At 45.0% G+C, this 57,671-nt stretch carries 34 protein-coding genes (2 of these 34 running past the window's edge); 14 read left to right on the top strand and 20 right to left on the bottom strand.

The window, feature by feature from the left end:
• Together DWX84_RS10680 and DWX84_RS10675 are read left to right on the top strand one after the other, a co-directional pair.
• Positions 1–1,151: the 3' portion of a bifunctional 3,4-dihydroxy-2-butanone-4-phosphate synthase/GTP cyclohydrolase II gene (locus DWX84_RS10680; protein ID WP_005859476.1), read on the top strand. The gene continues 67 nt to the left of window position 1, outside the view; the window shows 1,151 of its 1,218 coding nt (coding positions 68–1,218); its start codon lies beyond the left edge, outside the window; the stop codon is at positions 1,149–1,151.
• An 81-nt stretch (positions 1,152–1,232) separates the two neighbouring features.
• Entirely contained in the window at positions 1,233–2,426 is a 1,194-nt protein-coding gene (locus tag DWX84_RS10675) for a pyridoxal phosphate-dependent aminotransferase (protein WP_121960662.1), read from the top strand.
• Between the two features lie 155 nt (positions 2,427–2,581).
• Here DWX84_RS10675 and tsf read toward each other — a convergent pair whose 3' ends face one another.
• From tsf to DWX84_RS10645, 6 genes are all read right to left on the bottom strand, one after another.
• A complete protein-coding gene (tsf, locus tag DWX84_RS10670; RefSeq protein ID WP_005859480.1) occupies positions 2,582–3,571 on the bottom strand; it encodes a translation elongation factor Ts in 990 nt (329 codons plus the stop codon).
• Positions 3,572–3,715: 144 nt separating this feature from the next.
• Complete coding sequence (rpsB, locus tag DWX84_RS10665; protein ID WP_005859482.1) at positions 3,716–4,552, bottom strand: 30S ribosomal protein S2; 837 nt, start codon at positions 4,550–4,552, stop codon at positions 3,716–3,718.
• Positions 4,553–4,692: 140 nt separating this feature from the next.
• Positions 4,693–5,079, bottom strand: coding sequence for a 30S ribosomal protein S9 (gene rpsI / locus DWX84_RS10660; RefSeq protein WP_005859484.1), 387 nt, complete (start codon positions 5,077–5,079; stop codon positions 4,693–4,695).
• A gap of 5 nt (positions 5,080–5,084) precedes the next feature.
• Entirely contained in the window at positions 5,085–5,540 is a 456-nt protein-coding gene (gene rplM / locus DWX84_RS10655) for a 50S ribosomal protein L13 (protein ID WP_005859486.1), read from the bottom strand.
• A 195-nt stretch (positions 5,541–5,735) separates the two neighbouring features.
• Positions 5,736–6,368, bottom strand: a complete 633-nt coding sequence (locus tag DWX84_RS10650; protein WP_005859488.1) for a porin family protein — start codon at positions 6,366–6,368, stop codon at positions 5,736–5,738.
• A gap of 331 nt (positions 6,369–6,699) precedes the next feature.
• The gene (locus DWX84_RS10645) at positions 6,700–9,894 is read right to left on the bottom strand and encodes a DUF6383 domain-containing protein (protein WP_121960663.1); all 3,195 of its coding nucleotides are present in this window, start codon (positions 9,892–9,894) and stop codon (positions 6,700–6,702) included.
• Between the two features lie 805 nt (positions 9,895–10,699).
• On the opposite strand from DWX84_RS10645, the gene dnaE reads away from it, so the two are divergent.
• Positions 10,700–14,503 (top strand): DNA polymerase III subunit alpha, encoded by a 3,804-nt coding sequence (gene dnaE, locus DWX84_RS10640; protein ID WP_009016888.1) that lies wholly within the window; start codon positions 10,700–10,702, stop codon positions 14,501–14,503.
• A gap of 87 nt (positions 14,504–14,590) precedes the next feature.
• A complete protein-coding gene (gene trxA / locus DWX84_RS10635; protein ID WP_005867529.1) occupies positions 14,591–14,908 on the top strand; it encodes a thioredoxin in 318 nt (105 codons plus the stop codon).
• A 60-nt stretch (positions 14,909–14,968) separates the two neighbouring features.
• On the opposite strand, the gene mnmD is transcribed toward trxA, so the two are convergent.
• Entirely contained in the window at positions 14,969–15,628 is a 660-nt protein-coding gene (mnmD, locus tag DWX84_RS10630) for a tRNA (5-methylaminomethyl-2-thiouridine)(34)-methyltransferase MnmD (protein ID WP_122297516.1), read from the bottom strand.
• A gap of 70 nt (positions 15,629–15,698) precedes the next feature.
• Between mnmD and DWX84_RS10625 the strand changes: the two genes are divergently transcribed.
• Complete coding sequence (locus DWX84_RS10625; RefSeq protein ID WP_057326204.1) at positions 15,699–18,092, top strand: TonB-dependent receptor; 2,394 nt, start codon at positions 15,699–15,701, stop codon at positions 18,090–18,092.
• A 132-nt stretch (positions 18,093–18,224) separates the two neighbouring features.
• Positions 18,225–20,873, top strand: coding sequence for an ATP-binding protein (locus DWX84_RS10620; RefSeq protein ID WP_121960664.1), 2,649 nt, complete (start codon positions 18,225–18,227; stop codon positions 20,871–20,873).
• Here DWX84_RS10620 and DWX84_RS10615 read toward each other — a convergent pair.
• Complete coding sequence (locus DWX84_RS10615) at positions 20,868–21,875, bottom strand: PAS domain-containing sensor histidine kinase (protein WP_121960665.1); 1,008 nt, start codon at positions 21,873–21,875, stop codon at positions 20,868–20,870. The genes DWX84_RS10620 and DWX84_RS10615 overlap by 6 nt on opposite strands.
• A complete protein-coding gene (locus tag DWX84_RS10610) occupies positions 21,872–23,236 on the bottom strand; it encodes a sigma-54 dependent transcriptional regulator (RefSeq protein WP_009275379.1) in 1,365 nt (454 codons plus the stop codon). Before DWX84_RS10610 ends, DWX84_RS10615 begins: the two co-directional genes overlap by 4 nt.
• 216 nt (positions 23,237–23,452) lie before the next feature.
• Here DWX84_RS10610 and DWX84_RS10605 point away from each other — a divergent pair, with 216 nt between their 5' ends.
• On the top strand, positions 23,453–24,058 hold the full coding sequence (locus tag DWX84_RS10605; RefSeq protein WP_008772812.1) for a DUF4858 domain-containing protein: 606 nt from the start codon (positions 23,453–23,455) through the stop codon (positions 24,056–24,058).
• On the opposite strand, the gene nudC is transcribed toward DWX84_RS10605, so the two are convergent.
• The gene (nudC, locus tag DWX84_RS10600) at positions 24,029–24,802 is read right to left on the bottom strand and encodes an NAD(+) diphosphatase (protein ID WP_009016882.1); all 774 of its coding nucleotides are present in this window, start codon (positions 24,800–24,802) and stop codon (positions 24,029–24,031) included. The two genes, DWX84_RS10605 and nudC, sit on opposite strands and share 30 nt — an antisense overlap.
• Before the next feature lie 213 nt (positions 24,803–25,015).
• Between nudC and DWX84_RS10595 the strand changes: the two genes are divergently transcribed.
• Complete coding sequence (locus DWX84_RS10595; RefSeq protein WP_044545156.1) at positions 25,016–27,403, top strand: ABC transporter permease; 2,388 nt, start codon at positions 25,016–25,018, stop codon at positions 27,401–27,403.
• On the opposite strand, the gene DWX84_RS10590 is transcribed toward DWX84_RS10595, so the two are convergent.
• Positions 27,342–31,451: a hybrid sensor histidine kinase/response regulator transcription factor gene (locus DWX84_RS10590; RefSeq protein ID WP_122377508.1), complete on the bottom strand. Its 4,110-nt coding sequence runs from the start codon at positions 31,449–31,451 to the stop codon at positions 27,342–27,344. The two genes, DWX84_RS10595 and DWX84_RS10590, sit on opposite strands and share 62 nt — an antisense overlap.
• A gap of 162 nt (positions 31,452–31,613) precedes the next feature.
• On the opposite strand from DWX84_RS10590, the gene DWX84_RS10585 reads away from it, so the two are divergent.
• The 3 genes from DWX84_RS10585 (at position 31,614) to DWX84_RS10575 (ending at position 35,826) form a co-directional block, all read left to right on the top strand.
• Complete coding sequence (locus DWX84_RS10585; RefSeq protein WP_122297487.1) at positions 31,614–34,010, top strand: TonB-dependent receptor; 2,397 nt, start codon at positions 31,614–31,616, stop codon at positions 34,008–34,010.
• Between the two features lie 234 nt (positions 34,011–34,244).
• The gene (locus DWX84_RS10580; protein WP_122114859.1) at positions 34,245–35,282 is read left to right on the top strand and encodes an ATP/GTP-binding protein; all 1,038 of its coding nucleotides are present in this window, start codon (positions 34,245–34,247) and stop codon (positions 35,280–35,282) included.
• Complete coding sequence (locus tag DWX84_RS10575; RefSeq protein ID WP_005867515.1) at positions 35,275–35,826, top strand: hypothetical protein; 552 nt, start codon at positions 35,275–35,277, stop codon at positions 35,824–35,826. Before DWX84_RS10580 ends, DWX84_RS10575 begins: the two co-directional genes overlap by 8 nt.
• A gap of 262 nt (positions 35,827–36,088) precedes the next feature.
• Here DWX84_RS10575 and DWX84_RS10570 read toward each other — a convergent pair whose 3' ends face one another.
• On the bottom strand, positions 36,089–39,253 hold the full coding sequence (locus DWX84_RS10570) for a DUF6383 domain-containing protein (RefSeq protein WP_009016878.1): 3,165 nt from the start codon (positions 39,251–39,253) through the stop codon (positions 36,089–36,091).
• 774 nt (positions 39,254–40,027) lie between these two features.
• Here DWX84_RS10570 and DWX84_RS10565 point away from each other — a divergent pair.
• Both DWX84_RS10565 and DWX84_RS10555 read left to right on the top strand, forming a co-directional pair.
• Positions 40,028–42,727 carry a prolyl oligopeptidase family serine peptidase gene (locus DWX84_RS10565; RefSeq protein ID WP_048927127.1) on the top strand — a complete coding sequence of 900 codons (2,700 nt, stop codon included), beginning with the start codon at positions 40,028–40,030 and terminating at the stop codon, positions 42,725–42,727.
• Positions 42,728–43,042: 315 nt separating this feature from the next.
• Complete coding sequence (locus DWX84_RS10555) at positions 43,043–43,375, top strand: type II toxin-antitoxin system PemK/MazF family toxin (RefSeq protein ID WP_048927126.1); 333 nt, start codon at positions 43,043–43,045, stop codon at positions 43,373–43,375.
• Here DWX84_RS10555 and DWX84_RS10550 read toward each other — a convergent pair.
• Both DWX84_RS10550 and DWX84_RS10545 read right to left on the bottom strand, forming a co-directional pair.
• Positions 43,372–44,349 (bottom strand): ATP-binding protein, encoded by a 978-nt coding sequence (locus DWX84_RS10550; RefSeq protein WP_048927125.1) that lies wholly within the window; start codon positions 44,347–44,349, stop codon positions 43,372–43,374. The two genes, DWX84_RS10555 and DWX84_RS10550, sit on opposite strands and share 4 nt — an antisense overlap.
• Before the next feature lie 18 nt (positions 44,350–44,367).
• On the bottom strand, positions 44,368–44,943 hold the full coding sequence (locus DWX84_RS10545) for a response regulator (RefSeq protein WP_048927227.1): 576 nt from the start codon (positions 44,941–44,943) through the stop codon (positions 44,368–44,370).
• Between the two features lie 158 nt (positions 44,944–45,101).
• On the opposite strand from DWX84_RS10545, the gene DWX84_RS10540 reads away from it, so the two are divergent.
• Positions 45,102–47,465 carry an ABC transporter permease gene (locus DWX84_RS10540; protein ID WP_048927124.1) on the top strand — a complete coding sequence of 788 codons (2,364 nt, stop codon included), beginning with the start codon at positions 45,102–45,104 and terminating at the stop codon, positions 47,463–47,465.
• Between the two features lie 22 nt (positions 47,466–47,487).
• Here DWX84_RS10540 and DWX84_RS10535 read toward each other — a convergent pair whose 3' ends face one another.
• The 6 genes from DWX84_RS10535 to DWX84_RS10510 form a co-directional block, all read right to left on the bottom strand.
• Complete coding sequence (locus tag DWX84_RS10535) at positions 47,488–48,186, bottom strand: hypothetical protein (protein ID WP_226766587.1); 699 nt, start codon at positions 48,184–48,186, stop codon at positions 47,488–47,490.
• A 37-nt stretch (positions 48,187–48,223) separates the two neighbouring features.
• Positions 48,224–50,806: a M14 family metallopeptidase gene (locus DWX84_RS10530; protein ID WP_048927123.1), complete on the bottom strand. Its 2,583-nt coding sequence runs from the start codon at positions 50,804–50,806 to the stop codon at positions 48,224–48,226.
• 15 nt (positions 50,807–50,821) lie between these two features.
• Positions 50,822–52,429 (bottom strand): RagB/SusD family nutrient uptake outer membrane protein, encoded by a 1,608-nt coding sequence (locus DWX84_RS10525; protein WP_048927122.1) that lies wholly within the window; start codon positions 52,427–52,429, stop codon positions 50,822–50,824.
• Between the two features lie 12 nt (positions 52,430–52,441).
• Complete coding sequence (locus tag DWX84_RS10520; RefSeq protein WP_048927121.1) at positions 52,442–55,711, bottom strand: TonB-dependent receptor; 3,270 nt, start codon at positions 55,709–55,711, stop codon at positions 52,442–52,444.
• Positions 55,712–55,995: 284 nt separating this feature from the next.
• Positions 55,996–57,258, bottom strand: a complete 1,263-nt coding sequence (locus tag DWX84_RS10515; RefSeq protein WP_048927226.1) for an LVIVD repeat-containing protein — start codon at positions 57,256–57,258, stop codon at positions 55,996–55,998.
• A gap of 20 nt (positions 57,259–57,278) precedes the next feature.
• Positions 57,279–57,671, bottom strand: the final stretch of a protein-coding gene (locus tag DWX84_RS10510; RefSeq protein WP_048927120.1) for a porin family protein. The gene runs 990 nt beyond the window's last position; only the last 393 of its 1,383 coding nucleotides appear in the window; the start codon falls outside the window, past its right edge — the gene reads right to left on this strand; its stop codon occupies positions 57,279–57,281.

Below are 57,671 nucleotides of genomic sequence, written 5' to 3'. Positions count from 1 at the left end.
TCGTTGTAGACGACGAGGACCGGGAGAATGAAGGAGACTTTATCATCGCGGCCGAGAAAGTAACCCCGGAAAAAATCAACTTCATGTTGAAAAACGGACGAGGTGTATTATGCGCCCCGATCACGGAAGAACGTTGCCAAGAGTTGGAGCTGGATATGCAAGTTGCCAATAACACCTCTTTATTAGGTACTCCTTTCACGATAACAGTAGATAAATTAGGAGGGAAATGTACGACCGGCGTTTCCATGTACGACCGTGCGGAAACGATCTTGGCGCTGGCAGATCCAAAGACCAAGCCATCCGATCTGGGACGTCCCGGACATATCAATCCGCTCCGTGCCCGCTCTCGTGGCGTACTTCGCCGTGCGGGTCATACAGAGGCTGCCGTGGATTTGGCCCGGTTAGCCGGTTTATATCCCGCCGGAGCCTTGATCGAGATCATCAACGAGGATGGAACCATGGCACGTCTGCCGCAATTAATTGAGGTAGCCAAGAAATTCGATATCAAGATTATTTGCATCAAGGACCTGATCGCTTATCGCCTCCGGACCGAATCGATCGTAGAGAACGGCGTAGAGGTAGATCTCCCTACCGAGTACGGACATTTCCGTCTCATTCCTTTCCGCCAGAAAAGCAATGGATTAGAGCATATAGCTTTGATAAAGGGTAAATTCGAGAAAGACGAGCCTATCTTAGTACGCGTGCACTCATCTTGCGCTACAGGTGATATCTTCGGTTCCATGCGTTGCGAGTGCGGAGAGCAACTGCACGAGGCTATGCGCCGCATCGACCAAGAAGGCAAAGGCGTTATCGTTTACCTGAACCAAGAAGGACGAGGCATCGGATTGATGGAGAAGATGAAAGCATACAAGCTCCAAGAGGATGGTTTGGATACGGTGGACGCGAACTTGCATTTAGGCCATCAAGCGGATGAGCGAGATTATGGTGTCGGAGCACAGATCTTACGTCATATCGGCGTAACGAAAATGCGCCTGATGAGCAATAATCCGGTAAAACGCGTAGGTCTGGAAGCTTACGGACTTGAGGTAGTAGAGAACGTTCCTATCGAGGTGAAACCAAATCCATACAACGAATTCTACATGAAAACGAAGAAAGAACGTATGGGGCATGTGCTGCATAACATTAAATAGTTATCAGAACGTTGCAAGAATTCCGATTATTGATTACTTTTGTCGCATAATAATAAAACAACCTATACAAAAAGCAATGTCATGACACAAGTCTCAGATCGTTTAGCGAGTTTATCGCCTTCAGCAACATTGGCGATGTCACAAAAGAGCGGTGAGTTGAAAGCTCAAGGTATCGATGTTATCAACTTAAGTGTGGGAGAACCCGATTTCAATACTCCCGACTTCATTAAAGAAGCCGCGAAGAAGGCGATTGACGATAATTTCTCACGTTATTCTCCCGTAGCGGGTTATCCGGCATTACGTAATGCTATCGTTGCCAAATTGAAGAACGAGAATGGACTGGAATATACAGCAGGCCAGATCTCTTGCGCAAACGGTGCCAAACAATCCGTTTGTAACACGGTCATGGTATTGGTAAATCCGGGGGACGAGGTTATCATCCCTGCCCCTTTCTGGGTAAGCTATCCGGAGATGGTGAAGTTAGCGGAAGGAACTCCCGTTATCGTTCCGGCTGGTATCGAGCAAGATTTCAAGATCACTCCAGCTCAGCTGGAAGCCGCTATTACACCTAAGACAAAAGCGTTAATCCTTTGCTCTCCCTCCAACCCGACGGGTTCTGTTTACAGCGCCGAGGAATTGGCAGGTTTAGCGGAAGTATTGAAAAAGCATCCGGATATCATCGTTATAGCGGATGAGATCTACGAACATATTAACTATATTGGTAAACACAACAGCATCGCTTCTATCAAAGGAATGAAAGACCGTACGGTTATCGTAAACGGCGTTTCCAAAGCGTATGCGATGACTGGCTGGCGTATCGGTTTCATCGCCGGACCGGAATGGATCGTGAAAGCGGTTAATAAATTACAAGGACAATATACCTCTGGCCCTTGCTCCGTATCTCAAAAAGCGGCGGAAGCGGCTTATACAGGCTCACAAGAACCCGTTGAGGAAATGCGCAAGGCCTTCGAACGTCGTCGTGACTTAATCGTTAATTTAGCGAAAGAAGTTCCGGGCTTCGAGGTGAATAAGCCGGAAGGCGCCTTCTACTTATTCCCCAAATGTAGTTATTATTACGGCAAGACAGATGGAACCCGTGTAATCAACAACGCTGATGACTTAGCTATGTATCTCTTAGAAGTAGCGCACGTAGCTTGCGTAGGTGGTACCTCTTTCGGGGCACCTGAGTGTATCCGCATGAGTTACGCTACCAGCGATGAGAATATCGTGGAGGCGATCAAACGTATTAAGGATGCGTTGGCCGCATTGAAATAAGAAAAAATTAAACAGATATACTTACTTGGCAAAGTAAGATATACTGCATTGGACAAGTAAGTATATCTTCTATGGGCAAGTAAGCTATACTTCATAAAAAAGGCGATACATTGGGTTGTACCGCCTTTTTCTTTATATCAAATACGTTACCGCAATTATTCAGCACGCAAAGTGAAACGTTTGAACGCCAAGATTTGTAACTCAGGATCGATCTCCTTCATTGTCTCTCTTACAGTCTTCTTGCCATCCATAATGTCTTCTTGGTTCAACAAGCAAACCTCTTTCAAGAACTTGCCCAGACGACCCTTAGCGATATTCTCGATCATCTGTTGAGGTAAGTTAGCCGCCTTCTCAGCGGAAACAGTAGCAATGATTTCTTTAGCCTTAGCTACATCCTCTGCCGTGATCCAACCCTTATCCATGTTACTTTCCATGTGAGCCTCGCTATCTACATGCGAAGGATTAATACCAGCCTTCTTCAATGCAGCCTCTACAGCCTTCTGTACCTGCTCAGCCTTCGTCTTCTCGATAGCAACCTGGATCTCTTTCTCTTTTACAGACTCAGGAACACCAGCCTCATCAATAGCAATCGGATTCATAGCGGCGATCTGCATAACAATATTGTGAGCGGCTTCCTCAGACTCCTTGTTGAAAGCGGCGATCGTACAAAGTTGGTTCTTGCCCATATGGTTGTATACAGTAGTGTAAGCACCTTCAACTACGCAGTAGCCATCCAACTCCATTTTCTCGCCAGTGATACCGCTACGATCCGTAACAGCTTCTTGGATAGTACCCTTGCCCATAGGCAAAGCTTTCACCTCGTCCAAAGTACGGCATTTGTTAGCCACGGCAGCGTCCAAGATAGCTTGAGTCAAAGCTACGAAGTCCTCATTCTTAGCCACGAAGTCCGTTTCGCACTTCAAAGCGATGATAGCGGCGAACTCGCCATCCTTCTTAGCCAACACACAACCCTCGGCAGCCTCACGATCAGAACGTTTAGCGGCGATAGCCTGTCCTTTTTTACGGATAATTTCCATTGCTTTCTCGATGTCACCGTCAGACTCTGTCAAAGCCTTCTTACAGTCCATCATACCAGCTCCACTCATTTTGCGCAGCTTGGTAATATCAGCCATTGTTACAGCCATAATCTTATTTCCTTTATCTTTAAAATGTTTATACTTTCAAAAATTGACAATGGACAGTTGCCAATTGACAAATCCTGTCAAAAGCCAACTGCCCATTGTATTTGTATTCTAATTGTCAATTGTCAACGTCAATTGTCAATCGAATTATTCTTCGTCTTTCGCGAACTTACCGGCAACGTTAGCGTTCAACGCATCGTCGTCTTCTTTCTTCGTACGTTCTTTCTTAACAGCAGCTTTTGCCTTACGCTCTCTTTTCGGAGCTTCCTCAGCAGCCTCTGCGTCAATTTTCTCAGCCTTACGCTCTTGCAAGCCTTCGTTCATAGCCTCGCAGATAGCGCCCAAGATAACCTCTACAGACTTTGTAGCGTCATCGTTAGCCGGGATAACGTAGTCGATATTGTTCGGATTAGAGTTCGTATCAACCATACCGAATACAGGGATACCCAAACGGTTAGCCTCGCGAACAGCGATATGCTCTTTCATCACGTCTACAACGAACAACGCTGACGGAAGACGAGTAAGGTCTACGATAGAACCTAAAGTCTTCTCCAACTTAGCGCGTTGGCGAGTGATTTGAAGTTTTTCTCTCTTAGAAAGATTATCAAATGTACCATCTTTTGTCATCTTATCGATAGTAGCCATCTTCTTGATAGCTTTACGGATCGTCGGGAAGTTGGTCAACATACCACCCGGCCAGCGCTCGATAACGTAAGGCATACCTACGGAAGCAGCCTTATCAGCGACAACTTGTTTAGCTTGTTTTTTGGTAGCCACGAAAAGAACTTTCTTGCCTTGTTTAGCCAAGTTCTTCATAACTTCAGCGGCTTCGTCTACTTTAGCAACTGTTTTATAAAGGTCAATGATATGAATACCATTGCGCTCCATGAAGATATAAGGAGCCATAGCGGGATTCCACTTTCTTTTTAAGTGTCCGAAGTGTACACCAGCCTCTAATAATTGATCAAAATTTACTCTTGACATTGTTTTTTTCTTAAATCGTTTACTTTCTTTGTTTAATTTCAACCATCAGGTAGTCTTTCCGCATGTCCACATGTAAAAAGAATCCCGATAATTTAGATACTAAACGCTTCGCTTTACTTGTAAGGGACTCACAAATAACATTAACGTTTACTGAACTGGAATCTCTTACGAGCTTTCGGACGACCCGGTTTCTTACGCTCAACAGCACGAGGATCGCGAGTTACGAATCCTTCCGCTCTCAAGACAGCCTTATCTTCCGGATTAATCTTTATCAACGCACGAGAGATAGCCAAACGGGCAGCCTCAGACTGACCTTTGAAACCACCACCGTCAAGGTTGATCTTAATATCATATTGCTCAGCGACGTTCAACTTTGCTAACGGCTGCTTTACGATAAACTGAAGGATTGAAGAAGGAAAGTATTTTTCCAGCTCACGTTTGTTGATCGTGATCTTTCCCGTACCTTCGCTAACGAATACGCGAGCGACTGCCGCTTTACGTCTTCCTATTGCATTTACTACTTCCATCGTGATTATTTATATGAGTTTATATCGATTAACTTAGGTTGTTGAGCCTCGTGCTTGTGCTCAGTTCCCTCATAAACGTACATGTTGTTCAACAACTTTGCACCCAGACGGTTCTTAGGCAACATACCTTTTACTACTTTACGGAACAGACGGTCGCCACCTTTCTTCAAAAGATCAGCCGGAGTATACTCGATCTGTCCACCGGGATATCCGGTATATCTCAAATAAATACGATCGTTCCACTTGTTACCAGTCAGAACGACTTTGTCTGCATTGATGATGATTACATTATCACCACAGTCAACGTGCGGAGTGAAATTGGGTTTGTACTTACCGCGCAAAAGCTTCGCTACTTTAGCGCAAAGGCGACCTAACGTCTGGCCTTCAGCATCAACAATGACCCACTCTTTGTTTACAGTTGCCTTGTTTGCAGAAATGGTCTTAAAACTTAAAGTATCCACTGCTTAAAAATTAAATTAATTAATAACTCAAAAAACTAGCCTTACCAACATTGTCACAACGGACACATGATGCAACAACGTGCTAAGAACTAAACTCTTAGTACAATTTGATAATAATCGGCTTGCAAAGGTACGGGTTTTATCCGAAATACCAAACAAATCTAATTATTTTTCAAGTTATTATGAAGATACTCATCACTTACGGAAGTAATACCCCAAAGAGAATGTCACGTTATTTTGGTAAACGGAAGTCTCGCCGTCACGCTTCAAGGCACGGCGGTCTATCATGCCGCATAGGGAACTTACGGAAAAGAAAAAGTTACTATATTCTACCGATAGGCCGACGTTCATGCCAAAATCGCAAGGTTTCAAATCCTTCTCCTCGGATACGCCGAAATGGAGATCCGGATTGGTCTCTCGGCTCTTCATCTTGCCAAACAAGGACCAATCAAAGGTAGGACCGGCGAATACGGACAGATGAACGTCCGTGAAGGTAAACGTATAAGCCACATTCACGGGAATCTGCAAAGAGTAATACCAACATTTATTATGAAGCGCCATCCCATGTATATCCTGATTCGAATAATAAGCGCCACCTTGGTTCACGAACGCCACCTCAGGACGAAGCGACCATTTTTTATTCTTACTCAAAGGAATATCCGCCAAACCCGCTATGCTGAAACCGAAGCGGGCTCCCGCCTCATACGTATCCTCCACCTTCTGGATCAACGAAGAATAAGCGCCTCCGGCACGTACGCCGAAAGAAACCTGAGCCATCGCCGGTAAAATCATCATCACGGCAATCAACAACAATCCGATCTTTCTCATAAACTTCCTCATTTGCTTTTCCTTCTAATAGTAAGCAAAGATATACATTTTTCAATAACATCTACATTTATCCTACTGAAACATACAGGAAAGCTATATAAAAAGTATAACTCATGAAAGGGGCACTCAAAAGTTAGCCCCGATCGCGGAAACGACCGAGGCTATTTTTTCACACCTTCCCTCCTCACGGAGGTAACGGCAGATGAACTTTAATTTATTACTTTAGTATTAATATTAATCCATTCCCGCCTGTTCGCCCTCACGGGGTACTTGAATCACTACAACTCCCGCAGGAATGATTTTCGATTTATGTTATTTATCGTCATTATTCTTATTTAACGACTGCCTTAACAGCTTCCTCGCCTTCTACAGACACCACAACGATACCTGCCGGAGCAGCGATCGTAGCGTCATCGGAAGTAAGAACCGTGCTAGCTACAACCTTACCAAGAACGTTTGTGATTACCACGTTCTTACCAGCTGCGCCTTGGATCTCAACGGTACCGTTGCCAGCGATTACCTTAACGCCTTCTGCTGCGTCTGCGATAGACTCGTTAGCTGTAGGATCGCCTGTAGTGATAGTGAAGCGCATTGCTTTCTCCTTGCTACCGCTCCAAGACAACTGGTCGTTGAAGCTATACAGATAAGAACCCTTCTTGGCTACAGAACGGATACGATATTCGTTCTCATTGTCCTCGCACTGGATGATCTGAACCTTGAAGTAATCCAAGCCACCTAATACGCCCTCATCATCAGCCTCTTCAGCCACGGAAACCTTGTTACCCTTAACGACCGTAGTCAAAGTATCCTTAGTCTCCCAAAGAGTGGCCGGCTTGAAGATCGCCTTTGTCTCACCCTTGATCCACTCATACTTTCTGTCGTATGTACCATCTGCGACATAATAGTTTACAGAGTCTGCCGGGTTGAACAAGAACAATCTGTCACCATTCTCAACCGTACCCTTGTTAGAGATATAGAAAGAAGGAACAACAGCGTCCTCATCGGTTACTTGCAAGTAGAATGAGTATTGATTCTCGTTTACCACGATACCATCGCGATTCTCGTTCATGGAGATATAGTTACCCTTATCGCTTACCAAGGAGATATGACCTTCCTCTGCCGGGTAGCTGATCTCCGGTGCTTCTACGATCAAGTAGGTGTTCAATAACCAATCTTGTTGTGTAGAAGTTGACGGCCATGCGTAAACTGAAGACGGAGTAGTATATTGACATTCGTCGATAGAAGCCTTATAAGTAGCGTCTACAACAGACTTCGTATTCTCATTCAAAATTGAAGCGATAAAACTGTTTGTGTCACCCACCGGAATCAAGTAAACAGAACCATCGGCGGCTAGCTTGATCACGAACTTAGCTTGACCTTCATTAACTAACGCTTCCTGTTCTGTTACATTAGTTACAGGAGTAGTTCCTTGCGGGAAATATTTATCAGTCTCGATACCATCATTGATATACTGCAACTGATAAACATAAGCGTAGCCCTTATCTGCTCTAGCCTGTACCGTCACGCGGCCATCCTTATTGTAAACGAAACTGCGCTCGATGATCGTACATTTTTTATCATCTTTCACCAATTGCCATTGAGCGGCATCGGATACCTCGTTAGCGAACTTACCGTTCTTGTTCAATTCATATCCAGTCAATGGGCTTGCTTGTTTCTTAGCTGCCACATACCACTTATTGGAAGTCTCGTTGTTATCGCGAGCGAAAGCCATCGTCACCAAAGTCTCATCGTCTAGGTTCAAGAAACCTGCGTACGGATCAACCTCAGCCGGAGTCAACTCGACGATCAGTTGTTGCATTTCAGCGACTTCACCCTCTGTCTCATTGTATGTGTTCGCGTCTACATAGATAGCGGTAACCTTTTTGCTCTTTGTGGACAATTCGTAAACGTTCTCGCCCAGATCAGCCTTCGGGAACAAGCTTGCTGTGAAATACTCGCCGGTCTCACGGTTCGTGAATGTCACCTCATACTCATTGTCTACGCTGGAGATAGCCCATTGATAAGCCGGAGTCTCCAATTGAGAAAGAACCTTAGCCTTAGCTACCAACTCGAATTGAGAAGCTTTAACGGCGTTCGTCAAGTACTTGCCGTATACGCTCTTGATGTCTTTCTTGTCGATGTTATCGGTAGATGACCCAAATTCCTTACCGTCTAAGATACGGATCGTGTAAGCGGCGACCTTAGCCTCCGTGTTCAACAACTCGATACCTTTCTTCATACCGGCGGCAGCCAACTTGAAGATGAACTGGTCGTCTGTAGCATGTGTAGTGGTCAGATAGTACTTGTCACTATGTTTCAACACATGTAACTTAACAGACTTAGTAACGTGCTTAGCCTTGCTAGCTTGCTCACGATAACGGAAATCATCAACGTTCAACTCATACGGATAAGCGTCCACATAGCTCTTTTGCACACGGAAGTTAGCGTTATTGATAGAGATATCGTTACCTGCTGTCATCCAAGCATTATCCGAACCTTGATAGAAGTTCAAGTCGCTGACTTTCACCTCTGCCAAAGCGAAACCATCACCAGAGGCACGTCCCGCATTTGTAGCCTCAACGGTCTCCGTTGAGCTTACGACCAAGATCGTAGCGTTCATCCATTCTTTATAATCAGCACCATCTTTCGGAGCGTTCTCTGTGAAGAAATACATACCCGGCTCGATCCTCAAATCACTAGTATTACCCGAATAAGAAGGATACTGAGTAGCGTCAACTTCAATAGCGGTAGATACATAGCGAGCTACCACCTTCTTCGTATTGAACAAGTTGCCGATCGGCTCCTCGGTTTGATCCGTATCATAAGGCTTGGAGGCGAATGAGAATCCAGAAGTGTTATATAATGCGTTCAACTCGGTAACATCCTCAAGTTCCTCGGATTTAACCTCATAGAACGTAGGAGCAGAGATCGTAGTAGTAGAGACCAATGGGCTGCCAGACCATGACAGACCGTTCCAAACAGTCGCACCCGCTTTATAGGCAACCATGTACTTATTAGAGGCAGAATACTTCGCACCAGTGGGAGTAGAAGTGACAGTACCTGTATTCTCAAACACGAAATCCTTAAAGGTATCCTCGGCTTTCGCTGCCGGGTCTGTCTCTATCGCATTATATGCGCTGTTGTATCTCAACGCCTTTCCAGTCTCCGCATTGGTGAGGGTATAAGAGAAGAAACCTCTCGGAGCCTCTGTCACGCTGACCGTCCAAATGTACTTCTTAACGCCGTCTTTGCTATCGCTGTCATCGTAAAAAATCGGAGTGTTTATAGCCTCCCCTACCTCAACAATCTTACCGGTAGTAGTGCTTATTTCATGACCATAGGCTAGCGATGAAGAGGCATCTACCATCACATATCGAGCCCCGTTTTTCAGTTCATTCGCTACTGTAGATCCGATTCCGGTCAAATCTTTAATGGAAACCGTCGGCGTCTGAGCGAAGGCACTACCGCACAGCGACCCCGCCACAAGCAGACCCGCCGTTAACAATGTAGAAATCTTTCTGTTCATAATTTAGAATTTAATATTAATAATAGTGTTAATTAAGCACTTAGCTATTTTCTGATAGCAGACTACCGTTAGAAAACGACTAGTCTAAACCATCGTTTAGATCTTGCGTTTTTAAAGAAGGAAAACGGGAGGTTCGTTTACGGAATCGGTTGTTTCGTAAAGGATAGGCTATCCTATTGATAAGAAAGCGAATAAGGGATGAAAAAAATAGCCCGGAAGGGTTGCAGAAGTCAAAGAAACGCGTACCTTTGCAAATGACTAATTAAAACGATCGTTTAAATCAATCATTTTTCTCTTTTATTATTTAATGTACATGCGTACATTAGTAAATACACCATCCAATAATCAACAAAAGTAAGATCACCTTTTGCGATAGATCGGAATATTAGTTTCCTTTGTTCTAGCAAAATGACACTTTGTAAACAGAACTCCCTGAGATTCGCTTTTTCCAAGCATAAGTACAGTATAAAACGGCTTTTCACACAGAAAAACGCCATTCATAACTATCTTCCATCCGCTAGTTCGAGCACCTTACGAAAACCTCCTGTCACGATATACGGCTTATATCAAGCAAAATATCAATACAACATCTGTTTATATAACATATAGATTCTATAGAATCACACATATTATAACCTCATTATATCCTTCAGAAAACACGTACGTCTTTTTCCAAAAACATGTACGTGTTTCCGGGAAAAGACGTACGTGTTTTTTTAAAAGCAAAACAACCTCTCTCGTACTAAAAATATTTCCTACCTTTATGCACTCATTTCAATATGCACCAGACTATACATTAATATATATGGAACCGTTTATTCATTTACACGTACATACCCAGTATTCCTTGCTGGACGGACAGGCATCCATCGACGCATTGATCGACAAAGCGTACAAAGACGGAATGCGTGCGATCGCCGTGACAGACCATGGCGTTATGTTCGGTATCAAGGAGTTTTTCAATAAGGTTAGCAAAAAGAACAGTAAACCTCTCGGGATCATCAAGGACTCCGAGAAAGAACTAAAACCGCTGCTGGCCAAGGATGCTCCAACCGATGAGGAACAACAAAGGATAACGGAACTACAAAAACAAATCGCCGAAGCGAAAGCTTCCATCTTCAAGCCGATCATCGGGTGCGAATGTTATTGCGCTCGCAACGGAAGGCATAGCAAGCTGGCCTCGCAAGACGACCGTAGCGGCTGGCACTTGATCGTTCTGGCCAAAAATAAGAACGGATACAAGAACCTGATCAAGATGGTATCCCTCTCATGGACGGAAGGATTCTACGGACGTCCGCGTATCGACAAAGAGTTGTTGGAGAAATACCACGAGGATCTGATCATCTGCTCCGCCTGTTTAGGTGGAGAGATCCCGCAGCATATCATGCACGGACGAATCGATAAGGCCGAGGAGTCTATCAAATGGTTCAAAAACTTATTCGGAGAAGACTATTACCTTGAGATGCAACGGCACGAGACACACGACCCCAACGCCGATTGCACGATTTTCCCGCATCAACAAGAGGTGAACAAGGTACTGATCGAACTTGCTCACAAACATAATATCAAGCTAATCGCCACCAACGACGTCCATTTCGTCAATGCCGACGATGCTGAGGCTCACGACCGCCTGATCTGCCTTAGTACCGGCAAAGACTTGGACGACCCCAAGCGTATGCGCTACTCCAAGCAAGAATGGATGAAGACAACCGCCGAGATGAACACCATCTTCGCCGATATCCCCGAAGCTTTGAGTAATACGCTCGAGATAGCCGACAAAATAGAATTCTACTCCATCGACAGCGGTCCTATCATGCCGACTTTCGCCATTCCCGAGGAGTTCGGTACAGAGGAGTCCTACCGTCAGAAATTGACAGAGCATGATTTATTTGAGGAATTCACCCGAGACGAGAACGGTAATGTCGTATTAAGCGAGGAAGAGGCGCACTCCAAAATCAAGAAATTAGGTGGATACGACAAACTATACCGCATCAAGCTGGAAGCCGACTATTTGGCGAAATTGACATACGACGGAGCCAAGGAGCTTTACGGAGACCCCTTAGACGATGAAGTAAAGGAGCGTCTGAACTTCGAGTTACATATCATGAAGACCATGGGTTTCCCCGGCTACTTCTTGATCGTGCAAGATTTCATCCGTGCCGCTCGTGAGGAACTCGGTGTATCCGTAGGACCGGGACGTGGTTCGGCCGCCGGATCTGCCGTAGCTTATTGCTTAGGGATCACCAAGATCGACCCGATCAAATATGACCTCCTGTTCGAGCGTTTCTTGAATCCGGACCGTATCTCCCTCCCCGATATCGATACCGACTTCGATGATGATGGCCGTGGCGAGGTCTTACGCTGGGTAACGGAGAAATACGGTGCCGAGCGTGTGGCTCATATCATTACTTATGGTACAATGGCTACCAAGTCCGCTATCAAGGATGTCGCCCGGGTACAGAAATTACCGTTATCCGAATCGAACCGGTTAGCCAAATTGGTTCCGGATAAGATCCCTGACATGAAGAAGTTCAAATTGGGCGACGCCATCAAGTATGTGCCGGAACTAAAAGAGGCGGCTAACGGAAATGATCCGCTGGCACGGGATACCTTGAAATACGCCCAGATGCTGGAAGGCAACGTCCGTAACACGGGTGTACACGCCTGCGGTGTCATTATCGGACGTTATGATATATCGGATGTCGTACCTGTCAGTACGGCGAAAGACAAGGATACCGGCGAGGAGATGCTGGTTACCCAATACGAGGGTTCCGTGATCGAGGAAACCGGATTGATCAAGATGGACTTCTTGGGCTTGAAGACCTTGTCCATCATCAAGGAAGCGATCGAGAACGTGAAACTGACTACCGGACATGATCTGGATATCGACCATATCAGTCTGGAGGACCCCAAGACTTATAAATTGTATTGCGACGGAAAGACAACCGGTACATTCCAGTTCGAGTCCGCCGGTATGCAAAAGTATTTGAAGGAGTTGCAACCTTCTAAATTCGAGGACTTGATCGCCATGAACGCCCTGTATCGCCCGGGTCCAATGGATTACATCCCTTCTTTTATCGCCCGTAAACAGGGTAAGGAAGAGATCAAGTACGACATTCCCGTCATGGAACGCTACCTAAAAGATACGTACGGTATTACGGTCTATCAGGAGCAGGTCATGCTTCTATCCCGTTTGCTCGCTAACTTCACGCGTGGTGAGAGTGATGCCTTACGTAAGGCGATGGGTAAGAAGTTGATCGAGAAGATGAACCACTTGAAGTCTAAGTTTATGGCCGGTGGTCAAGCCAACGGCTATAAAGAGGAAACTTTAAACAAGATCTGGTCCGACTGGGAGAAGTTCGCCTCATACGCATTCAATAAGAGTCACGCTACTTGTTATTCATGGGTGGCTTATCAGACCGCTTACTTGAAAGCGAACTTCCCGTCCGAGTATATGGCCGCCGTCTTGAGCCGAAGCTTATCCAATATCACGGATATCACGAAGTTCATGGATGAATGTAAAGCGATGGGTATTCAAGTATTGGGACCGGACGTGAACGAGTCTATCTTGAAGTTCAGCGTAGATAAGAACAAGAACATCCGCTTCGGGCTAGGTGCCGTGAAAGGCGTAGGTGAGTCAGCCGTACAAAATATCATAGAGGAACGCAAGAAGAACGGCCCGTACAAGAGTATCTTCGATTTCGTAGAACGGGTGAACTTGACCGCTTGCAATAAGAAAAACATAGAGTCCATGGCTTTGGCCGGAGCGTTCGATAACTTCGGTATCCAGCGTGAGCAGTTCTTCACCGACAGTGGAAAAGGAGAATTGTTCTTGGATACCTTGGTTCGCTATGGTAACAAATACCAGATGGATAAGAGCACGGCAGTCAACTCTTTATTCGGTGGAGACGCCTTGATCGCCATCGCTAAACCGGAGATCCCGCAATGCGAGCGTTGGAGCGATCTCGAACGCCTGAATAAAGAGAAGGAGTTGGTCGGTATTTACCTATCCGCCCACCCGTTGGATGAATACCGTATCATATTAAAGTATGTATGTAATACCGGCATGGTAGAACTTAACGAGCGGGAAACCTTACAAGGCCGGGAAGTTTTATTAGGTGGTATCGTCACCGGTTTCCGGGAAGGAATGACCAAGAACGGAAAGCCTTACGGTATCTTGAAGATCGAGGATTTCACGGGTAGTGGCGAGATCCCGCTTTTCGGACAGGATTATATCGAATACAGCAAGTATGGTAAAATAGGGATGTATCTCTTGATCACAGCCCGTGTAGAGCCTAGCCGCTGGGACCCCAATAAACTGGACTTCAAGATTGGTACCGTCAACCTTTTGCAAGACGAGAAAGACAAGCTGATCGAGAAAATCAGTATCACGGTCCCGATCCATGATTTGGACGAGCCGACAATCAATGAGCTTTCGGTATTGATCAAGAACAATCCGGGCCATAGCCTGTTATATTTTAAGGTTGTCGATGGGGAACATAATATTTCCCTAAATCTCTTCTCCCAAAATATCCGCTTAAACGTGACCCGTGAGCTGGTAGACTTTTTACAGGAGAACGAGAATATCGATTTTAAAATTAATGGTTAAAGTTGTACGACGCTGAAAGAATTTGTACTTTTGGCGTCATAACAATCATTAGATTATAATTCATAATTAAATAATACGTAATTCAAAATGGCACTACAAATTACAGACGCTAATTTCGAGGAGTTGGTTAACTCCGGAAAGCCCATGGTTCTTGACTTTTGGGCAGAGTGGTGTGGCCCTTGCCGCATGGTATCTCCTATCATTGATGAGTTGGCAACCGAATACGAAGGTCGTGTGACGATCGGTAAAATGAACGTTGACGAGAATGACGATGTAGTCGGACAATTCGGTATCCGCAACATCCCTACCGTTCTTTTCTTCAAAGACGGTAAGATGGTTGATAAAGTAGTAGGCGCTACGGCTAAGGATAAGTTCGTAGAAAAGATCGAGGCAATGCTTAAATAATTGAAAGTTGAGAATTGAGAATTGAAAATACCGAGGAATACGCTCTGTAACTTTCAATTCTCAATTTTTACCCCTAAGTATATGTCGCTTGCCCGGAGGACCGGGAAGACGGCTCATCTCAAAACCAGCCGCTTGCATACCTCTGCGTACCTCTCCTTTTGCGCAATAGGTTATGATCACTCCGCCCGGTGCGGTATGAGCATACAAACGATTATAGATTTCCTGATTCCACATCTCCGGTTGTTTCTCGGGCGCAAATGCGTCGAAATAGATCAAATCGATATCATCCGGTAGTTCACAGGCGTTACTATTTCCTTCTATTTTATGAAGTGTAAAGCGCTCTGAGATTGAAACGGGAGTATTCCACTCCGCCTCATGCAAGGCTAAGAATAACTCTTTTCTCTCCGGCCAGATCAGCTCCCCATAATTCAAGGCACGAATCGTATCTAAAGGAAGCGGGTATAACTCCACTGTATGATAATCAATATGATGTGCTTGAGATAGCTCGACATCCTTCAATGTCAAGAAGGCGTTCAGCCCTGTACCGAAGCCAATCTCCACGATTCGGATAAAGTCTTTTTCAAGCGCATGCAATCCCGCCTCTATAAATATATGTCTTGATTCCTGCAGGGCCCCGTTCACGGAATGATAATGTTCATCCATCGCCGGAATATATAGCGTATGGCTTCCATCCGCCGTTATCTGTAATTCTTTCTCCATATGTATGCAAAGATAATACATACGAATCAGAATAATACTTATCTTTACCGCTATAAATATGATATAAGATATGGATAGACGCCATCTTTACTTCTTACTATTCTTATTATGTACCATACAAGCCGCTATCGGTCAACAGCGCTCCTTCTCTATCAAGGGAGTTGTAAAAGACGCATCGAGCGGACAGCCGATACCTTTCGCTAACGTAGTGGTATGGAACACGACGCAAGGGGCGGTCACCGATTCCACCGGATTATTCGAGATATCCGGCATATCACCCGGAAGCTATCGTCTCCAATCCTCCTTTCTGGGATATAAGCCATTCGTTACCGCCGAATTCAGACTAGCGAATAAAGATATATTCTTCCCGATCGAGCTAGAGGAAGCCAGCCAGAATCTGCAAGAGGTTAGCGTAGTAGCCTCTCCGTTCCGTAAAACCGCCGAAAGTCCGCTAGGACTTCGTGTAATCGGTTTCAAGGAGATAGAGAAAAGCGCGGGAGGAAACCGGGATATCTCCCGGGTAGTACAAACCTTTCCGGGAGTAGCGTCTACGGCAGCGTTTCGTAACGACTTGATGGTAAGAGGAGGAGGTCCCTCGGAAAACCGTTTCTTTTTGGATGGCGTAGAGATACCGAATATCAACCATTTCTCTACCCAAGGAGCCTCCGGAGGTCCGGTCGGTATTATCAATCCCGATTTTATCCGGGAGGTCAACTTTTATTCGGCCGCATTCCCCGCATCCAAAGGGAACACTTTAAGTTCGGTATTGGATTTTAAACTACAAGATGGGAATAAGGAGAAATTCTCATTGCGAGGAGTCCTAGGAGCCTCAGATATCGGTGTGTCCGCTAATGGACCGCTAGGAAAAAAGACCACTTACCAAGTGTCTGTTCGTCGCTCTTACCTTCAATTCCTTTTCGATATGATCGGCTTGCCGTTCTTACCTACTTTCACGGATGCCCAATTCAAGATTAAGCACTCCTTCAACCCCAAGAATGAGCTTACAGTTCTCGGATTAGGGGCGATCGATGATATGAAGCTGAATACAGGAATGAAAGACATGAGCGAGAAAAACCAATATATCCTCTCTTACTTGCCGGTCGTAAAACAAAAAACGTATACCCTTGGAGCGGTTTATAAACACTACGCCGGTAAAAATCTCTACTCGGTCATTATCAGCCGTAGCCAGACCAACAATAAGAATATTAAATACAAAGACAATGACGAAAGCAAGGAAGAGAATCTCTCCTTAAATTACCGTTCGGATGAGATCGAGAATAAGTTCCGAACGGAAAACACGTTCCGCTTACCATTCATTCAATTGAATGTCGGAGGAAACATCGAATACGCCCAATACACGAATGACACCTATCAAAAGCAATTTACCTCTATCCCCCGTACCATCGTATATCAAACAGACCTTGGCATATGGAAGTGGGGTATCTATGCCACGGCTATTTATGAGAGTTATAACGAGCGGTTTACCGCCTCTTTAGGTGTTCGTGCGGACGCAAACAATTATTCCTCGGATATGAATAATTTGTTAGATCAGTTATCTCCTCGCCTATCCTTATCCTACCGCTTGTCCGATCCGCTTTATATAAACGCGAATATCGGACGCTACTACGAGCTTCCTCCTTATACGACATTGGGATTCAAGGATAATGAAGGTAATTATGTAAACCGGACAAATCATTTAAGCTATATCCGAAGCGACCAAGCCGGATTAGGCTTGGAATACCGTCCTACCTCATACTTGAAATTCACGGCCGAAGGATTCTATAAACATTATGATCGTTATCCGATGTCCATACTCGACAGTATCCCACTCGCGTCGAAAGGTACAGACTATGGTGTCTTGGGAAATGAGGCCGTATCGTCTACCGCTACAGGGCGAGCTTATGGGCTTGAGATCATGGGACGTTGGTATAATTATAAAGGGCTTACTTTCATCGCATCCTACACTTTGGTAAGAAGCGAATTCAAGGATGGGAGAAATATGGACACTTATCTTCCCTCGGCTTGGGACAATAAGCATCTGTTCACGTTTAGCGGGACTTATTCTTTACCCAAGAACTGGGACGTAGGCGCCAAGTTCCGGGTAGTAGGAGGCGCTCCCTATACGCCTTACGATGTAGAAAAGAGTAGTTATGTAGAAGCTTGGGACGCTAATAACGGGCTATACTATGATTACAGCCGGTTTAACAGCGAACGGCTCAAGCCATTCACGCAGTTAGATATCCGTATCGATAAAACATTTTACTTCAAAAAGATCATGCTTGGAGCCTATATCGACATCCAAAACATATTGAATTCCAAATACAAAGAGCAAGACGTATATATCAAAACGGGTAAAATTATCAACCCGGAAGCTCCCATATATGAACAACGGTACGAATTAAGACCGATAGAACGTCTTACAGGAACGCTTCTCCCAAGTATCGGAGTGATGATCGAGTTATAGATTTTAGGCGTAATAGATTCTTTTTATTTTGAATTTCAGCAATTAATCATAAATCTTTTCTATTTTTGTGGACTGTATGAACAAAAAATAGTACTTTAATCGCAAATAAGCACATGAATAGGTAGGTAAAGAATGACATTATTAAAATACTACATACGATTCGTACTCTTTATCGTGTTAAGTCTGGTCTTTTCTTTCCACTTATACGCTACAGATAATGCAGGCCCTATTTTAATCATTAGCTCCTACAATCCCGATACACGTAATACGACCGCCAATATTTCCGAGTTTATGGAGGAATATAAGCGGGGAGGTGGTATCTCGCCGGTGGTTATCGAGAACATGAACTGTAAGAGCCTCCCGGAAGCCCCCTTATGGGACGGTAAGATGAGAGGTATATTGGATAAATATAAGGAAAATAACACCCCTCAGCTTATCATTATCTTAGGTCAAGAGGCATGGGCTTCTTATATCTCCCAAGAATACAAGCCTAATATACCGGTTTTATGCGGTATGATCAGTAAGAATGCGATCTTATTACCCGACTCGGATTTAAATGTCGCTGAATGGGAACCGAAATACATCGATATCCAAGAGTACGTAGATAAAGGTTTACACCTTGGCGGGTTCTTGTATTCTTATGACGTAAAAGAAAATATCCGGTTAATACGTAAGTTATATCCCCAAACTCAAAATATAGCATTAATCACCGATAATACCTACGGTGGTTTAGCTATGCAGACCTTGGTAAAAAAGGAAATGGAAAATATCAAGGATCTGAACTTGATATTACTGGATGGAAGAAAGAATAATATCTACACCATCGTTGAGCAAATCAAGAACCTGCCGGATCAGACCGTGATATTGATTGGTACATGGCGTGTAGACGTGAACGACGGGTATTATGTTGGAAATGCCACGTATACCATGATGACCGCCAATCCCAGAATCCCGACATTCACATTGGCATCCGTCGGCATAGGGCACTGGGCCATCGGAGGTTTCAGTCCCAAATACAGGCCTATAGGTTCCGATTTGGCGAAAGAGGCTTTAAGTATATTGGAAAAGAAAATCGCCCCTAAAGATATCCATCCACAAATCATTCCCAATGGATATATGTTCGACGCTTCAAAGATCAAGGCTTTTGATATCAGCAGATTGTCATTGCCCCACGACGCTACTATTATCAACGAGGACCCGAGCCTATTCTCCAAATACAGGTTCGAGATCTTGCTAAGCGTAATCACCGTATTATTTATTTTCCTGATTATGATATTAATCTTCTTTATCCGGACCAATAAACTGAAAGATAAGTTATTGGATCTACAGAAGGATAATATACTAATCATGAATAATATCCAAGCTTCCATCTATTTCATCAAGCCGGATTATACCGTAAAATGGAGAAATGAGGTAGAGTTCCATGACTGTATCCCTGAATTCGGTCCGGCTAATTGCTTCTTGGTCAAGAACGGAGTAAAGCCTTATTGTACCCGTTGCACGGTCGCAAAGGCCATGGAAACCAAAAAGCAGGTCGATATCACGAATGAGTTCGGCGATGGAAAGTATCTTCATATTTTGGCGAACCCTGTATTAGACGAGCACGACAACCTTATCGGGGTTATTTTCAAGAAAGAAGATGTGACAAAACAAAAACAGGCGGAGAACGAACTGAGGAAAGCGAAAGAGAAAGCGGAAGAGTCCGATCGTTTGAAATCCGCGTTCTTGGCGAATATGAGTCATGAGATTCGAACGCCATTGAATGCGATCGTCGGTTTCTCCGGATTATTGGCCGTAACCGAGAATATGGAGGATAAAGAGGAATATATCAATATCATTAATAGCAACAACGACCTGCTATTGCAATTGATCAATGATATTCTCGATCTAGCCAAGATAGAGGCGGGTACGCTAGAATTCGTGGATTCAGACGTAGATGTCAATCAACTATTCTCCGATATCGAGCAGTCTTCCCGTTTGAAGGCGCAAGATGGTGTGCAGGTATGCTTTGTCGAGAAGATCCCGAATTGTATCTTACGCACCGACCGTAACCGGGTCTCCCAAGTCATTACGAACTTTATCAACAACGCCATCAAATTCACGACTCAAGGTAGCATCCTGTTTGGCTACCGCCATAGAGATGATGAGTTGTATTTCTATGTAAAAGATACGGGATGCGGTATCGCCAAGGATAAGATCGGTCAAGTTTTCACCCGTTTCGTTAAGTTAAATAGCTTTGTGCAAGGAACGGGGCTAGGATTATCGATCTGCCAGATGATTATCAAGCGTCTGGGTGGAGATATAGGGGTGGAATCAGAGCAAGGAAAAGGTTCTACATTCTGGTTTACGTTGCCCTATTCGATACTAGAGATGCAGGAAGTCCCGCATGAGAAACCAAAGACCGAGAATGTACAGAAGAGCCAGTCATCCAAATCTGCAACCCTATTAATAGCGGAAGATAACGAAAGCAACTATACTTTATTCCAAGCCATGTTGAAAGATTATAACCTTATACACGCATGGAACGGGGAACAAGCGATCGATTTATTCAATAAATATCAACCGGACTTAATCCTAATGGACCTAAAAATGCCGATCGTAGACGGCTATGAGGCTACACGGGTAATTCGGGAAAAGAACCAGTCCATTCCTATCATCGCCGTAACGGCTTTCGCCTTCGCGGAAGATGAGGAACGGGTAAAACAAAGCGGATTCTCCTCTTACATCGCTAAACCGATCAAGCCGGATAAGCTAATCGCATGTATTAATACTTATTTATAGAATCCGTTTGGTAACAATCGGAAAACGCAAAACGAAAGAGGAACCCTTCTCTACTTGAGAGTCGAGACTAATACTTCCTCTATGACGGTTCATGATCTGCCGGCAAAGACTTAATCCGATACCGGAACCTTTAGATTTAGTCGTGAAGAAAGGCACGAAGACCTTGTCGATCACCTCGGGAACAATTCCGCTACCATTATCAATCACCGAAATAATAACCATGCCGGCTTTTTGGACAGCCTCCACGACTATTTGAGGAGATAAGGACTCTTCACAAGCCTCTATCGCATTTTTCAATAGATTAATTAATACTTGTTCCACCATGATCCGGTCCGCATATAAATTCAAGTCTTCCGGTTTTACACGAAAGAAGAGGATGTCGGACTTCTCCGGAAATAGAAGCCGGATATCGTCAAAGAGAGCCGAAACCGAGAAGTTTCGTAAAGTAGGTAAAGGCAGACGGGTTAATTGCCGATAATTCTCGACAAAATCCAATAGCCCCTTACTTCTCCGGTGGATCGTTTGCATGGCTTGTACCATGATAGCGTAGTCTCTCTCATTCATGCCATTTATCGTCGCACGCTCGGCTACCGTCTCTGATAAAGAGATTACCGGAGCGATCGAGTTCATGATCTCATGCGTCAATACCCGGATAAGTTTCTGCCATGCCTCGGTTTCCGCCTCAGCGACCACCGAACTATACAATCGACTCCGCAAAGCCTCCAAGGCAGCGTTCATAGAAGAGGCCAAAGCCTTTTCGTCTTCCGTCATTGAATCGGAAGGATAAAACAGGCTCAGATCCCCGTAATGAATACTCTCTATCAGGTATTCCATCCGCTTAACAGTCTTTTGCTGATCCTTATATAAGAAAACCGAAAGCGCAAGAATACAAAATCCGAACAGCACGGGAATAAACAAAAACCCTTTCAGCATTAAGAATGAGGCAGTAAAAGACAATACCACGATCCCCAAAATACGAGCGAACAACAAGTAACGTATCATAAGCCAAATTTCTCCAATTTACGATACAAGGTAAAGCGGGTAATCCCTAGAAGCTCGGCGGCACGAGTGATATTCCCCTCGGCACGACGTAAGGCACGTTCGATCGCTTCTTTCTCCAATACCGTCAGATTTAACTCATCGGATGGTTCCTTATCCCTAAGCGGGACAGAACGCAGAATAAAGTCTTCCGGCCTTAGCCAATTACTTTCAGACAAGATAACCGCCCGTTCAATCGCATGTTGCAGTTCACGTACATTACCAGGCCAAGCATAATTATGTAGCTTATTCTTCCCATCCCTGTTAATGCCCTTCAAGTCTTTCTTATATTTACGAGCATACTTCGACAAGAAATGTTCAGCCAATAAGATCACGTCATTTCCTCGTTCCCTCAAGGGAGGAATATGTAACTCGATCGTATTAATACGATATAAAAGATCTTGCCGGAAAGTACCTTCTGCCACAAGATGATGGATATTCACGTTCGTTGCGCAGATCAACCGGATATCAATCGGTATGGGTTGCGTTGCTCCCAAACGGGTTATCTGTCGTTTTTCCAAAGCGGTCAACAGTTTCGCTTGCATGGAAAGGCTTAAGTTCCCGATCTCATCCAAGAACAAGGTGCCACCGGAAGCTACCTCCATTCGTCCCGGCTTTTCCTTACGGGCATCCGTAAAAGCCCCTTTCTCATAGCCGAATAATTCACTCTCGAAAAGTTGTTCCGGAATAGAGCCCACATCGATCCCGACGAAAAGATTCCCCGAACGCGGAGATTGATGATATAAGGCGCGGGCAACTAAATCTTTACCGGTTCCATTCTCCCCCAAGATTAATATATTGGCATCCGTATTCTTTAATTTATCGACCGTAGCGAAAATAGCCTGCATCGGTTCGCTTTCACCGATGATCTCGAAGCCAGCATCCTCGGGTGAACTAAGAATCTCAACTTGTTTCTTTAAATTTCGCACTTCCGCCCTACTCTCCCGAAGTTCCAATGCCGAAGAGAGTGTAGCGAGTAATTTCTCCTTTTCCCAAGGTTTCGGGATAAAGTCGGTAGCTCCCGCCTTAATCGCCCGCACGGCCTTATCCGTATCCGAATAGGCAGTCATAAAAAGAACCACCACGTCCGGGTCTATCTTCTTTATCTTCTCCAGCCAATAGAAACCCTCCTGACCACTAATAGCATCCCGTTTGAAGTTCATATCCAACAAGATAATATCCGGGATAAAAGTCCGCATGAAATGATCGATGCGCTCCGGTTGCGTAGCCACTCTTATTTGTTCCATATAGGGCTCCAGTAATAAATTAAGGGCAAAAAGAATGTCCTCATTATCATCTATAATTAATAGTTTTCCCTTTTTCATAAGCGCTGAACTAGTTTGTGATGCCTCAAAGGTAGGTATTAAATCAATGGAAGAAGCGTGCGTAATCGAACGATTATCGTGCGCAGATGAACTGTTAAATTAATAGTCCGCAAAGAGGGTTAAGATTAAGTAAACGGTAAGACTATTTAAGCGAAAGAAAAAACGAGGAGAAAGAAGGAAGACTATCTTTGAACACAATTAACAATTCAGGCATTCATGAGACCACTATTGATTGGATTTTTCGTCTGTATAAATATACACTTAGGCTATGCGCAATGGACTGAGCAAGATTCGATCTGGCTAAAGGATGTATTAGCAGGCAAAGATTCCATCAAATTGAACCCTGAATTCCAAAAAGCAATCCAAAGCGGTTCTTTCCTCAACCCGGAACCAGGAAAACCGATGGGGAAACCTCAACTGGCCGCTCCCAGCAATATCCCTATCACCAAAGATTTCTCAGAATATATCCAACAAGACGATACGACACACCGAAAAGTAGCATTGAAGGATTTACCACCATCGGTATTCTGGCGACATAATCCACCGTATAAAAAGATACTGCCTGTCTATCAATCTATCTTAGATGAATTGAAAAGGACTCCGTCCAGTGGTCGTACCTCACTAGCTACCTTCGATCTAGGAAGGATGACCAGCCGGAAAACATATGTCCATAAACGCAACGCAAAACGCAACGGAACTTGGCAAAACTACGGTAACCTCCCTACCCCGGATGTCATCTCTAAAAGGAAGAAATTCGAAAGACAACAGGCAGAGGCCGCAAAAAAGGACTCCTCATTGATGATCCAACCACCAATCGATTAGCTTACGGGCCAAGCTCAACTTACGGGGGATCTCCGGTAAGTTATCTTTGGTATAGAAGGCACCAGAACTTAGTTCCTCATCCTGCAACTTAATTTCCCCACTTACATAATCCGCTACAAAGCCTACCATCAAGCCACTCGGATAAGGCCAGGGTTGGTTTCCGAAATAAGTGATATTATCGACCTCTAAACCCGTTTCCTCACGGACCTCCCGACGCACACACTCTTCCAAGGTCTCGCCAACTTCTAAGAATCCGGCCACTAATCCATGGAAAGTTCCCCGGAAATTACGGGCATGTACCAAAAGAATCGAATCCTCCTTACGGATCAAGACGATCATCGCTGCTGAGATTGTCGGATAAATCTCATGTTTGCAAGAAGGACATTGCTTCATGATCGACGTAGTCTGTACGGTAGGAGTACCACATACCGGGCAGAAACGGCTATGGCTATCCCAATAAAGCAATTGAAAAGCCTTACCCGCCTTCTCGTAACACGCTCTCGAGATATAATCCCAAGAGGCACGCAACCCCATATGTACGTAACGGTCATTCCCCTCCACCGGAGTATCCAATTCTGCCGTACGCGCGGGAAGTCCATCCCGGTAATCAACCTCCAGCGTATGAGAAACCGGAACTGGGGGATTCTCGCCATAAGGGATGGTATACGTATCATTCTCTTTCTGAAGCAACAGTTGGTCTTTATAAAAAAGGAACCAATAACAGAGTTTATTTGAAGTTTCCATGCTGATATTTCCGAATTATCTTTCTATATGTAAAACATCCGCGAACTTACGAATTAAAATCAAATAACGTGCGAAAGCGAACGTGCACCGTGCGAAGGCACACACAATCGTTTCTAAGCATTTTTCTATTATCTTATGATTAGCAGAACGTTACATCGATGGCACATTATTTGCCTCTTTTCTAAAAAATGAATATATTTAAAACCTGTTACAATGAAACTAATGATTCGAAACTTACTTTATCTATTCAAGCGGTTTAAGACCGCCGTCGTGTTAAACCTCTTCGGCTTGACAATCGCTTTCGCCGCCTTCCTCCTGATAGTAATGCAGGTGGATTACGAGATGAATTACGATGCCATGCACAGTAAATCGGGCCGAACCTTCCGGCTAGAGGCAAATCACGGAGAATTCGAGCATAACGCCATCCATTGCCTAATGTTTAGCGATGCTTTTGTTAACTCATCCGCTCATATCACGGATTACTCCTACCGTTATCCATTCTACGGAGGAGAACGGTATTGCCAAATCGACGAGGTAGACGATCAAGGAGAAGCGAAAGTATTTAAGGAAAACTTCCAGCTTTGTCTACCCAATATCTCAGATGTCTTTGATTTCCACATGAAAGAAGGTTCCGTCGAATGCCTATCCATTCCCGGTTCCGTACTCATTCCGGAGAGTGTCGCCAAAAGGCTGTTCGACAAACAATCCGCTATCGGTAAACGTATCCGGATGTCCGGCAGTAGTGGCTGGCAACCTGTAAGTACCACGATACTTACTATTGGGGGTGTCTATAAGGATTTCCCGGGAAATACTACAGTACAAAACCGTATTTACGTCCCGATGGACCAACTGGATCTATTAAAAAGTTCTTGGCAAATGTATGCCAACGAAATATACGTCACGCTAGACGATCCCCTAAATAAAGAGGAGGTATTGGATCATTTCAACAAGACTTTCGATTTCGCTAAAAGCCAAATGGGTTCAGCGCAAGAGATCGCATTACGTCTAACCCCCTTAAAGGAAGTTTATTACACGCATGATACAACTTTCGACTTTAATCCGAAAGGTCACCGGGAGACAAATTATGTGTTACTGGGTATCGCTTTCCTCATCTTATTCATCGCCGGAATCAATTTTACCAATCTCACAACCTCGTTGATTCCCCTACGATTGAAAACGATCAATACGCACCGGGTATTAGGATGCTCCATCTATAAGTTACAAGCCATCTCACTGATTGAATCGATCGTGATCTGCTTGATATCCTACATTCTCGCCTTATTCATCGTAAACGATTTGTCTTACACACCGATCGCTAATTGGGTAGATGCGGATATACGTCTTAGTCAATACAAAGGCCTGATCCTTCTCACTGCACTGATCGCTATCTTGACGGGTTGCTTGGCGGGACTTTATCCAGCTATACGAAGTACCTCCTATGCGCCGGCCTTGGTACTAAAGGGCTCTTTCGGTCTTAGTCCCAAAGGGAAAAAAGTACGTGTCGCCCTGATCGGTTTCCAATACACGGTATCGATCGCCTTGATTATTGTCACCTTATTCATGGGACTTCAGAACCATTTCATGACCTCTAGCGAGCAACTAGGATTCAATAAAGACCAAGTAGCCATCGTGAACCTGACACCGGAGATCTACGCCAAGCATAAGCCCCAATATATCCAGAAACTTAAAGATTATCCGGGAATAGAGGATGTGGCCTTCTCCGTCTACGAATTATCGAAAGAAGATGACATGATCGATCTCGAATATGCCCGTCATGAAGATAAGGATGTATTCTTCAAGGTATTCTATGCCTCCGAGAATTTCCTTTCCGTCATGGATATCCAAGTAGAGGAAGGAAGGGATTTTACACGGGAGGATTTAAACAAGGCACAAAGTGATTATATCATCAATCCGGCGGCAGAGCGGGATTTCCACTTACATCCCGGAGATCGTTTCAATGATCGTACGGTTCTAGGAGTCAGCAAGGATTTTCGGTTTAACTCTTGCCGGATCGCAAGCTCGCCTTTCGTATTCGCATTGAATAACGATATACCCAATCCTAAATTGGTATCCTATATCCGCTTCAATTCGAAAACGAATTTACAGGAAGCTGTCGCCCACGTCCGGGAAACATTGAAAGAGATCGATCCGACTTTCCCTTTCGAGATCTCTTTCTACAACACCATTTTAAACAATTTATATCAGAAAGAACAAACACTGGGTAAACTAATCTCCCTATTCGGAATAATGGCGATCTTGATCTCTATCGTAGGTGTATTCGGACTCGTGCTATTTGAGACGCAATACCGCCGGAAAGAGATCGGTATCCGCAAGATCAACGGAGCGACTACCGGACAGATTCTTTTGATGTTCAACAAGACTTATATCCGGATCGTCTCCGTTTGCTTCATCATCTCGATCCCAATAGCATGGATGGGAACACAACAGTGGCTAGAGAATTTCGCTTATAAAACACCACTCCATCTTTGGGTCTTCATCGTAGCTTTCCTAATCATTCTCTCGGTTACGATCGGTACCGTTACTTTCCGGAACTGGCAAGCGGCGAATGAGAATCCTGTGAACTCGGTGAAGTCTGAATAAACTCACTCGGAGTGATCCCGTAAATTTCTTTAAAGCAACGGGTAAAATAGTTCGGATCGGAGAAGCCGACCTGAGCAGCTACCTCCCCGATCGAATAAGCGTGCTGCCCCAATAACTCGGCGGCACGCTTTATACGTATATTACGGGTGAATGAGGAAGCGGAGCAACCAGTAGTAGACTTTAATTTCCTAAATAAGCTGGCACGGCTCATCGCCATCTCGGAACAGAAAAGCTCTACATCAAACTCCGGGTCCTGCAAATGGGCCAGAACGACCCTTGTCACTTTCGAAACAAATTCCTTATCCGGATCGGCGATGGTTTGCTCCGGAGTACGCAAGTCGAACCGATCCCTGAAATATAACTTTAGTTGCTCACTACGTTTGAGCAGATTCTTGATCTTCGCTTTTAGGACAGCAAGACTGAACGGTTTAGGCAGATAATCATCCGCTCCGGCTCCATACCCTTCCAATTGTTGACGTTCTTCCGCTAAAGCAGTCAATAGGATAACCGGTATATGGGCCGTCCGTTCATCCGTTTTCAAAGCCTCGCAACATTCAATCCCATTCATGACCGGCATCATTACATCCGAGACAATCACGTCCGGTAGGATCTCCATGGCTTTCTCCAAGCCGACCTTTCCGTTTTTCGCTATCACGACCCGGTAATCCGTTTGAAAAGCATTCATCAAATAACGACATAGATCCTCATTATCCTCTACAAACAAAAGCGTTTGTCGTAGATTCTCCGGGACCGGGTTTGTTCCTTCCAATGGAACTAATTCCCGCAAAGATGCCTCTTCCATTTTAGGTTCCGAATACTCCAACCACTCCTCAGGATAAGCCTCTTCCGATATAGGCAAGGCAACCGTAAAAACAGAACCTTTCCCCAATTCACTCTCACATTGAATGGTTGCCTTATGTAACTCCAATAGCTCTTTTGTGTACGCAAGGCCGATCCCCGAACTCTCCGAGCGGCGAAACGCTATCGATTCCCCCTTATAATATTGATCAAAAATATACGGTAACGATTCGGGGGGAATGCCGATTCCACTATCCGTAATTCGTAAAGTCATGACCGCATCGGATGAGCTTTGCTCCAATAAAGCGGAAAAGCTTACCGAACCACCATCCGGCGTATACTTAAATGCGTTCGACAGTAAATTATATAGAACCTGCTCTAGGATATTCTTGTCAAAATAAGCGATTGAGATATCCGGGGCAATCGAATACGTAAACGCAATTTTATAGGAATCGGCCAAAGGAATAAAGGTTTCCGAAATCTCCTTTAAGAATCGACTGAGATCCGCACAAACAATATGCGGGGAAGGAACTCCCCGGGTCAATACCGATAAATCCAGTAATTCATTGACATGCCGAATCAAGCGATTGGTATTCCGGGAGATCGTACGCAAAGTTTCTTTATCTCCACAAGATTCTTCTGAACCGGAATGCCGTTCCAGATCCTCCGTCAATCCCTTGATTATCGTCAGAGGGGTACGAAGCTCATGAGAGACATTCATAAAGAAACGAGTTTTCAACGCATCTTTTTCCTCCAGTTCTTGCTTGGCCTGTTTCAACAGCCGTGTACGTTCTTGTATCTTACGCTCCAACTCGGCTTGGCGAAGCTGATACCAGCGCACCCGGCTCTTATAGGCGATATACAACAGTACGCATACAACCACGAATACCAGCAAAATAAACCACCACGTCCGCCACCAAGGAGGAAAGATCCTGACAGGTTCGGTAATGGGAGCGCTCCAATAGGAACCATTGCCGGAAGTTTCCACCCGAAACACATAGTTTCCCGGTGGTAGGCGGTTATATATAGCCGTACGATCGCTGGCGTCCACCTCCCGCCAATCCGTATCATATCCATCCAGACGATACCGGTATCGGATACTACGGGGATGAGAATAATCGAACGCGATAAAACCCACCTGTAAACCTTGCTTCTCACGTGAGTCTCCGATCGTGAGGTTCGTGATTCGCAAAGACTCAGGTATTTTTCTCAAACCGTCCGTTAACTGAACGGGATCAAAAGAAACGATCCCCTCATTACTGCCAAATACAAGTTCACCCGATTTGCGCTTACAGCAAGCGCCACCCATAAACTCATTCGATAATAAACCGTTTGCCGTCGTATAATTAACGATATGCCGGTTTTGTATATCCAAGCGACTCAGCCCTTTATTCGTGCTGACAAACAGGATGCCCGGCTCACCTTCACGGATTCCTCGTACGATATTTCCCGATAAGCCATCCTGTACCGTGAAATGATCAAATCGCCCGGTTCGCTTGTCGTATTGATCCAACCCCGCATTCGTACCGATCCACAAATAACCGGAAGAGTCCACAAACAGACAATGAATATGATTCGACGCAAGGGGATTCATCTCACCCGGTATATATCGATACGTGATAAGTGCTCTCGTCTTCGTATCCCACACCCGAAGCCGCCCCTCATCCGCTCCTCCCCAAAACCAAGATTCTTCGCTCACGCATAAGTTACATAACTCCGACAACGAGTTGATCGGATAATCATAAGAGACTTGGTAATCCGGTATAAAAGGGCGGATTCGGAAATCATCCAGATTCAACCGGTCCGGGTTGGCGTCTTGATAACTGATCCATAGGTTCCGCTCCGAATCCTCACGGATAGAACCTATAATCTTTCCGGATAAAGAGGACGGACTTTTTCGGGGTGAGAAGGTAAAACGCATATCTACCCGGGAAGTCTTATGGTTAATCCGATCTAATCCCCTAGAGGTCGCAACCCAAAGATTCAGGTCCGAATCCTCATAAACGGCTAGGATATGAAGAGAAGACAGATTCTCTTTTTCCGTGTATCCCAAGGTATATCGAAACAAGGAAGGTGTTAAATCCGCATGGCTCACCCCATACGTGGAATGCCCCGCCCACAGATGATCCGAGTCATCCAGAAACAAACAGGTAATCTGGTTACTGCTGATAGAATGTGCGTCTTCCGGCACGTTCCTCAACTGTCCCATTTTCCTCTCCTTCGGAGAATAATAAAAAAGACCTTGATTGAAACGGCTATCATCAAACCAGACCGTTCCGTCCTTACTCTCGAAGATGGATCGCACTTGGCATTCTCCCGTAGGTTCCAGATCCTCCGGCCGGTCAAAGAAATGCTCACATCGCAAGGCAAGCCGGTTCATCCGGCTAATCAAGCTTACCCCCTTATTATGTCCGATCCAGAAATCACCATCACCGGTCTCCAAGAATTGATATACCCGAGTATCCTCACGACCGACAGATTGGAAGATCTCTCGCTCTCCCATATCAAGCGAACGAAAAGCCCCTTCACGTCCCGTACCTAACCACATATAATCAAACCGGTCGATATAGATCGCGTTAACGCCATTCAAATTGCCGGCATTGATATCCTCCCGGTCATTTGTCCGTATCGTATAATCTTGAAAGTGGTTTGTTTCTTTGTCATACAAACTAAAACCAGCTAAAGTCCCTACCCAAAACGAATGATCCGGCGCCGAATACAAACAATTCACAGGAGACGACGAGACTACCGAACCCGCCGGCGAAAGGCGTACCAATTTCTTCTCTTTAGCGTCATACTCCAACATCCCGTTCTCCGTACCTATAAAGATATGTCCCGGAACGGAGGCCGAGAAACAAGTAGGACTACCATACACACGTAACTGTTGTCGAAGCCATTCTTTCGTGAAATTCAAAAATGTATCCGAACCTCTGTCATAACGGCTAATCCCACCCGAGGAAAAAAAGATCCAGATACCTCCATCTGAATCCTCGAATAATTTATCGATAGAACTGCTTTGTATACTTTCCGGACAATCCGGTACGGGCAAGAATACTTTAAACGTATATCCATCGTAGCGGTTCAAGCCTTCAGTCGTCCCAACCCAGACATACCCGGTACGATCCTTCAAAATAGAGGTCACCGAGGAAGAAGAAAGCCCGCTATCCATTGTTATCCGGTCAAAAATAACGTTGGTAGCTTGCGCTCTCGTTATCATAAGTACAAACAGCAGTAAAAGGTATATTCTCATCCATTCATCCGATTAATGCCCCAAATATAAAGATTAAGTGGGTGAAAATCACAGAAAACAGAAAGATTGAACGATTTGTACGGTATTATGAAACATATGTCCGGCCCGCTCCCTCCCTATTTCCCTAGCTTTGCGGTATCAATTCTAAAACGAATGTAAAATATGAGAAAACTTTTTCTATCGCTAGTATTCCTTAGCGTGCTACTATCTATCCATGCGAATCCGGGTATTAAAGGAATCGTAATCGATCAAACCACCCGTAAGGCATTAGACTACGCTCACGTTGTATTATATGATGGAGATCATATCGTCGAAGAAGCTATGACTGAAGCGAACGGTTCTTTTCTAATCCAGCCCGTAAAACCGGGAACGTATTCGATCCGTATCCATTTTCTGGGATATGATGTTTATATGGGAGAGGAGTTTATCCTTACAGAGCAGATCAAGGATCTGGGTATTATCCCGATGCAAATGCTTGAGGTAGGCTTACAGGAAGTGGAGGTCGTAGCCAACAAGAAACAAGTCATCTATAAACTGGATAAAAAGATCATCGAGGCTTCTTCCAACCTGCTTTCCTCGGGAGGAACCGCTGTCGATATCCTAGAGAACACGCCTTCCATCCGGGTGAACGCCGAGGGAGAGGTTACCTTCCGGGGGAGTAGCGGATTCACGGTCTACGTAGATGGAAAGCCCAGTATATTTACCGGGACCCAAGCCTTGGAACAGATCCCGTCCGGACAAATCCAGAATATAGAGATCATCACCACCCCGTCCGCCCAACATGATACAGGGGGTGATGTCGGGATCATCAATGTCATTACCAAGAAGAACTTCGGGGAAGGGCTGAGCGGAGTAATCAACCTAAGCGGGAATACGGTATGGAGCCGGACCTTGGATTTCTTGTTGACCGGACAAAACAAGGCATCTCAATGGCGTATAGGCGGTTATGTGGGAAACCGACTTCGTAAAAGTCATTTTACCCAAGAGAAAACGACGTTGGTAAACGATACGACAACGACTTCTTATTCCAATGGCCCCCGTGAAAGTAACGGCTACGCATATATTCTCAGCGGAGGTTGGAGCTATACACAAAAACAAACGACTTTTTCTATTAACGCGGAAGGCGGATATGCCGGACTCAAGCGAAAAGGAGATCTGGAATATACGGAAGAACGTTCCGCTAATGGCGAGCAATTCGAGAACGGAGAGTTCAAGAGCCTTGACGACTTTGATATCCATGAGACTTTCGGACTAGGGAATCTGGCCGTGGATCATAAGTTCAATGATAAGGGGCATAACCTTAGCGGTAGCTTCTTCTTGAAATATGGAGGCGACGCTCTGGAATATTTCCAAAGCGATCTGTTCGACAAAAACAACGTACGCCAGCAAGGTCATCGTGCGTGGGAGGCCGAACATCGTTGGACCGTCCGTGCGAAAGCCGATTATGTATTTCCATACAGCAAAACCGGACAAATCAAGGCGGGTTATCAATATTTCTCATACTCGGAAGACGGCGATTATAGTATGCAGTTTTGGAACCCGGATACCAAAGAGTTCTTCTGGCGTGACGATATTTACAACACGTTCTATTTCCAACAAGGGATCAACTCCCTTTATGCGATCGTTGGGGATAGCTACCGGTCTTTTGATTTTCAAGTAGGATTACGGGGAGAACATACGCATCAAGTATTACGTAGCTCCAAAGATTGGGCGAACCGCCTACAAAGGCGTTTTGAGTTGTTCCCATCCGCCCATATCGGTTATAACCTCACACAAAATCAGAAGCTTCTATTCGCTTACAGCCGTCGTACGACCCGACCGGAGCTTTATTTCATGGAGCCATACATCACTTACAAGGATTACTATACAGCCGAGATCGGTAACCCGGATATACGCCCGGAGTACATTCATTCTTTCGAGTTGAATTATTCCTTGACTTCCGGCGACAATGCCTTGTCTGCCTCCCTATTCCACCGAACCCGCAAAGACAAGATCGAACGATTACGGGTTCCTTACCAAGCCGGGGTTACCTTGGATTCCATGGCGAACGTGGGACATGATTATTCCACCGGAATAGAACTATCGGGCAGTTTGCAGGCCACCAGTTGGTGGAATACGCAAATAAACGGTAGCCTTTATCACTACCGGGTAGAGAACGAGTATAAGACGGACGGGAAGAATGAGACCAGTACCAATTACGAGATCGCATGGAACAACGCTTTCACGACCGGGAAATACACAAGGATACAGCTTGACGGCAATTTCGTAGGCCCTTCCGTAACCACCCAAGGAAGAACCCAGTCGTTCTGGTTTGTCAACCTAGCGATACGGCAACAATTCTTCAAACGGAAGTTGACGGCCACCCTCTCTTTCCGGGATGTCTTCAATACGGCCCGTTATGTCAATACGATCACTTCCTCGAACTTGATTTCCAAAACACGAATCCGGCCCGATTACCCGTTGATAGGCTTGACCCTTAGCTATACGTTCAACCAGTTCAAGCTAAAGAATGGCTTATCCAACAATTCAAAGGATTTATTCGAGGGGACGAATCATTAATACCGAATTACCCTACTTTCAAAGTAAGCTAGCTTCGTTGGCAAAGTAAGCTAATTAAAATGCCCAAGTAAGTTAACTTACTTTGCCAACGAGATAAACGTAGTGGTCCTTATATCTTGTTTACCGAGGATAGAATACATCATTGGGTAACTGTAACTTTTTTGAATCCAACTTTGTTACTTTCCAATTTTAAGTTACTTTTGTGAACACTTAGTTAAAAATGAGGTATATTCAATGATTAACAGCATATTACTGACTAATTTCACGGGCTTTGCAAACAATCGTTTCGATTTCACCGAAGGAGTAAATGTCCTCATCGGCAAGAATGGTACCGGCAAGACACACGTGCTTAAATGCTTGGCTGCCACCTTGCAGGCACGTCACGACTTCCTCGGCAAGAACTCTGCTTCCAAAGAGCAGTTTGAGTATATCTTGGCGGAAGATATGATCTATTATTTCAAGCCGGACATCATCGGCAATTTGGTCAGCAAAGGACTACCTTCCGGTAGGGCGAACATTGCGGTTACGATAGATAGCAAGGTATTGCAATATAACTTTTCCTCTGCAGCCAAGACGACTGTGAAATTGGAAACGGACGAGAAGTGGAACGACCGTCATTTCATCTACATCCCTCCTCGTGAAATGTTCTCTTTGTTCGAGGGTTTTATCGGTTTGAGCAGTAAGCGTGAGATTTCATTCGACCAGACCTACATCAATCTAGCACACGCATTGGCTCTCCCCGTATTGCGTGAGTCTGAAGATAATCCGTTGAGACCGGCTGTTGAGTTGTTGGAACGGGAATTGCAGTTCAAGGTGCTGCAGATGAACGGACGTTTCTATATACAGACGGAAAGTGGTAATATGGAAGCGCATTTGGTGGCAGAAGGTCTTCGCAAGTTGGCCTCTATCTTATACCTCATACTGAATGGGGAAATTAATGCGAACACCATTCTGTTCTGGGATGAGCCGGAAGCCAATTTGAACCCGGCTCTTATCAAAGTGGTGTCGAAGTTCATCCTTGTGCTTCAGGAATGTGGTTTGCAGATTTTCATCGCTACACACGATTATTTGCTTACACATACGCTTTCTCTTTATTCCGAGTATAAAGAACACACCGGTGTATCTGTCAAATTCTTTGGGCTGAAAAAAGAAGGCAAGGGAATCATTGTAGAGGAAAGCGAAACCTTGGCAGGCATACAGAGCAATCCGATTCTGGAGGAATATGCAGCCTTTTACGACTTGGAACAACAATTCATCAGCAAATATGAGTAATTTTCAGGAAAGCGGCATAAACTTCAAGTTTCAATCTCCCAAATGGAACGTTGTCAAGTACGACGAACATTTGGCGCACAAAAAAGTAAGCAATGCCTTGCAGCCTACCAAAGCGGTGGACTTTTTAGGTATTCATGACAACAGACAGTTGTTTTTGGTAGAAGTAAAGAATTACAGAGGGCATACACACGATGCAGAGACTCAGGAAGTGCTTCAGGCAAAAGGCGAGGAATTAATGCGCAGGATTGCTGTCAAAGTTAGGGACACAATCGCCACGGTAACTAATTCTGCTCGTTTTTCGACCAATGATGAGGATTTTTTTACCCGGATTAATCAGTTGCTACTTGATAATCAGAAAAAGATAGTCATTATTGCCTGTATAGAACTAGACATTGCTGGTGAAAAAGAACACAAAGCCCGTATGAGTGTCTGGATGCAAAAATTAAAGCAAAAGTTGGCATGGTTACATGCGGCTAAAATTTCCATCAATCCGATTGAAAATATCTCTGCTGTCTTGCCGGATACGGAAATCTTGTTCGTGTAATCTCCCGGCAAACTTTAGTGACCTTTGTTGCCGGTCTTTTATTAGTCCGTCTTTTTCTCTTCTGTGGATTCCCCAAAAGTAAGCCCCGATCGAATAAACGACCGGGGCTAATTCTTTTCCCGCTTTCCTTCCTCACGGAAGTACTAAGGGATGAACTTTAATTTATTACTTTAGTATTAATATTAATCCATTCCCGCTTGTTCGCCCTCACGGGATACTTGGGCCGAGGCCCTCACGGGAACTTAATATCGTCATTATATTTTTATTTAACTATTGTCTTAACAGCGTTCTCGCCTTCTACGGCTACTGCGATGATTCCAGCAGGAACAGCGATCGTAGCGTTGTCGGAAGCAAGAATAGTCTCGGCTACTACCTTACCTAAGATATTAGAGATAACCACCTTCTTACCGGCTGCGCCTTGGATCTCTACGATACCATTGCCACCTATTACCTTAACACCGGCAGCGCCATCAGCTACAGACTCGTTGGAAGTAGGATCACCAGCAGTGATCGTGAACTTCATGGCGCTATTCTTATCAGTACCCCAAGCCAATTTGTCGTTGAGGCCATATAAGTAACGACCTTTCTCCTTAACGGAACGGATCACATACATACCCTCATCGTCAGCGCATTGGATAATCTGAACCTTGAAGTTATCCAAGCCGCCTAATACGCCTTCGTCGTCAGCATTTTTAGCAACTTTCACTTCCTTACCCTTTACTACCGTAGAGATCGTATCGTTGTTTGCCTCGATAGAAGCAGACTTGAAGATAGCCTTAGTAGCTTTTTCAGCCCATTCATATTTCTTGTCGTACATGCCGTCCGCTACATAATAGTCCACAGAATCCTTCGGATTGAACAAGAACAAGCTTCTATTAGGATCTTCCGTACCCTTAGAGATATAGAAAGAAGGAACGATCGCTTTCGTATCGGTTACGCGCAAATAGAATGAGTATTGCTCATTATTCACTACGATACCCTCTTGGTTCTCGTTCAAGGAGATATAGTTGCCTAACTCGCTTACCAATGAGATATGGCCATTCTTAGCGGGATAGCTGATTTCCGGAGCTTCCTCGATCAAGTAAGTCTTTAATGTCATGTCTTGATTATTACCCGGCAATGCATAAACTACGGATGGAGTTGTATACACATACTCGTCATTGTTATACTTAACAGCTACTACTGATTTCGTAGTCTTGCCAAATACAGTTGTAACATTCGCATTCGTACTTGATACAGGAATCAAATAAACAGAGCCATCAGCAGCTTGTTTAATAACGAACTTAGCCGCATCTGCCGCAGCCATAACGTCTGCACCGTTAACATGGGTACTAGTACCTGTACCTTGCGGGAAATAGGCATTAGTCTCTATACCATCATTGATATAGCGCAATTGATAAGCATAAGCATAGCCTTTATCGCCCTTAGCCTGTACGGTCACGTGGTTACCTCTATTGTAAACGAAGCTACTCTCGATGATCGTCTTCGGAGCCTCGTCTTTGATCAATTGCCATTGAGCGGCATCGGATACGCTGTTGGCGAACTTACCATCAGCATTCAATTTGTAGACATTACTATTATTGTCTTTTGTAACAGCGGTATACCATTTATTGGAAGTCACGTTGTTGTCGCGAGCGAAAGCCATTGTTACCAAAGTCTGGTCATCTACGTTCAAGAAACCTGCGTATGGATCAACTTCTTCTACTTTCGTCAACTCCACTAACAGACGCTTAAACTCTACGGTCTGAGTCGAAGCAGTCTCACGGTAGGTATTCTCATCAACATAGATAGGAGTGATATCCCGAGTTGAAGGAACAGCTGTCTCATATACATTCTCACCCAAATCTGTTTTAGGGAACAATGTCGTAAGGAAATGATCACCTGTCTCACGATTCGTGAAAGTGATCTTATAAGTATCATCCACGCTTGTAATCATCCATTGATAAGCCGGAGTCTCTGTCTGTGACAACACCTTCGCTTTTGCGACAAGCTCAAAACTACCATTATCAACCGCAGAAGTCAAATATTTTCCATATACGCTCTTCACATCCCCTTGCTTACCGCTCAATACACGGATCGTATAAACAGCTGCCTTAGCCTCCTTGTTCAACAACTCGATACCTTTCTTCGTACCGGCAACGCCCAACTTAAAGATGAACTTATCCGTCTTGTCTGAAGTGTTAGAGATCGTAGTCAAGTAGAAATTATCATTATGCTGCAAAATCTCCAACTTGATTTGAGCATCCTTATGATCGGCCTTGCTACCTTGTATTCTGAAACGGAAACGATCCAGATTCAACTCATACGGATAAGATTCCACGTAACTCTTTTGAACACGGAAACAAGCGTTATGGATAGAAATCTCGTCACCTTGTGTCTTCCAAGCCGCACCTGTTCCTACATACAGGTTCAAGTCACCAATTTCCTTCTCTACCAAAGAGAAACCATCACCATTCGCACGTCCGGCGTTCGTTCCCTCCATTGTCTCTGTAGAGCTTGCAACCAAAACCGTAGCGTTCAACCACGCATTATAGTCCCTAACCACTTGGTCACTATTATCTAAAGCTGGAGCATTTTTCGTAAAGAAGTACATACCGGCAGGAATCTGCAAGTCTGAAGAAGATCCTGAATACCCCGGGTATTGTGTAGCATCAATCGTAATTGGGCGAGCCAAATAACGAGCTACCACCATTTTGTCGTTAAACAAGTTACCGATAGGTTCTTCACCTTGATCTTTAAGACGTTTAGAAACGAAAGAGAAACCAGATGTATTGTACAATGCGTTCAATTCCTCTGAATTCGTCAACAACTCAGACTTAACCTCGTAAAAGATCGGAGCCGCAATCGTCGTAGATACTGTTGACACATTACTACCCCAATTCAAGCCGTTGAGAGGAGTAGAAGATGAATAAATATACAAATTGTTATTCGTGCCAGAATATGCACCTCCCGTAAGAGCAGAAACAGAAGATCCATCAAATACGAAATCCTTATTCGTATTCTTATCCTCTACTTTCGTGTTTTTCTCTATAGCCGTAAAGCCGACATTAACCCTTAAAAGCTTTCCTGTCTCAACATTCGTAAAATTGTAAGAGAAGAAGCCTTTCGGAGATTCAGTTATGCCAACAGTCCAAACATACTGTTTAACATCATCATTATCAGCAAGAGGCGTAGATAATCCTATCGTAGACTCTGTAATGGTGCTACCCGATAGCTCATGACCATAAGCCTCATTATTCGTCTGATCATTAACAAATACATACTGGTGTCCAGCCTTCAATTCCGTAGCAGGCGTTGCGGTAAACGTCCCCTGTCCATTCACAAAGCCAGCCAATTGCTGAATAGAACTTTGCGCCCAAGCACTACCGCACAACGAACCCGCCATCAGCAGACCCGCCGTAAACAATGTAGAAATCTTTCTGTTCATAAATCGAAAATTTAAATATTAATAATAGTGTTAATTGAATATCTATCAAATCCTTAATCATCCTTCGTCTATACCGAAACGACTAGTTTAAACGATCGTTTAGATCTTGCGTTTTTAAAGGAGGAAAAAGAGAGGTTCGTCTGCCGAATCGGTTGTTTCGTAAAGGATAGGCTATTCTATTGATAAGAAAGCCGATAAGGGGCAAAAAAAATAGCAAGGAAGGGTTGCAAGTGTCAAAGAAACGCGTACCTTTGCAAAAGACTAATCTAAACGATCGTTTTCACCGTTCATTTTCATGTATATAATATAATGTACGTGCGTACATTGAATAAAGGCTTACTAAAAATCTTCCTACAATAAATAACATATTCAATATAAACTGCCCTGTTTTGGGTCTCCCAAGTGAATAACTAACGGCTTGTCGAGTGAATAACTTACCACTTACAAACCTTTTTTCCTACCGTTGACCCCAAAATTTTCCTATCACCACAATGCCCATTATAAGGTCTTTACAATAGGCATTGTAACACCTTTATAATGCCCATTGTAAGCCGCTTATAACTGCGATCATTAGAACGCTCAAAAAGGACACTGATAATCAATACATTAAAAACGCCATTACCTTATCCAGAAAACACGTACGACTTTTACAAAAAACACGTACATGTTTTCTCGGAAACACGTACGTGTTTTTCCAGAAGCAAATTCCGGTCAAAAGCAATAAAGATTCTGATAAAGCCATTATCTTTGCTTCAAAATCAATATACAACCACGATGAGACACTTAAAGTACTTGGCTTTTGTAGCATGTCTGGGAAGTCTTTCCCCGGCCTTCGCACAAAACGCCTCTAAAAGCTTGACAATCGATGACCTAGTCACTTGGCAACGAATCACGGACCGGGAGATCTCGGACAACGGAAAATGGGTAGCTTGCAAGATGGAACCTTGGGAAGGTGACGCTACCGTTTATTTGTATGCGGCCCAAGGGCAAGAGACCGCCACTTTTTCTCCGGCCGATAAGTTCGCGTTCTCCGCTTCCTCGGGTTATCTGGTTGTCACGCAAACACCCGGAAAGTCCACGGTAGATTCCCTGAAAGTATTGAAGACGAAAGAGGACAAGATGCCGATGAACACCTTGGTAATCTATTCCGTCGCCGGTAAAAAGGAGACGATAGACTCCCTCAAAACCTTCAAATTAGCGGACGAGGCGGATTGGATCGCTTATCAAAGAGGCCGGAAGGACTCCACGTTGTACGTCCGTTCGCTGGATGGAAGCAAGACCTTCCAGTTCCCGACCGTAACGGATTTCCAATTCGCCAAGAAAAGCGGTATGCTATATTACACGAGCGCGGCGGAAGGAGAAGCAGGTATATTCACCTTGAATCCGGAGAAAGGAAGTCCGGCGCTCATCAAAGAGGGAAAAGGCGTATTCAAACAAACCACGTTCGACGAGAAAGGGGAACGGCTGGCTTTCTTATATTGCGCCGACAAAGATTCTTCTTACAAAGCGTTAAGCTTATGGCTATCCGAACATAACGCTCCCGCGAAAGAAATCGCCACCCGTGGAAACAGGGCTTTCCCCGCTGAATGGGTAATCAATGAGAACGGGATGCTTCAATTCTCGAAATCCGCTTCCCGTCTGTTCTTCGGTACCTCACCGGAGCCGAGGCAAAAAGACACGACCCAACTAGCCGAGAATCGTCCGAACGTACAGGTTTGGAGTTGGGATGAGCCCGTACAATATACCGTACAGAATTATAACAAGGAAAAAGACTTAAAGAAAAGCTATCAAGCGGTTTATAATCTGGGCAACGGCTCTATCTTCCAATTGGCGAATGAGGAATTACCGAATATCCAATTGGGTAATGAGGGTGACGCACCCTTGGCGCTCCTTTCCACTTCCCGTCCCTATTCTTTGTCTTCCATGTGGGAGGCCCGCACACGCAGCGACTATTATACCGTATCGTTGGATAACGGGGAGCGCAAGCAAATCGCCCAAGCGGATTATGGCCGTTTCCGCCTCTCCCCACAAGGTAAATATGCGTATTGGTATGGCGAGACGGATAGCTGCTGGTACACGATCGCCTTGGCGGAAGGTAAGCAATATCGCCTAACCACTCCGGAAAGCTTCCCGGCTTGGGACGAGGAGAACGACGTTCCCGATTATCCTTATGCGCATGGAGCCGCCGGCTGGACCGCGAATGATCAAAATCTCTTGATCTATGATCGTTACGACATCTGGAAATTCGATCCGACCGCGGCCACCCCACCGATCAACCTGACCGTGAACGGAAGGAAGGAGAAACTGTCCTACCGCTTGGAACAACTGGATAAAGAGGCTCGCTTTATCGACCTCGGCAAACCGCAATTATTAAAAGGATTCAACGAGGCCACAAAAGGATACGGATTCTACAACGCACGCCTCTCCGCTCCTGCCGCCCCGAAGACTTTGCTGGCGGGCAATTATATGCTGCGATCTATCAACAAGGCGAAGAATACGGATGACGTGATCTATACGATGGAAACCTTCCAGCAATACCCGGATATCCACTATTCGACCTTGGCGTTCAAGAAATCCGTGCAATTGACACACGGAGACAAACAGCAGGAAGGTTTTATCTGGGGTACCGCCGAGTTGGTATCATGGATTTCCTTGGACGGCCGTCCACTGGAAGGTGTCGTTTATAAGCCGGCGAATTTTGATCCGAACAAGAAGTACCCGATGATGGTAAACTTCTACGAGCGGAATTCGGAGACTTTATATAATTACCGTATGCCGGAACCGCATCGTTCTACGATCGATTATCACTTATACAATAGCAACGAATATGTCATCTTCAACCCGGACATTCGCTATGTAGATGGTTATCCGGGAGAAAGCTGCTATAACTGCTTGATGCCGGGTATCACCATGATGATCGCCAAAGGATATATCGACGAAAAAGGGATCGGTGCGCAAGGACATAGCTGGGGAGGTTACCAAGTAGCTTATTTAGCGACTCGCACGAATTTATTCTCCGCTATCGAGTCTGGGGCGCCTGTCGTAAATATGTTTAGCGCTTATGGCGGTATCCGTTGGGGTTCCGGCATGGCCCGCTCTTTCCAATACGAGCATACACAAAGCCGTTTAGGAGCTACGCCATGGAGTTCTCCACTTCGTTATCTGGAAAACTCGCCGTTGTTCACGATGGATAAGGTGCAGACCCCAATATTGATCATGCACAACGATGCCGACGGCCATGTGCCTTGGTACCAAGGTATCGAGTATTTCGTTGCCATGAAACGGTTAGGTAAACCTTGCTGGTTACTGAATTATACAGGCGAACCGCATTGGCCGATGCATATGGCAAACCGCATCGATTTCCAACGCCGCATGTTCCAATTCTTCAACCATTACCTAAAGAACGATAAAATGCCTAAATGGATGTCCGAAGGCGTACCTGCCGTAGAACAACCGTTTGAGTTGGGGTATTGATCAGACAATCTTATAAGAGATTATGGCCAAAGCGATAGTTATACCATAAGCTTTAGCCATAATCTCTTTTTCCATTTAAACAGGAGATCTTTTGAAATAAATACGTATATTTGCCAATAACATAAAAACAAAAGATATGAGAACGACAAAAACCAGACCAACTAGAAATGTTTCGTCGCCCAAGATGGCTAAACACAACATTTCCAACCAAAGGAAAAGCGATAGCCAACCTTTCAGTCCTATGAATGAGAAAGATTTATTTCTAGCCCATTCCAGACAATCCATGGCAGCATATATATCCAAATATCTCATCGAATGAAAATACATCAACGAGATGTCGTAGAAGTCAATTATCTATTTCCTAATGGAATAACCAAACCTCACATGGCTATCGTCATCTCAAACGATGATTTGCAAGCAGCTGAAGATTTCTTTTACCTAGCTATGATATCTTCCAAAAACTATAATCCACAATATACATTTCCTTTAGAAGACTCTATGCTAACAAAAATCTTAACAAAGAAAAGCTTCGTTATTTGCCAATTAATAGGAGGTTACACAAAACGAGACGTTGTGAGAATATGCAGCCATGTAAAAGCCGAGCCTTTCAACTTGATTGTTGAAAAAATCAAGAAAGTCATATTCTAGAACGTCATACGAAACTCGGTACGGACACCAGGCAAGGAATCAACGGTTAAATCGCCGCCATGCAATCGCATTATGCGGTGGGAGATACTGAGACCGATGCCGCTACCACCGGACTTCGTAGAGAAAAAAGGCGTAAAGATAGCAGACAATAGTTCCGGAGAAATGCCGGGGCCATTGTCTGTTATAGTTATATATACCCTACCATCAGCCTCCAAGGCTTCTACGGAGACGATGGCATCCGCTTGCCCCTCTATCGCCTGTAATGCGTTACGGATCAAGTTAATCAGAGCCAGCACAATCAAGTTTTGGTCCGCATGTACCGTTAAAGCTTCCGCAGAGGAGAAACGAATACGGTCGCTACCCGCCTCGGCACACAACAACCGTTCCATCTTCCGAAATAAAGAGGTTATAGGCACCTCGGTTCTTTCCGGCTCCGGAAGATGCGTCAGACGATGGTAGGAATCCAAGAAAGCGGATAGATTTTTCGCTTGCCCATGAATAACCTCCAAACCTTCCCGTAATTGCTCCGGAGTATATGTATCGGAATATTTCAACAGATCAGCAGATAAGGAACGGATTGGCGTAATCGAATTACGAATCTCATGCGTCAGTACCCGCAAGATGCTCTCGTAATACAAGCGCTTCTCTTCCATCTCATTCTGGTTTTGACTGAATAGGAGGATAATCCGATTCATTTCCGCATATAAGTCCTTTACAAAGGGATCATTCGTTTTATCCGGGTATCGCAAAGTTGTATTCCCATTACGAACCGACTCGAAGAAAATAGCGATCTTATGGTTTGTACCGTTTATCCACTGGATTAGCAACAGAGTTATCAACAGGATAACACACAGACATACAAAGGATAAAAAATAAGAAATACCGGTTATCAACAATACAGATCCAAGTAACGCAAAAAGTACGATTAAGGAAACGCTCCCTATAATCTTCAGGTATAAATTCCAGTTGACCATGGTTACTCTCCTTATAATCTACAACCCGTATTTACGCATCTTATTATAAAGGGTCTGGCGGCTAATATCCAATTGTTGAGCCACAAGCGTCAGGTTCCCTTTCTTTTCTTTCAATACCTCGGCGATAAACTGCCGCTCCATATCCTCCAACGTACAAGGATGGGAGACTAGAGATTCTGCCACAGACGAAATCTCGCTCTCATCTGATTCCGCACAACGTTCCAAGACGTATGTAAGTGTTTGAATCAAATTCTCGTTATCCCAAGGTTTCACGATAAAGTCCGTGGCTCCCTTTTTAAGGGAAGATACAGCCAACTCGATATCCCCAAAAGCAGTTATCAAGATAACGGCCGGAGGATTCTTAAGCTCCAAGATACGATCCAACCAGAAAAGTCCTTCCCCTCCGCCTTGCTTTCCAGTGCCGAAGTTCATATCCAGTAAAACCAAATCCACATCTCCATTCCGCAAAAGGGCAGGCAATAATACGGGAGATGATACGGTAACGATCGTCTTAAACTCATGGGACAAGACCGTCCGCAGACTTCTCAATATCGCCTCATTGTCATCTACGACTATAATCTTCGCATCACGCATTAAGCCTCCTCTTTTTTTCGTACGCAAAGATACGATCTTTTCCCGGGTCTCAGTGTCCAATATTTAGACAAATCCAGTTCTTTACGATCGTTTCCTCCGATTTTATTTGCCATATTCCACGCAACCGGATAGCTTTGAACCAACAAACAGATAAAACCATGGAATCCATATCTCTAAAACTTATATTCCGTAGCTGGTGGCGAAACAAGACGTTCGCCGTCATTTCCTTATTGAGTCTGGCGGCAGGCATCACTTGTACCAACCTACTGATCTCATACGTCATTTATGAATCTAGGATAGAAGCCCATAATCCCAATAAGTCGCATATCATCTATATGGCACAAGACTCTCCCTTGACCTCCGGAGAGAAAGTATCTTTTATTAAAGGGAAGATCCCTGTGCAGCTAAAAGACCAATACCCTGAAGTTGAGGATTATTTACGACTGAACATAGAGAATGCCGCCTCCATCACGATAGGAGAAAAGCGCTTCGACCCAATCTCGATCGTCAGAGCTGATCCCTCCTTTCCTCGCTTTTTCCCTTACAAGGTAATGGCAGGAGATATAAACAAGGCATTAACCCAACCAAACGCAATTGCGTTGACCGAATACCAAGCGAAGATATTCTTCGGGAACGAGGATCCTATCGGTAAAACCTTCTCGGCAAAGTACGCTTATGAGAACGAGACGATTACCTACGAGGTCGCCGCCGTTATCAAAGAGTACCCTCAATCATTCTTGAAGTTCAACGCATTGGCAGGTACTACCTCCCAATTCAATGGCGGCCCTACCTTATTACTGGTAAACGATCTCTTCAACATCGATACGTTCACTCAAAAACTAAAGGATGATAAGGTACCTACTTTCAACGGAACCGGACAGTATTATTTCTATACCCTCCAAGAGAGTTATTTCCAAGAGCAAACCTATACACAAGAATACATCCCCTATATCCACCGAAACCAGAAAGACTTACTGTACGTTGGTTTGTTCTCGGCCATCCTAATCCTCGTGATCGCCTGTTTCAATTATGCCAACCTAAGTTTCTCCCGCATTTTGCAACAGGTAAAGATGATCTACACCCAGAAAGTGATGGGAGCATCGGCTGGGCAAATCCATCGCCAGCTATTCTTGGATACTTTCCTTACCGTGCTGATCGCTTTCTTTTTATCCTTATTACTTACACTAGATTTCCTGCCGGCTTTCAACCGGATCGTTTCCGGACGTATCTCCTTGGGATTTTTCTTCAGTGGACAGGTCTTACCTGTGATCGTGGCACTCATCCTAGCTCTATCCATTATCCCCTCATTATATATGAGCCATAAGATCAACTCCCTTTCCCATTCCGAGTATAAATCATTCACCACCGGTACCCGGAAGCGGACAATCATAGGCGGGCTCTCCATCTTACAATTCGCCATCTCAATAGCTCTGGTATTCGCCACGCTGATCGTACGGCAGCAACTAACGCTCACTCAGACAAGCGGTGAACGTTACCGGGATCTCATCGAAATAGCCGACTGGAGTGGGAACCATATACAGACCTTCTCTGAAGAGATCCGGCGTTATCCTTCCATAGAAGAGATGTGCCTTTCGAAAAGCGGGATCATACAGTTCAACTTGCGGACAATGGTCTTGAAAGACGAAAACGGAAACGAACTAAATTATACGCTAGGCCAATACGAAGGTGATAGTACTTTCCTAAAGGTTATGAAGATAAACATTCTTCAAGGACTCTCAGAGCGAGAGGCTCTAAAACAATACAGCACACCCGTCTATATTAACGAACAATACGCACGTTTGCTCGTGCCCAAAGGCGAGAATCCCGTGGGTAAGCCTGTCCGCCTTTACGACACTGAATTCGGGAAGATGGAAAAGGAGGGAGAACCGATAGCGATTATAGCAGGGATCGTGGAGAATCTATATACAGGAACCTTACGACAAGAGGTTTACCCTAGCTTGACCTACCTAACGCATACTCCCCCCTATAACCTCGTCCAAATCCGACTGAAAAAGGAGCGCAGAGCCGAGACTCTAGCTTTACTGCAACAAACATGGGAAAAGATCAACCCCAACGTACCTTTCGAATACCAAGATATATACGAGGAATTTATGTTATCTAACCGAAAAACGATCGAACTGGCACATTTGCTCATCATGTACTCGATCATCAGCCTCCTGCTAACCGCCTTCGGATTATTCGGCATGGCTCTCTATGCCATCCGGCAGCGTACGAAAGAAATCGGTATCCGTAAGGTAAACGGGGCTACGGCCGGGGAGATCTTGTATCTATTAAATCGTCGGTTTATCGGCTGGGTAGGGATCGCTTTCGCAATTGCCGTTCCTATCACGTGGTATTCGCTGAGTTGTTGGCTGGAGAATTTCGTATATCGGGTGGACATATCCATAGGAACATGCCTGCTGTCCGGCGGTATCGTATTGATGGTTACGCTACTGACCGTAAGCAGGCATAGTTATAAAGCGGCATCCCGTAATCCCGTAAATGCCTTACAAAGCGAATAGCGAAAAGGAATATTTTGGATACTCACCTCAGTGTCTTCTCATCAAGGAATGCATCACAATCATCATACAAATTGAAAACTAATTCCTCGGGAATTACCGACCTTGATCGCCACGTTTCGATGGAGGAATAAAAACGTTCGAATAACTCCTCCTCCAATTGCTCGGTTTGCTGCATATACCCATTGCCGCTTAGATTGAAAAGTAATTCCCAATGGAAATAACTTTCCGTATTCGTCCCCCGATGATAACTGTAAATCTTATCCCGAAGCATGTTCGACGCGTCACATAACGGAGCATGTTTATTTTGATCGACAGTTAACGCCTTGGGCAACTTCTTATCGGCGCCTTTCAACCAAACCGGAACCGCAGGAGTAACCGGTGGGTAACCGATAACCGTCCACATCGTAGTGAACGAAGCATCCTCGTCCGGCCGTACACCTTGAATAGCCACAGCGCAAGAGGTACTTCTACGAGCGATAAAATCCTGCTCCGCAAACCAACCGGAAGTCTCTGGCTTATTATGTTTTCCATCTTTCAAGTCGATACCCATCAAAGGATTATGGAACGAGCGAGATAAATGGGACCGCACACAATTCTTCAAGTTTTCCGCATCGCGATTTTTCCACATAATCGGACGTCCGTCAGGTGTTACCTTGCCAGAAATGATAGCCGACGTGCAAGCATTGGCAAATTCCATGGCTCCTGATAAAACAAGAGCCATGAGACACAATATATTTCGTTGCGTACTCATCCGACAACTACATACATTTGTTATAAAACAACGCATTCATGAACAACTTACTAGTTCCAAAGAAGTAAGAACGGAAATTCATATCATCTGCAAAAACAATCACCTTACCGCTTTTATAAGGTTTCACTATGACAGCAGGCTCCTCTCTCAATAAGTTCGCATTATCCGCCGACAAGAATCCCGACAACAAGGGCTTCTTGGTATAATATAAAGGCGAAACATACGGATCCCTATCTTTCTGGAAAATGATATCATTCGTTTTTATAACAGCAATCTCATCTTGATCAAGTCCCCAAGCTAGCGGATGCGTCTTATCCAAATGACAATTCAGAATTACCCCTTTGATCAACTTTCCGGCTTTTGCTTCCGCCTTATCCGCAAAAGAACGATAAACCGATAAGCTGTCCGCCTTTTCAAGCAATGTTTCCTTTGTCTTTAAAGAGATAAGCCCTTGTTTGCTAGCCCATGCGCTAGCCTTTCCGGTAGCGATCAACACTCCTCCGGCAGCAACCCACTCCTTCAAGGCAGTCTCGGTACCCTTAGTTAGATTTGGAACACCATTAGCCAAAATGATAACATTGTAAGCCTTCAAGTCCTTGCCTGTCAAAGACGGGTTCTCTATCAATACCGGACGCATCTGAAAACGCTTATCCAACAAGAACCAAATCTCACCCGATTCCGGGATACTTACGCCACGTCCTACCAACATAGCCACTTTCGGCTGTTCCAATGGTTTAAAAGCCGGGCTGCCAAAATCCACATCAGCCATCAATCCCGTGTTGGCCGAATAGATATCCACTCCCGTATTTTTTGCCAACTCACCCAATGTCGCATAGAGCACATCCGAAGGAAGCGGCTGATTATGCGTCAATACCTGGTAGGTACCATAGCCCATCGTCCATTCTCCCTCTTCGTTCTTAAATTGGAACGGACGGTTGGTCGCACTGACCCGAATCCCCTTACGCTGCAACTCATAGACTACCTTAGGCGCATAAAACTCCCGGTTCTCAAACACATACCCCACCCGGCTTTCCCCGCCGATGAGCCGTCCTTGCGGAAAATCATTTCGCTCAATCCGATCCCCCATCAATCCGGCGACACTCTTCACCGGAGCACACTCCAAGTTAAACGCATACGGGAACGTCCATGTAGAGATATCATAGAAAGTACTATCCGTATATTCTAAACAATCCTCCATAAGCACCTTAACCATCGTACTGTATTTTTGCGCCACCGGAATGACATAAGCTGAACCTTTTCGGAACTCCTTGTCACCTGCGGCTTGATAGTCCTTCGCCAACTGATAGACCTCGATATGATGACGGGCCATATTCTCCAAGAAATGAAAAGCGACAGACTTAGATCCGCGTGTATCGAACACATAGCCCTGTACCGCCTCCTTCTGCGCCTCGGAAGCCGTACGCTCATAATATTCCTTCTGATAAGTCAGCAAACGGGTACGCATCGCCTTGGCCGCTTCCAGCGTAGCGCAAGAGGCTAGGGCCTGATTCCGGATTGTCCAGCCAAAGGTCCATTCCCCGCTCGGGGTATTACGCAAATGTCCGCGCGTGGAACCTTGCTCATATAGCAGGCAAACGGATCCATGCGCATCTCCATAAGCAGCCCCTTTTCCGTAATAGAAGTCATCATAACCCTCCTTCGAATAATAAGTCGTCCCAATCCGATCGAGTGCCTTTGCCGTATAAGAAGAAATCTCGGCCGTCAAGTCTTGATTAAGCTGGGGAGTAAACGGATGAGTACGCTTAGGATGTCCCGGACTGAAATAATAAGGACGTAACGCCCCTTGCTCATGTTGATCCACGACCACATTGGGCAACCATTCAAAATATCCATTTAAGCCATTGATTCCCTCGGGATGTTGTGCCATAAGCAGGTCGCGATTGCAATCGATCCAATAATGGTTCGTACGACTGGAAGGCCAAGGCTCGGTAAACTCACGTGATTTTATATCGCTAACATTCGTGAAACTTCTAGAGGAATTCACCCACGACGCAAACCGATTGATTCCATCCGGATTGGCTCCGGGAGTCATCACGACAATCTCTTGGTCTAGTAATTCCTCGATCTCAGGCCCTTGTGCCGCCGCCAAATGATAGGCAACAGCCAACGAAGCGTTCACACCCGATGCCTCATTTCCATGAATGCTATAAATCAAGCTTACGATCACAGGCATGTCGTCTATCACCACGCTTCTCGATTTCGCCACGTCGCTCAACTTTAAGTGCTCCTCCTTCAGTCGATCTATATTTTTTTGGTTCTTGGCCGAAGTAAACACGACCTCTATAAAAGGACGGTGCTGATAGGTACGCCCCGTCTCCCTAATCGTGACACGGTCGCTGCATCGCGCCAATGTTCTCATATATTCCACTACTTGATCCCATCCGGCATGTTGTTCTCCAAGCTGGAATCCCAAGATTTTTTCCGGGGTAGGAACCTGAGGGTCATAAACATGAGAACCTTCCGGCAAGAAATACGTCAAATCATACGGATACTCATCCGCTTGTGGTTGAGCAAAAACACCTGTCGCCAAGAAGATTGGCAACAGGCACATTAAAAAAAATCTTCTCATAACTATTTATTTACTTTATGGATTCGGTTCGCAAAGCGGATTCAGCTGAGTCTCTTTATCAGGAATAGCCCATTGCCAATCCCTATGTCCGGCCGGGCGATATCTGTTCCCGTTACCCGTCACCGTTCCATCTCCATACATATTGTAATTAGAAGCTTCTGGATCCACCACTTTAGGCATTGCGTCTTTGTTCCAATATTCAATCAAACCATTCGGGAAAACCTCAGGACGAGGAGCCGGTCCACGGTCCAAATCCATATTCAAACGTTTCAAGTCGAACCAACGGAAACCTTCCCCCCAAAGCTCTATGCGACGTTGAGTCATCACCTCTTCGATCAAGTTTTCGCCCGTTTTCGTAGACAACGTATACTCCGGATCCCGATGACTTGCCAGCGGATAAAGAGCCTGAGCCGCTTTGCCTGGCTCCCCAGCACGTGCATATCCCTCCGCCATGATCAACATCATCTCCGGCAAGCGCATGAAAGGAACATCCCTGCCACCTTTCGTCGTAGGATCCGATACGATAAACTTATTGGCCATATAATTAGCATACGCTTTACTGTTACACTCCGCCCGGATCGGTCGCGGAAGGGTATTGGGATCGGTCGCCCTCGGAAACCAAATTCCTTTACGCACATCGGTATCACTGATCTTGTCGTATAACTTATTATAAATCGCACGAGGGGTATTGCCATTATACGAAATGATCTCATTCGACATATATCCATGGAAGTGAGTCAAGTTCGGAGCTTGCTGCAACAAAGGATTCGATCCCCACAACCATTCTGTATTTGATTGATCGCTGAAACGATCATTCAATGTCGTATAGGTATCATCTTGCAATTTGGCTCCTGATAGGTCAACGACCAATTTAGCCATTTCAGCCGCTTCCAACCATTTACCTTGCGTCAATAAGATACGAGCCTTCAAACCGCGAGCCACGTGCAAATCAATATGCGACTTATTTGTCCGTTTCTCCTCCGTAGCACCCAATAATTGGATCGCCAAGTCGATATCCTCATTGATCTGCGTATACACCTCCTCTACAGAAGCTCTCGCTCTCGGCTCCGTTGAGTTATCGTTACGAATTACCACACCCAATTGCGTGTTATCGCCCTCTGCCTTATAACGGCCGCCATACATCTGTACCATCGTGAAATAGGCGAAAGCCCGGTAAAAATGGGCTTGTCCCTTGATATAATTCCTCTCGCTCTCCAAACCTTCCGCAGCATCGATATTATCGATAATCATACTACTGTTAGAGATAAAATATTGCAACAAGCGATAAAAATGGGTCGCGCTACCGATCGTCGCATTCCGATGGCTCGACCATTGAGCCTGCTTTTGGAACTGCGCATTGCTGTACGTATATACCAAATCATCCCCCATCACCTCATACCAAATCATCAACATATCGTAACCGCCATAAAAAGCCGAACTAGACAGATCGCCCGTCCACATCAATTTATGCAAGCCATTTACAGCCAACATAGCCGATTGGGTATCATTGAACACCGCTTGTTCATCCACCGTTTGTGTGGAAGTTGTCTCCAAAAAATCCTCCTTACAGCCATTGAATAATACCGCAAAGGATATCAACACTAGTATATATATTTTTTTCATAGGAAACATGATTTAAAAAGTAAGATTCAAACCAAAAGTAAATACTCTCGCAGGCAAATAAACATCTGCATTACCACTATATCCTGAGAATATGTTTGAACGAGGGAAAATACCTTTTCGTTTCGTCAGCAAAAATAGATTCTCTCCTGACGCATATACCCGGAGTCCTTGCATGGAAACCTTCTCCAGCCATTGCTTCGGCAGATCATAGCTCAAAGTAGCGGAAGCCAACTCCAACATATTCGAGCTGATCAACCAACGAGTAGAAGTTCCCGCATTCATATTCGTATCTGCGAAATCCTCGATGCGAGGCACATTCGTAACATCGCCCGGTTTCTGCCAACGATTCAAGATATCCACATGCTTGTTGGAAGTCAAGGATGCGGATCCTGAAGGCTGTGTCATCAAATCGGAATATCCCACATCATACATCTTGCCACCTAGCTGGAAGTTAAACAACAGGCTTAAAGAAAGATTCTTCCAAGATACGTTCGTATTAAGACCTCCCGATACCTTCGGTGTAGATTCTCCGGCCCAATCATAAATGGCCTCATTCACGTTAGTCGTATATGTTTTTCCATCCACCTCTACAAGGTCGACAGACTCCACCGTCAGTTCCGGATCCGGCACATAGATAGAGTTTCCGGTAGCAGGGTCTACTCCCGCCCACTGGCGAAGATAAAACTCATAGCGCGAATGGCCCTCTTCCACCCGATGTACTCCGCTGTTATAAGGTTCTACCGGCAAAGAGGTAATCCGATTTTTCAACCATGTAGCGTTAATTCCCACAGACCACGTCCAATCCTTTGTTTGGATGACCTTTCCGTTCAAATCAACCTCCACACCCCGGTTGTACATCGTACCTGCGTTTTTATATGCACTAGTAGCACCCGTATCCGGAGCTTGCGGGATCGAGAACAATAAGTTACTGGAACGACGATCGAAATACTCTATACTACCCGACAAACGACTTTTAAACAACTCAAACTCCAAAGCCACGTCGCCATTGCGAGACACCTCCCATTGCAAATCCTTATTACGAACGACACGTTGCTGGATATAACCGGCCTCCAATCCGTTCATGGCCTGCTCGTAAGCCGCTTGCCAAGCATAGTAGCTACCGATGGCATCATTACCCACCTCACCGTAAGCGACACGCAACTTCAGCAAATCGATGAAATCAAGATCTTCCATGAAACGCTCCTCGTCAATACGCCAACCAGCTCCTACCGAGAAGAATGTACCCCAACGGGAATCCTTGTAAAAGCGGGAGGATCCGTCGCGGCGCACGGATGCAGAAAGGAAATAACGGCTGTTATAGTCATAGTTCGCACGGGCAAGGAATCCCTCCGTCTTGTAGGTATTCGTATAAGAGTCTTGCTCGTCCGGCACCGAATAATTGCTGAACTCAAAGTTGCCATTATGGATGGTCTGGTTTTGCATGGAGCCTTTCAGGTAATTGTACTCATAATCATAACTCTCATGTCCTAATAAGACATCGACATGGTGATTGCCGAAATTCTTTGTATAGGAGAGCAATTGGTTGAACGTCCAAGTTGTCTCAAACGAAACGGTCTTCGTGCTTGACCCCACCTCAGTCTTCTCCGGATAATAGATACTGGCCGAATGCCCTAAACGAGAGCTTGTTCCCACGGCTCCGTTCACCGTAAACTTGAAATCATTCAAGAAACGGATCTCCGCATACAATTTCGCGTTCAATTGATTCCGCTTGTATCCGTTGCTGATATTTTGCAACTCAATAGCCGGGTTATTACCAGAGATATACGCACGCGAAGGCGCTTCCACACCCTCCTCGATCGTATAGGCCTGACCGAAGTCGTACACTTTATTGCCATTGGCATCCAGCACATATTCTTTGGTACGCGGATCGTGTACATGGATCGGATAAATCGGTCCGATATAGCGAGTGAATCGGAAAGGGTTGTTGTTATTTCCCGAAGCTTGCGACTGCTGCCCTTCCGCCTTGCTGATATTCCCGGAGAGCGTACCGCCAATCTTCAAGAACGAGGTGATCTGCGAGTTAACATTCGTGTTCAAGGTATATCGGTCAAACTTCGATCCGATGATATAACCACCTTCCGTCAGATAACCGGCGGAAAGATAATAATCCGACTTATTATTACCTCCGCTCACGCTCACGCCTATATCCGTACGGCTGCCCGTGCGCTGGATAGCGTCTTCCCAATCGGTATCATCCGCCCACATGAACGTAGCGTTCGGGTTAAGCACACCGTTCGCATCCACGACCTGATCGTCCGGCACGTTAAACGGATTGAAGCCCAGCGTTCCTGAAATCAAGTTTTGAGCGGCTGCCATTCCCGCTTGCTCTGGTGACGCACCACCACTTATCAACTGGTTGCGTGCGCTCTCCCAATATACTTTCAAATAATCATTCACGCCCAATCGTTCATAATCCTGACTTTGCCGATTCGTGAATCCTTGGTTGATTTTCACATTCACCGACATACGATTCTTACTACCCGTCTTGGTGGTTATCAGGATAACACCATTACCACCTCGTGCGCCGTACAGAGCCGCAGATGAAGCATCTTTCAAGACAGACATACTCTCTATATCACTGGGATTGATACTACTGATACTCTGATCGTAGGGCATGCCGTTAAGTATAATCAAAGGGGTATTCGTCGCAGAAATAGAACCCAATCCGCGAATATAGATATCCGAATCTGAACCGGGCTGACCACTGGCTGAGGCTACTTGCACACCCGGCGTAGATCCTAGCAAAGCTGAAGTTGCCGATGTAACAGGACGAGCCTCTATCTTCTCTGACTTCAGCAAACTGGCAGATCCAGTAAATGTACTTTTCTTAGCCGTACCATAGGCCACGACCATCACCTCATCCAATGTTTCCGAATCATCCTCCAGAAGTATCATCATCTCTGATTTGATCGGAAGCGTTTGCGAAGTCATGCCAACAAAAGATACGGTAAGCGTACGGGCATTTGCCGGCAAGTTGTCCAATGAGAAACGTCCCTCCACATCTGTAATTGTACCGATTGTTGTACCTGTCACAACAATATTAGCACCAATGACCGGCTCGTTATCAACTCTTTGCAAAACACGTCCTGCAACTTTCCGGGATTGTTGTTCAATGCCATTTAAATAAGATGTAGGCAAAACCTCGGCGGAAACACTACCTGCCACTGAAAAAGCCAATAAAAAATGAGCTAAAAGCACGTTTTTTAAAGTCAAACAACGAATGCATCCTTTTAGTCCGTGCACATTGTTAAAATGATTCATAATAATAGTTTTAGATTTTAATTTATCAAACACAATAACATCCGCAAGATCAGAATAAATATTATAACATCAAAGTAGGAAGCTCATTTTATTTACATTCTCGCATAAATAACACATAAAAAGTAGCGAATTTTCGTGAACGTACTCCATAGAAACAAGCCTGCTATCCGGCGGTATCGTATTGATGGTTACGCTACTGACCGTAAGCAGGCATAGTTATAAGGCGGCATCCCGCAATCCGGTAAACACCTTGCGAAGCGAATAGCGAAGAGGAATATTAAACTCTATTCGCCCATTGGCAATTTACTTAACTGAGATATCGCCTGTAAATTGGAATAATCGTATTGGTAAAGGCCATCATCGGCGATCATCATCAAGGTATTCTTAAAAGGGATTACATCGTAACCCTCCATACCTGCATAATGAACAAGCTGATTAGCCAGCAAGGTCATAGGATCTTTCGCGTTGAAGACCTTTAACCCTTCGTCACAGAGGAATAAAGTACCGTTATCGATACCTAGTCCTTTCGGGCATTTCATGCCATAAGTAACCAGCAAGTTCGGTTGGTCTACATCACTCACGTCTATGAGCATCAGTTCATTGGTATTTTGCCCGCAAGTATTTCCGGAATGCACGGTCACATACGCTAAGTCATCCTCCACGACAACCGGATCACAACCAAAGACATGACTTACGGAAGAACGATACTTAGGCGCTAGCGGATCTTCCAGCGAATAGATCAACATGCCGGTCGGAGTTCCCATGAACATCTTATCTTTATAGTTGAAAAGAGTCTCGACACCACGTTGCAACCAAATGTCGTTTGTCGTCAAGACAGGCTTGTCTCCAGACAGGTCGAAAACACACATGATATTCTGTTCTACCGTATATAAGTACTTACCATAAATAGAAAAACGAGCCATAGATCCGTTCACGCCCTGCGTGGAAGTACCCGGCGCCGCATCGTTCGCCATCAGATCACCGCCATAACTCGGATAATGGTAAATGGTTTCCTCCCGTTCCTTCGGCTCCCAACCAACCACGACACCTTTCGCTCTCGCTTCTTCCGAATAACACATATTATAATCGAACCCATAGCCATTCTCTATGGTCGGAAGCGCATAACGGAAAGCGTTCTCCACACGACCTTCCAATTCAGGTCTCTCCGGATCGGAGATATCGAACCAGACCAGATCCACATACGAATCCGCATACAATTTATCATCCTTGATCGAGAGATCCTCGTTACCGATCAACTCTACAAAGCCCGCTATCCGGGGAGATGCCGGATTCCTGTTATCCACGATATGGATGCCCTTATCCGGGGAAGAAATATACAGGTAATCCTTATAGAAACAGATCTTACCCCGCTTGGTGATTGGCACCACCTCATCCGTCACCTTCACTGAATTCCGAAACTCGGAGATCGACATGAATACCGGTTCGTTGATAGCATACCGCACGACCTCCATTCTCACTCCATCATCCTTGCATCCCATTAAGACGCAAAGGCTAAAGGCAAACGCCCAATAAAAAAGTTTCCGCATAATTATAATAGATTTAATCATTAAAAAGCATATCGTATACCTGCGCTCAACCCAAATCCCAACGGCTTGTCTGTACGAATACTAGCCGGTTGATCACAGTCGAAATAATGGGAGAAGCGAGGCTCGAAATAGAGACTCCAATCCCCATAGAAACGATAAGCGGCACCGACCGAGGCATTCACGGACCATTGCATACCGTGGATGCCCTCCTTTTTGCTCTTAGAGATAGTCGTTCCGTTTCCGGCGATATAACCGCTATGCACGGCCTGCAAACCCTTCTCCATCATAAAGCCTCCGGAGAGATAGACATTCCATCGCTGATTCCTCCATACATAAACCACCAGATTCAAAGGAATACCCAGATAATGCAAAGACGATTTCACCTCCGACGGGCAATCCCCTCCCCTCTTGAA

Source organism: Parabacteroides sp. AF21-43 (assembly GCF_003635435.1).
GTDB lineage: Bacteria > Bacteroidota > Bacteroidia > Bacteroidales > Tannerellaceae > Parabacteroides > Parabacteroides distasonis.
Note: the sequence above shows the minus strand (reverse complement) of the source record. Positions and strands in the feature narration are given on the sequence as shown.

Excerpts from the sequence above, each read along its gene's own strand:
- DWX84_RS10540 (WP_048927124.1), top strand. The coding sequence starts at position 45,102 with ATGGAATCCATATCTCTAAAACTTATATTCCGTAGCTGGTGGCGAAAC.
- DWX84_RS10545 (WP_048927227.1), bottom strand. The coding sequence starts at position 44,943 with ATGCGTGATGCGAAGATTATAGTCGTAGATGACAATGAGGCGATATTG.
- rpsI (WP_005859484.1), bottom strand. The coding sequence starts at position 5,079 with ATGGAAGTAGTAAATGCAATAGGAAGACGTAAAGCGGCAGTCGCTCGC.
- DWX84_RS10675 (WP_121960662.1), top strand. The coding sequence starts at position 1,233 with ATGACACAAGTCTCAGATCGTTTAGCGAGTTTATCGCCTTCAGCAACA.
- DWX84_RS10615 (WP_121960665.1), bottom strand. The coding sequence starts at position 21,875 with ATGATACGTTACTTGTTGTTCGCTCGTATTTTGGGGATCGTGGTATTG.
- mnmD (WP_122297516.1), bottom strand. The coding sequence starts at position 15,628 with ATGGAGAAAGAATTACAGATAACGGCGGATGGAAGCCATACGCTATAT.
- DWX84_RS10625 (WP_057326204.1), top strand. The coding sequence starts at position 15,699 with ATGGATAGACGCCATCTTTACTTCTTACTATTCTTATTATGTACCATA.
- DWX84_RS10520 (WP_048927121.1), bottom strand. The coding sequence starts at position 55,711 with ATGAATCATTTTAACAATGTGCACGGACTAAAAGGATGCATTCGTTGT.
- DWX84_RS10550 (WP_048927125.1), bottom strand. The coding sequence starts at position 44,349 with ATGGTCAACTGGAATTTATACCTGAAGATTATAGGGAGCGTTTCCTTA.
- DWX84_RS10515 (WP_048927226.1), bottom strand. The coding sequence starts at position 57,258 with ATGCGGAAACTTTTTTATTGGGCGTTTGCCTTTAGCCTTTGCGTCTTA.
- DWX84_RS10570 (WP_009016878.1), bottom strand. The coding sequence starts at position 39,253 with ATGAACAGAAAGATTTCTACATTGTTTACGGCGGGTCTGCTGATGGCG.
- DWX84_RS10645 (WP_121960663.1), bottom strand. The coding sequence starts at position 9,894 with ATGAACAGAAAGATTTCTACATTGTTAACGGCGGGTCTGCTTGTGGCG.
- DWX84_RS10525 (WP_048927122.1), bottom strand. The coding sequence starts at position 52,429 with ATGAAAAAAATATATATACTAGTGTTGATATCCTTTGCGGTATTATTC.
- nudC (WP_009016882.1), bottom strand. The coding sequence starts at position 24,802 with ATGGAAACTTCAAATAAACTCTGTTATTGGTTCCTTTTTTATAAAGAC.
- DWX84_RS10565 (WP_048927127.1), top strand. The coding sequence starts at position 40,028 with ATGAGACACTTAAAGTACTTGGCTTTTGTAGCATGTCTGGGAAGTCTT.
- DWX84_RS10585 (WP_122297487.1), top strand. The coding sequence starts at position 31,614 with ATGAGAAAACTTTTTCTATCGCTAGTATTCCTTAGCGTGCTACTATCT.
- DWX84_RS10535 (WP_226766587.1), bottom strand. The coding sequence starts at position 48,186 with ATGGCTCTTGTTTTATCAGGAGCCATGGAATTTGCCAATGCTTGCACG.
- DWX84_RS10620 (WP_121960664.1), top strand. The coding sequence starts at position 18,225 with ATGACATTATTAAAATACTACATACGATTCGTACTCTTTATCGTGTTA.
- DWX84_RS10590 (WP_122377508.1), bottom strand. The coding sequence starts at position 31,451 with ATGAGAATATACCTTTTACTGCTGTTTGTACTTATGATAACGAGAGCG.
- trxA (WP_005867529.1), top strand. The coding sequence starts at position 14,591 with ATGGCACTACAAATTACAGACGCTAATTTCGAGGAGTTGGTTAACTCC.
- DWX84_RS10580 (WP_122114859.1), top strand. The coding sequence starts at position 34,245 with ATGATTAACAGCATATTACTGACTAATTTCACGGGCTTTGCAAACAAT.
- DWX84_RS10530 (WP_048927123.1), bottom strand. The coding sequence starts at position 50,806 with ATGAGAAGATTTTTTTTAATGTGCCTGTTGCCAATCTTCTTGGCGACA.
- DWX84_RS10555 (WP_048927126.1), top strand. The coding sequence starts at position 43,043 with ATGAAAATACATCAACGAGATGTCGTAGAAGTCAATTATCTATTTCCT.
- DWX84_RS10605 (WP_008772812.1), top strand. The coding sequence starts at position 23,453 with ATGAGACCACTATTGATTGGATTTTTCGTCTGTATAAATATACACTTA.
- DWX84_RS10610 (WP_009275379.1), bottom strand. The coding sequence starts at position 23,236 with ATGAAAAAGGGAAAACTATTAATTATAGATGATAATGAGGACATTCTT.
- DWX84_RS10595 (WP_044545156.1), top strand. The coding sequence starts at position 25,016 with ATGAAACTAATGATTCGAAACTTACTTTATCTATTCAAGCGGTTTAAG.
- dnaE (WP_009016888.1), top strand. The coding sequence starts at position 10,700 with ATGGAACCGTTTATTCATTTACACGTACATACCCAGTATTCCTTGCTG.
- tsf (WP_005859480.1), bottom strand. The coding sequence starts at position 3,571 with ATGGCTGTAACAATGGCTGATATTACCAAGCTGCGCAAAATGAGTGGA.
- DWX84_RS10650 (WP_005859488.1), bottom strand. The coding sequence starts at position 6,368 with ATGAGAAAGATCGGATTGTTGTTGATTGCCGTGATGATGATTTTACCG.
- DWX84_RS10575 (WP_005867515.1), top strand. The coding sequence starts at position 35,275 with ATGAGTAATTTTCAGGAAAGCGGCATAAACTTCAAGTTTCAATCTCCC.
- rpsB (WP_005859482.1), bottom strand. The coding sequence starts at position 4,552 with ATGTCAAGAGTAAATTTTGATCAATTATTAGAGGCTGGTGTACACTTC.